The following is a 56,072-nucleotide window of genomic DNA, read 5'->3' as shown; positions in this document are numbered from 1 at the left end:
GGGGGCCGAAGTGACCGGAGTGGCCGTGCTCATGGAGCTGTCGTTCCTCAAGGGACGCGAGCGGTTGCCCGGAGTCGACCTCCGATCCCTGGTGACTGTCTGACGCTGGCTACACTGGGGGATCTGGACTCGGACGTGAGGAGTCTGTGTGCCCCGTGATGTGGCCGTAGACAGCGCGGCGAATGCCGAAACCGCCAACCAGGCGGCGCCGGCGGGCAGTCCCGCGTCGTCGTCGCGTCGTCGGAGGTTTGGGGGTGGGGCCATGAGCCAGGTGCTGGAACCGTTGTTCCGCACGGTCAGGGCGACCCATCCCAAGGCCGACCTGCGATTGATCCAGCGCGCCTACGAGGTCGCGGCCCACCATCACCGCGACCAGAAGCGTAAGAGCGGCGATCCCTACATCACCCACCCGCTGGCCGTGGCGACGATCCTGGCCGAGCTGGGCACCGACGACGAGACCCTGTGCGCGGCGCTGCTGCACGACACGGTCGAGGACACCGCCTACAGCCTCGACGAGCTGCGCGCCGACTTCGGCGACAAGATCGCGCTGCTGGTCGACGGCGTCACCAAGCTCGACAAGGTCAAGTTCGGCGACGCCGCCCAGGCCGAGACCGTGCGCAAGATGGTCGTGGCCATGTCGCGCGACATCCGCGTGCTGGTCATCAAGCTGGCCGACCGGCTCCACAACATGCGCACCATGCGCTACCTGCCCGAGCACAAGCGCCACCAGAAGTCGCGAGAGACGCTGGAGATCTTCGCCCCGCTCGCCCACCGCCTGGGCATGAACACCATCAAGTGGGAGCTGGAAGACCTCGCCTTCGCGATGCTCTATCCCAAGCGCTACGACGAGATCGCCCGCATGGTCAGCGAGCGGGCGCCGCGCCGCGATCTGTTCCTGCAGGAGGTCATCGAGAAGGTCTCGGCCGACCTGCGCGAGGCGCGCATCCGCGCCGAGGTCAAGGGGCGGCCCAAGCACTACTACTCCGTCTACCAGAAGATGATCGCCCGCGACGTCGCCTTCGACGACATCTACGACCTGGTCGGCATCCGGGTCCTGGTCGAGTCGGTGCGCGACTGCTATGCGGCGCTCGGAACGATCCACGCGCGATGGAATCCTGTGCCCGGCAGGTTCAAGGACTACATCGCGATGCCCAAGTTCAACATGTACCAGTCGCTGCACACCACGGTGATCGGCCCCGAGGGCAAGCCGGTCGAGCTGCAGATCCGCACCCACGGCATGCACCACAGGGCCGAGTACGGCGTTGCGGCGCACTGGAAGTACAAGGAGGAGGTCGGCGCGGGCCCCTCCGGCAAGGTCAAGCAGGGCAACGACATGGCGTGGCTGCGCCAGCTGCTCGACTGGCAGAAGGAGACCTCCGACCCCGGGGAGTTCCTCGAGTCGCTGCGCTTCGACCTGTCGGTGTCGGAGGTCTACGTCTTCACCCCGAAGGGCACGGTCATCGCCCTGCCCGAGGGCGCGACGCCGGTCGACTTCGCCTACGCCGTCCACACCGAGGTCGGCCACCGCTGCATCGGCGCGCGCGTCAACGGCCGCCTGGTGCCGCTGGAGAGCCGCCTGGGCAACGGCGACACCGTCGAGATCTTCACCTCCAAGTCGCCCGACGCCGGGCCGAGCCGCGACTGGCTGAAGTTCGTCAAGTCGGGCCGGGCCCGCAACAAGATCCGGCAGTGGTTCTCCAAGGAGCGCCGCGAGACCGCGATCGAGGGCGGCAAGGAGGCCATCGGGCGCGCCATGCGCAAGCAGGGGCTGCCGCTGCAGCGCCTGATGTCGGGCGAGTCCCTGCTGGCCCTGGCCCGCGACCTGCGCTACCCCGACGTGTCGTCGCTCTACGCCGCCGTCGGCGAGGGCCACGTCTCGGCCCAGGCGGTCGTGCAGAAGCTCGTGGCCTCCATCGGCGGCGTCGAGGGCGCCGAGGAGGACATCGCCGAGACCGCGCTGCCCACGCGCCTCAAGGGCCGTCCCAGGGGCGGCGGCGCGGGTGTCGTCGTGGCGGGCGACGGCGACGTCTGGGTACGGCTGAGCAAGTGCTGCACCCCGGTGCCCGGCGACGAGATCGTCGGCTTCGTCACCCGCGGCCACGGCGTGTCGGTGCACCGCGCCGACTGCACCAACGTGCAGCAGCTGAAGGAGCAGCCCGACCGCCTGGTGGAGGTCAGCTGGTCGCCCAGCGAAGACTCGGTGTTCCTGGTGGCCATCCAGGTCGAGGCGCTCGACCGGCCGCGCCTGCTGTCCGACGTGACCAGGACCCTGTCCGACCAGCACGTCAACATCCTGTCGGCGTCGGTGACGACGTCACGCGACCGGGTGGCGATCAGCAAGTTCACGTTCGAGATGGGCGATCCCAAGCACCTGGGCCACGTGCTCAAGGCGGTGCGCAGCATCCAGGGCGTGTTCGACGTCTACCGGGTCAGCGGCGCGGGCAGCTGACCCGGCGGCTCGGTCAGGGGCGCGTGTAGCCCGCCAGCAGCCCGGTGTACTTCTTGGCCGGCGGCGTGCCGTACTCCAGCCGTTTGCTGGTGCGCAGCCCGAGGGCGGCCAGGCCTTCGGCGAGCTTGACGGCGGCGGTGACGCCGTCGATGACGGGGATGCCGATCTCGAGCGAGATCTCGTGGCAGAAGTCGGCCATGCCCGCGCAGCCCAGCACGACCGAGTCGCTGCCGTCGCGCTCCATGGCGGCGCGGCAGGCCTGCACCACGGCCTTGCGGGCCTCGGGCGTCTCCAGGTCGAGCACGGGGATCTCGCAGGCGTGGATGCCCAGGCAGGCCTGCGAGAAGCCGTACCTGTGCACCAGGTCGAGCGCGCGCCCCGCCGTACGGGACAGGGTGGTGACGACGCTGAAGCCGCGGCCGACGAGTGTCGCGGTGTGCATGGCGGCCTCGGCGATGCCGATGACGGGCGCGGTGGCCAGTTCGCGGGCGGCGTCGAGGCCGGGGTCGCCGAAGCAGGCGACGACGAACCCGTCGGCGCCGGGGTGCAGGGCGATCTGTTCGAGCAGGCCGGGTACGGCCAGCGCCTCGTCGTAGTGGGACTCGATCGAGGCGGGCCCCATGGTGGGGTTGACGGCGACGACGGTGGTGCCGGGCGCCGCGACCGCCCGGGCGGCCTGGCCGATGGTCTCGGTCATGCTCCGGGAGGTGTTGGGGTTGATGACGCAAATCAGGGCCACGCGGAAATCCTCGAGGGTAGGTTCAACCATGCCGATCACACTCTCTGTTAAGTGATGGCTTAACACAAGACGCTCGGGTGAAGGTTGTGTCACATGGCGGAGGAGCAGGATCTCGGGCCGCGGCTGCGCGAGCTGCGCGAACGTGCCGGGCTCTCGCTCAGGGCGGTCGCGCGGGAGATGGGCATCTCGCCCAGCGCCGTCTCACAGCTGGAGCGCGGCCGGATGCGCCCGTCCGTCAGCCGGCTGATCGCCTACGTGGGAGCCGTGGGAGCGCCCCTGGCGGCGGTGTTCGACCACGCCGGCGAGGTCCCCGAGGCGGAGCTGTTCGCGGTGCGCCGCGCAGGGGAGGCCGAGCCGATCGAGCTCGGCGGCGGGGTGAGCTTCCGGCGGTTGTCGCCGGTGCCCGTGCCGGGCGTGGAGTTCTTCGAGTCGACCTATCCCGGCGGCGCCGTCTCCACGGCGCACCGGGAGCTGCTCAGGCACGAGGGTTACGAGGTCGGCTCGGTCAGCAGGGGCGAGCTGACGATCGAGTTCGAGAACGAGACGGTGGTGCTGGCGGCAGGAGACTCGGTCACCTTCCCCTGCCACCGCCCGCACATGATCAGCAACCGGTCACCCGAGACCGCGGTGGCCACCTGGCTGATCGTTCATCCCTGAGGCTTGCGCCCGACCGCCACCAGGTGATGGTCGCCGCCCATCAGCTCGGGCGGCTCCTCGGGACGCCACTCCTTGTTGCTGACGATGCCCGGCTCCAGCAGTTCGAGCCCGGCCACGTAGCCCTCGAACTGCGGCCTGGTGCGCGCGGTGAAGGGGGCGGAAGAGCGCTGGTAGACGGCGCTGACCCCGGGCGCGCTGGAGGGGCGCAGGTCGGGGGCCACATGGGTGAGCACCAGGTAGCTCCCGGCGGGCAGGCGGTCCAGCAGCCGCCTGACGATCCCGGCCGGATCCTCCTCGTCGGAGATGAAGTGCAGCACCGAGACCACCAGCACCGCGATGGGACGGGCAGGATCGAGTACCTCCAGCGCGTGCTCCACCACCTTCTCCGGCTCGCGGAGGTCGCCGGGCTGCACCCAGACACGCCGGTGGGTCTGCAGCAGCGCACGCGCGTGGGCCAGGACCACCGGATCGTTGTCGACGTAGACCACGGAGGCGTCTCCGGCGGCCTCGTGCACGTGGCCCTGCGTGGGCAGCCCTGAGCCGATGTCGACGAACTGGTCCACGCCGAGCTCGCGCAGCGCGGTCACGGCCCTGCGCAGGAAGGCGCGCGAGTTCACGGCGCCTTCGCGGATCTCGGGGACCAGCTCCAGCGCGCGGTCGGCGGCCTGCCGATCGGCTTCGAAATGATCCTTGCCGCCCAGGTAGTAGTCGTACATCCGGGCGACGTTCGGGACCGACGTGTTGACAGCGGGGGGTTGCATGATTCCTCCTGGGCTGCACCTTAGACGATCTTTGCCCGGCTTGCGGTCATTCGGGAAATTGGTGTGACCCGAGCGCGCCAGGAGGCGGCAGCCGCAGCCCGGGAAGGTTGACCACGATCGCCTCCGGCGTGCTGCGCGCGATGACGACGAGCGCCTCGTCGTCGGGCGAGGGGTTCTCCTCGCGGTGCGGCACGTACGGCGGGACGAACACGTAGTCGCCGGGACCGGTGTCGATGCGCCCGTCGGCGAAGACGAACGACGGGTTGCCGCGCACCACGAAGATCGCGGTCTCGGAGCGGCCGTGGTGGTGGTCGGCCGAGGCGGTGGCGGGGGCGACGAGGGTCTGGCCCATCCACAGATGACCCGCCCCGGCGATCGCCGCCAGGCGGTGCATGCCGGAGCTCTGGGCCGTCTCCGAGCTGAGCGCCGACGGCGTGACGTGCAGCAGCCGCTGGTGGAAGGGGTCGCCGTCGGCGTGGTAGCCCTCCCAGAGCCGCCCGCCCGTCTCCTCCACCACCCGCGTGGCCACCGCCCACAGCCGTGCGGGGTCGGCGTGCGCCGCCACCAGCTGCTCGGCCAGCGCGTGGTCGGCGGAGCGCAGCTCGCGCATCAGCCACTTGCCGTTGCCCTCCCAGCGCTCCAGCGAGGCCAGCCGCAGCCGGGCCGCGGCCTCGACGACCGTGGAGCGGATCATCATGAGCTCGCCGGGGTCCTTCGCCCCGGCGAGGTCGTCGATCAGATCCGCCAGGCCGTACCTGAGCCTGTCGAGGTCGGGGGAGGGGCCCGGCCCCGCCGCCAGCCGCGCGGCGAGCGCGCTCTGCAGCGACGGGGCCGTGCCGAGCCGGTCGATCAGGACGGTGCCGTGCCCGCACATCCGCGGCAGGCTGGGCCGCCGGCGCGCGAACTCCCGCTCCAGGTAGGCGTGGAGGCTGAGCTCGCCGTGGACGAACAGCTCCACGGGCGTGCCACGCCACCGCAGGGACTCCCGGTACGGCACGGCCAGGTCGGGCAGCACCACCACGACGTCGAGGTCGGAGGTGGGGGTGCGCGCCTCGTTGGCCGCCAGGAAGGCCTGCAGCGCCTGCGGGAACCGCGACGCTACGAGCGCGCGGGCATCGGTCACCGGATCCATGAGGTCACGCTAGCCCGTCGCGGTGAGCCGTACGGCGTCGGCGATCACGTACCCGGTGGTGGAGGTCCACCGGCTCACCCCGACGACGTTGCCGGAGCCCGCGGCCAGGGTGAAGGTCCCCAGCACGCGCCACTGCCCGCCGCCGGTGCGCTGGTCGACGGTGACCGTGCGGTTGCCGGTGGAGGTGACCACGATGTACGGCGTGGCGCTGTTGTAGCCGGAGTTGGCCGGATACCAGACCTCCACCCGGTAGGTGCCCGCGGACGGGACGGCCGCCTGGAACCAGGCGGGATCGCTGACGGCCTGAGGCTCGGCGAAGCGGTAGTCGGCTCCGTAGCGCTGCGTGGAGTACGCCGAGCTGCCCCAGGCGGCGCCGGCCGCCGGAGCGTCCAGGACGACGCTGTAGGCCCCGCCACCGGCCGTCCTGCCCGCGCTCACGGGGCTCTCGTGCTCGTTCCTGTCGAGCGCCGAGACGTAGTAGGTGGCGTTGGCCGGGGCGGAGGCGTCGAGGTAGGAGGCCGAGGAGGTGACGGCGACGAGGTTGCGACCGTCGTGGAAGGAGCACGCGTCGGCGGCGGCCGTCAGCCGGTAGACGGCGTAGGTCGCGCCGGAGCCCTGCCAGGTCAGGTTCACGCCGTTGGATCCGCGCGTGGCGGCCGTGATGGTGGGGGCGGCGGGGCCCGAGGAGGCGCCGAAGCTGGGCAGCAGGGCGGGCCTGCTGTAGTGGCCGGACACGACGCGGGTCATGCTGCCGATGCGGTCGTCGCGCACGTCCTTGGCGCTGAAGTAGACGTCTCCCGTCACTTGCGGGTGGGCGCGGTTGACGGTCAGGTGGTCGCTGAGCTCGGCCGGGTCCTGCCAGGCGGCGTCCTGGCCCGAGGCTCCCGCGCGGTAGGCGGCCTGGCCGACGTAGAGCTGCACGGCCGTCCCCGAGACCTGCTGCGCCCACCAGGCGGTCAGCTTGGTGTAGTCGGCGGCGGCGAAGCCGATGTGCCAGTAGAGCTGCGGGACGATGTAGTCGATCCAGTTCTGCTTCACCCACAGCCGCGAGTCGGCGTAGATGGCGTCGTAGGACTGCAGTCCCGAGGTCTGCGAGCCGAGCGGGTCGGCCGAGGCGTTGCGCCAGATCCCGAAGGGGCTCACCCCGAACCGCACGTGCGCCTTGGCGGTGCGGATGCGCGCGCCGAGCTCCTGGATGAGCTTGTTGACGTTGTCGCGCCGCCAGTCGTGGACGCTGGAGAAGCCGCCGCCGTACTGCGTGAACGTCGCCGCGTCAGGGATCGTCTGGCCGCTGACCGGATAGGGGTAGAAGTAGTCGTCGAGGTGCACGCCGTCGACGTCGTACCGCGAGACGGCGTCCATGATCGCGTCCTGGATGAAGGCGCGCACCGCCGGGATGCCCGGGTTGTAGTAGAGCTTGCCGCCGTAGGCGAAACGCCAGGAGGGGTTGCGCCGTGCCGGGTGGCTGGAGATGAGCTGCGAGGCGTCGTCGTGGTTGGCGACGCGATACGGGTTGAACCAGGCGTGGAACTCCAGCCCGCGCGCGTGGGCCTCGGCGACCATGAAGGCCATCGGGTCGTAGCCGGGGTTGCCGCCCTGGGTGCCGGTCAGCCACTGCGACCAGGGCTCGTGGGGCGAGGGCCAGAAGGCGTCGGCGGTGGGGCGGACCTGCACGACGACCGCGTTCATGCGGCGCTGCACGGCCAGGTCGAGCCAGGCGCGGAACTCCGCCTGCTGGGCGGAGGCGCTCAGCCCGGTGCGGCTGGGCCAGTCGATGTTGGCGACGCTGGCCACCCACATGGCCCGCATCTGACGCTTGGGAGTCGCCGGGTCGGCCGTGCACGCGGCGGCCGCCGAGGCGTGGGGGATGATCAGGAAGGGGAGCAGGAGGCATAACAGGCGCAACATGACTCTCATGGAAGGAAAGTTTCACTTTCCAGACGGGTAAGGCAAGAGTTTTCAACCCGCTTGACGTGCGGATCGGCGAAACCGCACATTGAAGAGATGACCGCCTCGGACGAACACCTGGAGAGTCAGCGGCTGGAAGTGGCGCTCATGGTCGCCGCTCTGCCCATCGTGGTGCTCGCCGACTCCCACCATCCCGCGTGGCTGGGCGAGTGCCAGTACTTCAACGAGCAACTGCGTCACCTCGAGATCGTGTACGGCGAGCTCGACGCGGTGATCCGCATCGAGCAGGCCCCCGACGCGCCCGTCTACGCCTTCCCGCCCTACGACTGGCCGGGCTGGAGCGCCGACGAGGAGGTGGAGGCGCTGCTCGACGGCCGCCTGGTCAAGGCGGTGCGGCGCATGAGCGCCACCAGCTGGAAGCTGCGGCTGCTGGCCCCCTACGACGAGGACGCCGCCGCCCTGGTGACGCTGACCGGATACGGCCCGCTGCCCGAGTCGCCGCAGCTGGTGACCAGGGCGGACCCGCTGCCGCTGATCCGCGAGCGCAACCGGCGCTGGGCCGCGCGCTGGCACGAGGTCCAGGAGCAGATGCAGGCCGAGCTCCGCAAGACCACCCCCTACCCGGCCGCCTACCTCATGCTGGCCGACCTGGCTGTGCGCCGGGCGCGCACCGCCAAGGAGCACGTCGAGCACCGCATCGAGTCGAGGCTGCGCGGCAGGCCGCCGGGGCCGGGCTGGCGCAACCTGTGGCGGCTGGTGCGCTCCACGCAGGCGCAGCTGCGCGGCCAGAGCGAGGACGAGGCCAGCGCCGCCGTGCGCTCGCTGGTCCAGCAGGCCCGCAGGCTCGCCGAGCAGGCGGCCTGGTTCGACGACGAACGCCTGGCCGCGGCGGCCCTGCGCGAGACCGTCGAGTGGATGGCCCATCGCACCGACGTGGCCAGCCGCCCCGCCCAGGAGGCCTGGGAGGCCGTGCACGCCCACGAGTCCGCCCAGCCGCTGCTGGCCCTGACCGCGCCCGAGGGGGAGTGGTCGGCCGAGCGCGGCCGGCTCACCCGCGGGTGGCTGCGCGCCTGGGACGCGTGGGCGGTGAGCTATGGTGTGATCACATAGCGTGATCAAAGGGGGTGGATGTCGTGGAGGGCATCGTCGCGAGGATCAGGAGCTGGCCGCCACGCGTCTGGATCGCCCTGGCGCTGCTGGTGCTGATCATCGTCTTCATCGTGCAGAACCGGCAGGACTCGGTGGTCCACCTGGTCTTCATCACGTTCACCGCGCCGATGTGGATCACTCTCGCCATCACGCTCGTGGTCGGCATCCTCATCGGCGTGCTGGCCGCCCGCCGCAGGAAAGGCGCCCGCGCATGACGGAAGCCGGGCCCCCGAAGGGTGACCCGGCTTCTCGGCCAGAACTCAGCTGAACTCGGCGAGCGTGCGCTCGGCCTCCTCCAGCCACGAACGACGGGCCTCGATGGCCTCCTCGGCCTCCTTGACGTCCTTCGCGCGGCCGGCGGCCTGGGCCTTGGCCAGGCGCGTCTCCAGCTGCGCGATCGACGAGCGCAGCTGGTCGACCGTCGACTGGGCCCGGGCGCGGGCCTCGGGGTTGGAGCGCTTCCACTCCGCTTCCTCGGCCTTGCGCACGGCGTCGTCGATCTTGCGCAGCCCGCCCTCGAGCCGGTCGCGCTGCTCGCGCGGCACCGGTCCGACCGCCTCCCAGCGCTCCAGGATGCCGCGCAGCGCCGCACGGGAGCCGCGCGCGTCGGAGACGGGGACGATCTTCTCGGCCTCGGCCAGCAGCTCCTCCTTCGCCGAGGCGTTGGCCGCCAGTGAGGCGTCACGCTCGGCGAACACCGCGGAACGGGCCTGGAAGAACTGGTCCTGGGCCGCCTTGAAGCGGTTCCACAGGTCGTCCTCCACCTCGCGCGAGGCCCGGCCCGCGCTCTTCCAGCGCTGCATGAGCTCGCGGTAGGCCGAGGCGGTGGCGCCCCAGTCCGTGGAGGCCGCCAGTTCCTCGGCCTCGGCCACGATGCGCTCCTTGGTGGCGCGCACACCCTCACGCTGCTGGTCGAGCCCGGCGAAGTAGGCCTTGCGCCGCTTGGCGAACGCGGTGCGGGCGGCCGACAGGCGCTTCCACAGGGCGGCCTCGGTGACGCGATCGGCGCGCTCGGCGGCCTTCCACTCCTCGACGAGCTGGCGCAGCCGCTCGCCGCCGGACTTCCAATGGGTCGTCTCGTCGGCGATGCGCTCGGCCTCGTCGACGATGCGCTCCTTGACCGCCTTGGCCTCGGTGCGCGCCTGCTCGCGCGCCGCCTTGACCTCCTCGCGGCGCTTGCCGACCAGCTCGGTCAGCGCGTCGAGACGGCCGGTCAGCGCGCCGAGGTCGCCGACGGCGTGCGCCTCGGCGACCGCCTCGCGCAACTTGACGATGCTCGACTCGGCCTGGGCGGGAGACAGGTCGGTGCCCTTGACCCGCTGCTCGAGCAGCTGCACCTGACCGGCCAGCTCGTCGTACTTGCGGTGGAAGTACGCCAGAGCCTCCTCGGCCTCGCCGGCCTGCCAGGAGCCGACGGCCCGCTCCCCATCAGCCGTACGCACGTAGACGGTGCCGTCCTCGTCTACCCGGCCCCACGGGTCGGTGCTCACCGTGTCCTCCCGCACATTCATCGCCTATCCCTTAATACTTCAGGATGTTGTCACGTCTGTGAACTCGACGCTTTCCTTGGGCGCGCCGGTGCCGTCCTGGCCGGGTGTGATGACGCCCGCCTTGTTGACCTTGTCCAGAATGTCGAGGCCCTTGGTGATCGTACCGACAACCGTGTAGTCGGGGGTAAGACCGATGTCTCCGTAGACCAAGAAGAACTGGCTGCCCGTCGTGCCCGGCTGACCGCCCTTGGCCATGGCCAGCACGCCGCGCTTGTAGGTCGCGCCCTCCAGGTTCTCCTCCGCCATGCGGAAGCCGGGGCTGCCCGCGCCGTCGGTCTCGCCCTTGCCGTCGGCCTTGGCCAGCGCGTCGCCGCACTGCAGCATCGGGAACTGGTCGTTGCCCAGCCGGTGGCACTTGCTGCCGTCGTAGTAGCCCTTCTCGGCCAGGAACGCCAGGGCGTTGACGGTGCAGGGAGCCTTGTCGGAGGCCAGCTTGACCTCGATCGGGCCCTGCTTGGTCTTGATCGTCATCTTGCCGGGGAGCTTCTTGACGTCGACCTTGGCCGGAGGCATGCCGACGTCCTTCACGGCCGGGCTCGACTCGTCGGCGACGTAGTCGCAGGTGCCCGTCGCGGCGTCGAAGGCCTTCGGCCCGGCGGCGACCGTCTCGCTCGTCGTCGGCATCGCGCTGGCGCTGGCGCTGGCGCTGGGGTCGGCGGCGGCCTCGGAGGCGCTGTCGCCTCCGCCCAGCAGCGCCGTGGCGGCCACGATCCCGCCCACGACCACGACCACGCCCACCGTGGATCCGATGACCGCGACCTTCTTGGCCTTCTGCTCGCGCTCGATGCGCCTGCGCATCTGCCGCTCGTGGTGCTCGCGCGCCAGCTGCTTCTGGCGGTCCTTGCCCGTGGCCACCGGTGTGCCTCCTAGCTAGAAAATCGAGGTGGGCGAATCGTATCGGCCAATGGGTAATGGTTCGCAGCCCGGCGAGCCGCACCGGTACCCTTCGGTTACATTCCCATTGGCTTTTTGGACGTCAGATGCTCATCGCAGGCTTCCCCGCAGGGGCCTTTCAGACTAATTGCTACCTCGTAGCGCCGGGACCGGGACAGGAGTGCGTCATCGTCGATCCCGGTCAGGACGCCGTCGAGGGTGTCGATGAGCTGCTGAGGGAGCATCGCCTCAAGCCGGTCGCGGTCGTGCTCACCCACGGTCACCTCGACCACGTCTGGTCGGTCGCCCCGGTCTGCGGCGCGCGCGGCATCCCGGCGTGGATCCACCCCGACGACCGCGAGATGCTCAGCGACCCCACCAAGAGCATCGGCACGCCGATCTTCGGCGACCTCACCCTGAGCGAGCCCGACGACGTGCGCGAGCTGACCGACGGCGCCGTGCTGAAGCTGGCGGGGCTGGAGCTCACCGTGGACCACACCCCCGGCCATACCAGGGGGTCGGTGAGCTTCCGTCTGCCCGGTGAGAAGATCATGTTCTCGGGTGACCTGCTGTTCGCCGGCTCCATCGGCCGCACTGACCTCCCGGGAGGCGACTACCCGACGATCCTGGACAGCCTGGCGACCAAGGTGTTGCCGCTTCCGGACGAGACGGTCGTCCTGCCGGGCCACGGACCACAGACCACGGTCGGCCGCGAGCGCGCCACGAATCCCTTCCTGAGGGAGGCGGCGCCGGGCGCGGCTCCGAAAAAGGGAATCTGAATGTCTTTCCAAGCACCAAAGGGCACCTTCGACTGGCTGCCTCCCCGTTCCGAGCGGGTGCTCGCCGTGCGCGAGGCCCTGGTCGCCCCGGTACGGCAGGCGGGCTACGGCTACGTCGAGACGCCCACCTTCGAGGACACCGAGCTGTTCAAGCGCGGCGTGGGCGAGTCGACCGACGTCGTCACCAAGGAGATGTACACCTTCGAGGACAAGGGCGGCCGTTCGCTGACCCTGCGCCCCGAGGGCACCGCCAGCGTCGTGCGCGCCGTGCTGCAGCACAGCCTGCACAACGGCAGGCTCCCGGTGAAGCTCTGGTACTCCGGCAGCCAGTATCGCTACGAGCGCGCCCAGCGGGGCCGATACCGCCACTTCTGGCAGGTCGGAGCCGAGGCGCTGGGCGCCGAGGACCCTGCGCTCGACGCCGAGCTGATCGTGCTGGCCTGGCGCGGCTACGCCGACCTCGGGCTGCGCGACGTGACGCTGCTGCTCAACTCCCTCGGCGACAAGGAGTGCCGCCCGGCCTACCGCGCCGTCCTGGTCGAGTTCCTGCAGAAGCTCGACCTCGACGAGGCCACCAGGGCGCGCATCGACATCAACCCCCTGCGCGTCCTCGACGACGGGCGCCCCGAGGTCCAGGCGCAACTCGCCGGCGCGCCGCTGGTCGTCGACCACCTGTGCGAGGCCTGCAAGGCCTACCACGAGGAGGTGCGCCAGCTGCTGACCGACTCGGGCGTGCCCTTCACCGACGACCCCAAGCTGGTGCGCGGCCTCGACTACTACACCCGCACCACCTTCGAGTTCGTCCACGGCGGCGTGGGCTCGCAGGCCGCGATCGGCGGCGGCGGGCGCTACGACGGGCTCAGCGAGATGCTCGGCGGGCCCGCGCTCCCGAGTGTCGGCTGGGCTCTGGGCGTCGACCGCACCATCCTGGCCATGGAGGCCGAGGGCCTGCTCGACGATGAGAGCGACGCGCGCGTCCAGGTGTACGGTGTCCCGCTGGGATCCGATGCACGCAGGCGCATGTTCCGGCTGGTCGAGGAGCTGCGCACCGCCGGCATCAGCACCGACATGGCCTTCGGCGGCCGGGGCGTCAAGGGCGCCATGAAGGGCGCCGACCGCTCGGGGGCGCGCTTCGCGCTGATCCTGGGCGAGCGTGACCTGGCGGCGCAGGCCGTACAGGTGAAGGACCTGACCACCGCAGAGCAGACCGAGGTGCCGTTGGCCGAGGTCGTAGAGATCTTGAAGGGGAAGTTGCAGTGATCCGCACGCACACGGCGGGCAGCCTCCGTAAGGAGCACGCCGGGCAGCAGGTAACACTCGCGGGCTGGGTGGCACGCCGCCGCGACCACGGTGGCGTGGTCTTCATCGACCTGCGTGACGCCTCCGGCTCGGCGCAGGTGGTCTTCCGCGAGGAGGACTCCTCCCACGACCTGCGCTCGGAGTACTGCGTCAAGGTCGTCGGCGAGGTGCGCGTGCGCCCCGAGGGCAACGCCAACGCCGACCTGCCCACCGGCGAGATCGAGGTCGTCGCCACCGAGGTCGAGGTGCTCAGCGAGTCGGCGCCGCTGCCCTTCCCGATCGAGGGCGGCTCAGGCGTGTCGGAGGAGGCGCGGCTGAAGTACCGCTACCTCGACATCCGCCGCGAGAAGCTCGCCAAGGCCATGCGCACCCGCTCCCAGGCCACCTACCTCACCAACGAGGTCATGAACGAGGAGGGCTTCGTCTACGTCGAGACGCCGACCCTCACCCGTTCCACCCCCGAGGGCGCGCGCGACTTCCTGGTGCCGGTGCGCCTGCAGCCGGGCAACTGGTACGCCCTGCCGCAGTCGCCGCAGCTGTTCAAGCAGCTGCTGCAGGTGGCCGGCCTCGAGCGCTACTACCAGCTGGCCAAGTGCTACCGCGACGAGGATCTGCGCGCCGACCGGCAGCCGGAGTTCACGCAGATCGACATCGAGATGTCCTTCGTCGACCAGGAAGACGTCATCGCGGTCGGCGAGAAGCTCGTCAGCCGTCTCTGGAAGGAGACGATCGGCTACGAGATCCCCACGCCGATGCCGCGCATGACCTACGCCGACGCGATGGCCCGCTACGGCTCCGACAAGCCCGACCTGCGCTTCGGCCAGGAGCTCGTCGAGATGACCGACTACTTCTCGGGCACCACCTTCCGCGTCTTCCAGGCCGACTACGTCGGCGCGGTCGTCATGCCGGGCGGCGCCTCGCAGACCCGCAAGGAGCTCGACGGCTGGCAGGAGTGGGCCAAGTCGCGCGGCGCCAAGGGCCTGGCCTACGTGCTGGTCCAGGAGGACGGCACGCTCGGCGGCCCGGTCGCCAAGAACCTCTCCGAGTGCGAGCTGTCCGGCCTCGCGGCGCGCACCGGCGCCCGGCCCGGCGACGCGATCTTCTTCGCCGCCGGCGCCAGGTCCGCCTCGCGCGACCTGCTCGGCGCGGCCCGCCTCGAGATCGGCCGTCGCTGCGGCCTGATCGACGAGTCGCAGTGGTCGTTCCTCTGGGTCGTCGACGCCCCCATGTTCGAGGAGGACGGCGAGGGCGGCTGGACCGCGGTCCACCACCCGTTCACCGGCCCCAAGCCGGAGTGGTCCGACACCTTCCAGGACCATCCGGGCGAGGCGCTGGCCTACGCCTACGACATGGTCTGCAACGGCAACGAGATCGGCGGCGGCTCGATCCGTATCCACCGCGCCGAGATGCAACAGCGGGTCTTCGACGTGCTGGGCATCTCCAAGCAGGAGGCCGAGAGCAAGTTCGGCTTCCTGCTCGAGGCGTTCAAGTACGGCCCGCCCCCGCACGGCGGCATCGCCTTCGGCTTCGACCGCCTCTGCGCGCTGCTGTCCGACGGCGAGTCGATCCGCGACGTGATCGCCTTCCCGAAGACCGCCTCCGGTTTCGACCCGCTCACCGGCGCGCCCACCCCCATCACGGTGGAGCAGCGCAAGGAGGCCGGCGTCGACGCCAAGCCCAAGGAGTAACCGGTCGTCCCGGCGGGGGCCTCAGGGCTCCCGCCGGAACACCACGCGGAAACGCGCGGCGAGCCACAGCGCCCAGACGGCGAGCGCGAGGAGCGTGCCGTAGACGATGGGCGCCGACATGGCCCCGGCGAGCCAGGCGGCCGCGGCTCCGGCGTGGATCAGTCCCAGCAGCGCGGTCGCCAGCGCGAAGGGCCGGGAGCGGCTCCAGAACAGGCCGGCCGCCAGCAGATGACACAAGCCGTTTCCGGCCAGGTCGAGCTGGAGCACGGCGATCGGCGCGATCATGTCCAGCGCCGTCGTGGTGACCTGGGAGATCACCTCCGTCGCCATCGGCAGCGCCAGCGAGCCGAGCAGCGCCCAGCCGAGCACCGGCCGCTCGCGACGGAAGACCAGCCCCGCCAGCAGGAGCGGCAGCGCCATGGCCGCCGTCTGCAGGAGCCAGACCGCCGAACCCAGGCGGGAGGTCACGGCGGCCAGAACGGTCGCCGCGGTCAGGGCGGTCGACAACACCAGGACGAGCGGAACCGCGGCCAGCGCCAGACCGGTCCTCGCCACCAAGGCGATCGGCTCGCCCACGAGCAACGGAGGCAGGGGCTCCCGGGCCTCCCCGGCCTGCGCGGCCCCCAGCAGCTCGTGCGCCACCTCCTGCGCCGTCGGCCGCAGCTCGGGCCGCTTGGCCAGGCACGCGCCCACCACGCCGCGTAACGGCGGCGGCAACGCCGACAGGTCGGGCTGGTGATGCAGCACCCGGTGGAACACCGCGGGCACGCCGTCACCCCCGAACACCGCCCGCCCGGTCGCGGCGAACAGCATCGTCAGCCCCCACGCGAACACGTCGGCCGGCGCTCCCGCCCCCTCGCCGGCGACCTGCTCGGGCGCCATGTACGCGGGCGTGCCCACCAGCCCGCTGGTCGCCGTCGCGTCGATCGCCTTCGCGATGCCGAAGTCGATCACCCGGGGACCGTCGGGGCCGAGCAGCACGTTGGAGGGCTTGAAGTCGCGGTGCACGATCCCCGCGCGGTGGATCGCCGCCAGCGCCGCCGCGGTGCCGATCGCCAGCCGCCGCAGCCCGCCCGCGTCGCGCGGCCCGTCGCGCGCGACGAGCTGCTGCAGCGACTCGCCCGGCACGTACTCGCTGACGACGTACGGCTGATCGCCCTCGGCGCCGGCCTCCAGGACCCGGGCGGTGGAGAACTCCTCGACCCGCCGCGCCGCCGCCGCCTCCTGGACGAACCGCTCGCGCGCGTCGTCGTCGGCGATCAGGTGAGGATGGAGCACCTTGACGGCGACCGGGGTGCCGTCGGGGGAGCGCCCCAGGTAGACGGTGCCCTGACCGCCGTGTCCCAGCACTGACTCGAGCCGGTAGCCGCCTACGCGATCGAGCATGACCCCGATGGTATGAGACGGGTTGGCGCCTGCCGTACGATCTGCCCCATGTTCGCGGACCTGCGCCCGCCGTACGAGCTCCACAAGCACCAGATCCGCGCCCTTTCCTCCATCGAGTCCGCGTTCGCGGACGGGCGGCGCAGGGCGTGGGTCGTCCTGCCGCCGGGCGCGGGCAAGACGCTCACCGGGCTGGAGGCCGCGCGGCGGCTGGGCGAGCCGGCCGTGGCGTTCGGTCCCAACACCGCGATCCAGGGCCAGTGGATGCGCGAATGGAACCGCTTCGGCGGCACGGCGGGCTCCGACGTGGCGCTGAGCGCCCCGCTGACGGTCCTGACCTACCAGGCGCTGGCCAGCTTCGACCCGGAGGCCGAGGTCGCCGAGGAGGGCGGCGAGCGCTCCCACCTGGTACGGCTGCGTCCGCGCGGCCGCGAACTGGTGGCCGCGCTCCAGGCCGCCGGAGACCTCACCCTCCTGCTCGACGAGTGCCATCACCTGCTCGACACCTGGGGCGAGCTGCTGGCCGAGGTGCTCGAACTGCTGCCGCGAGCCCGGGTGATCGGGCTGACCGCGACCCCTCCCGACCGGCTCACCGCCGTCCAGGCCGAGCTGGTCGGGCGACTGTTCGGGCCGGTGATCCAGGGCCCGTCCATCCCGGCCGTGGTCCGCGACGCGCGCCTGGCCCCCTACGCCGAGCTCGCCTGGCTGACCGAGCCGACGCCGCGCGAGCAGGACTGGCTGGCCGCGGAGGCGGAGCGGTTCACCGAGCTGACCACCGACCTGCTCGACCCCGGCTTCGCCGACGTGCCCTTCCTGGAGTGGCTGGAACGGCGGCTGGTCAGGCGCGAGGTCGAGGGACGGCAGGACGCTCTGCCGTGGGCCAGGCTGGAACGCCAGGAGCCCGAGCTGGCCCAGGCGGGCCTGCGCTTCCACTGCGCGGGCCTGCTGCCGCTGCCCGAGGGCGCCAGGATCCGCGAGGAGCACCGCCAGCCGCCCACCGCCGACGACTGGATCTGCCTCATCGGCGACTACGTGCGCCGCTGCCTGAGGCCGCGCGGCCAGGCGGCGGCCGTGGAGGCCATCAGGGCGGCGCTGCCGTCGGTCGGCTACCAGCTCACCGCCCGCGGCGTGCGGGCCGGGCGCTCGCCGATCGACCGCGTCGTGGCGCGCAGCGAGGCCAAGGTCCACGCCGTGGCCGAGATCCTCGCCGCCGAGCACGACAACCTCGGCGAGCGCCTGCGCGGCCTGGTCGTGTGCGACCACGAGCGGGCCACCGCCACCCTGCCCGCCCGCCTGGCCGGCGCGCTCGACGAGCAGGCCGGCTCCGCCCGCCTGGTGCTGGAGACGCTGGTCGCCGACAAGCGCACGGCCCAGCTGTCGCCGATGCTGGTGACCGGCAGGACCGTCGCCGCCGGCGCCGAGACCGCCCGCGCCTTCGCGGCCTTCTGCTCCGAGGAGTCGCTCCACCCCGTCGTGGGCGAGGGCGTCGTGGAGATCACCGGCTCGTGGACCAGCCGCACGTGGGTGGCGCTGGCCACCCGCTTCCTCCAGGAGGGCGGCACGCAGGTGCTCATCGGCACCCGCGCGATGCTGGGCGAGGGCTGGGACGCCGCCTCCGTCAACACGCTGGTGGACCTGTCGGAGGCGACCACCGCCACCTCCGTCGTGCAGACCAGGGGCAGGGCGTTGCGCCTCGACCCGTCCTGGCCGGCCAAGGTGGCGCACACCTGGTCGGTGGTCTGCGTCAGCCGCGCCCACCCCAAGGGCCTGGCCGACTGGGACAGGTTCGTGCGCAAACACGACGGCTATCTCGGCATCACCGACAACGGGGCGATCATGGCGGGGGTCGCGCACGTGCACCCCGTGCTCTCGCCGTACGGCCCGCCCGAGCAGTCGGGCTTCGACGCCCTGAACGTGAGCATGCTGGAGCGCGCACGCGACCGCAGGCGGGTGCGCAAGCTGTGGCGCATCGGCACGCCGTACGAGGACGTGCTGACCCACGTGCTGCGCGTCACCCCCGCTCGCCCGACCGCCGCGGAGGCCGACGGGTGGGCGCCGCCCACGTTCCTGCCGGCCGTGCGCGGCATCGAGCCACGGCCCGATGACAACTCCACGAACGTGGCCGCCGCGACAACGGGCGCACTGGCCAGTACGTCGTGGGTTCTCTCCGAGGCCGGCGTGGGGTGGGCGCTGCTGGCCGGCCTTCCCCTGGCCGCCTTCGCGGGCTGGCGGGTGCGCTCGTGGCGGCGCGCCCGCCTGGGACGGATGGCGCTGGAGGAGGTGGCGGAGCGGCTCGACCTGGCCCAGCTGGCCTACGCCCTGGCCGACGCGCTGCGACGATGCGACCTGGCCGACCGGGGCGCGGAGGCGGTGCGGGTGGAGCCCGACGGCAGCGGCTCCTACCAGGTCACGCTCGCCGGAGTGCGCCCGGCCCAGTCGGCGCTGTTCAGCCGCTCGCTCGACGAGCTGATCTCGCCGCCGGTGCGCCCGCGCTACCTCATCCCGCGCTACATCGTCACGCCGGGACCCCGGCAGGCGCTGGCCCTCATGGCGGGCGAACCGGAGCCGAACGCCGTCGTCTACCACGCCGTCCCCGAGGCACTGGCCGCCAACGGGGGGCTGGCCCGCGTCTTCTCCACCGCCTGGAACACCTGGGTGAGCGCGGGGCGCGCCGTCTTCGCCGACAACCCCAAGGGCGCCGCCCTGCTCGTGGCGCAGGGCGGCGGCTCGCCGCTGGACGTCTCGACGGCGCTCAGGCTGGCGTGGGAGTGAAACGGACCGGCAGACCCGCCAGGCCGCGCACCACGGCGCCACTCAGACGCCACGAGAGCTCCTCGTCGGGCACGTCGAGCTCGATGTGCGGCCGGTGGCGCAGCAGGGTCTCGAAGGCGATCTGACCCTCCAGGCGGGCCAGGGGAGCGCCCAGGCAGAAGTGCACCCCGTGGCCGAACGACAGGTGCCGGTTGTCCTCACGGGTCAGGTCGAGCCGGTCGGGCTCGGGGAAGGCCTCCGGGTCGCGGGCGGCGGCGCCCAGCGAGACGTGCACGAAGGAACCCTTGGGCACGTGCGTGCCCGCCAGGTCCAGGTCCTCGACGGCGAAGCGGAAGGTGGCCCGCTCGACGGGGGCGTCGTAGCGCAGGAACTCCTCGACCGCCCTGGGCATCAGCTCGGGACGCTCCCGCAGCAGCGCGAGCTGGCCGGGGTCGCGCAGCAGGGCGAGCATGCCGTTGCCGATGAGGTTGACCGTGGTCTCGTGTCCGGCGATGAGCAGCAGCACGAGCGTCGACAGCAGTTCCTGGTCGGTGAGCTCGCCCGCGGTGGCCAGGGCGCTGACCAGGTCGTCGGCGGGATCGGCGCGGCGTTCGGCGATCGTGCGGGTGAAGTAGTCGCGCAAGGAGGCGTTGGCGACGGCCTGGCGCGCCTTGACGTCGTCGTCCATCGCGGGCTGCAGCAGGTCGCCCGTCCAGGTGCGGAAGTCGTCGCGGTCGGCGTGGGCCACGCCCAGCAGCTCGCAGATGACGATGATCGGCAGCGGGAAGGCGAAGGAGTCGATGAGGTCGGCCCTGTCGGCCGGGAGCGAGGCGGCCAGCTCGTCGGCGATCTGCTGCACACGCGGGCGCATCAGCTCGACCCGGCGCGGGGTGAAGCCGTTGCCGACCGCCTTGCGCAGCCTGGTGTGGTCGGGCGGGTCGGTGCTGAGCATGTTGCGCGCCAGCACCGGGTTGCCCGAGGTGACCACCTCGGCGAACCAGGAGGGGCCGTTGGCCAGGTCCTTGGAGACCCGCGGATCGGTCAGGAGCGAGCGGCCGAGCTCGTAGTCGACGACCACGAAGGCCGAGCTGCCGGGAGGGAAGTCGACCGCGTGCACCGGACCTTGCGCCCGGAGCCCGGCGTAGGCCCCGTAGGGGTCACGGCTGAACTCCGGGGACAGGAAGAACTCGAAAGGTAACGTCACACTCCAAGAGTGCACGCTACTTCGTGACGGTGACCTTCTCGATGACGATCGGATTCTTCGGAGCGGTCGATCCGCCGTCGCCGCCGATGTCCTGCGGGTTCTCGATGACGCCTTCCTTGAGCGCCGCGTCGACCCACTCCAGGCCCTTGGTGACCATGCCGATCGGCGTGTAGCCGGTGGGCAGCGCGCCGTTGGCGTCGTCGAGCGAGATCGCGAACTGGCTGCTGCTCATGTCCGTACCCTCTTCCGGCTGGGTCATGAAGACCACGCCCCGGGTGTACGGCATGGCGTCCACGGCCTCGTCGGGCACGAAGTAGCCGGCGGTGCCGGTGCCGTCGGTGGGGTTCTTGCCGTCGGCCTTGGCCGTCGGGTCGCCGCACTGCAGCAGCGCCACACCGGCCTGCTGGAGGCCGACCAGGCGGTGGCACTTGTTGCCCGCGTAGAAGTTCTTCTTGGCCAGGAAGGCCATGGAGTTGACCGAGCACGGCGTCAGCTCGGGATCCATCTGGATCTCCAGGGCGCCGCGGTTGGTGGTGATCGTCAGCTTGTCGAGCGCCTTGACGTTCGCCTTCGCGGGCGGCATGCCCACGAACTTCTGCGGCACGCCGCTGGTGTCCTTGGTGTACGTGCAGGACACCGGCCACGTCAGGGCCGAGGGCGAAGGCGCGGCCGACGGCTCCGTCGTCGCCCCGAGTGGGAGCGACTCGCTGGCCTCGGGGGTCGGGGTGACCGGGGCCTGGGCGGCGCTCGTGCTCCCGCTGCTACCGTCGTTGGTCAGCGCGTACGCGGTCACGCCGCCACCCACGACGGCCAGGGCCACGATCGCACCGATGACGGCGTTGCGCTTGCCGTTGCCCTTGCCGGCCTCACGCTGCTGCTGCCGTTCCTTGTGCTCCTGCGCCAGCTGGCTCAGGCGGTCCTCGCCGCTCACCGCATTCCTCCAGGTTTGCCAAGAGATGACCAAACAACTCCGCGAATGCTACCGGTAGTTGATATGTGCTGGACGTAAGTGACGGAATGTAAACACTGTGACGGGAACCGGACCGCAACGGGATCCGTAGAAGCAGTGAGAACGGAGTGTGCCCATGTTCGACGAGATCCTCGGTCTGCCCGCCCATCCCCTGATCATCCACGCCGCCGTCGTCTTCACCCCCCTGCTCGCCCTCATGGGCGTGGTCTACGCCGTGCTGCCCCGTTTCCAGCCCGCCACCGGCTGGGCGGTGGTGGCGCTGGCGGTGCTGGCACCCGGCGCCGTCTTCGCCGCCCGGCAGAGCGGGCTGGCCCTCAAGCAGGCCCGCTTCGAGAGTGTCCAGGGCGACCTGGCGACCAAGATCGCGGCCCACGAGAGCTTCGCCAACCCCCTGCTGTACTCCACGATCGGGCTGGCCGTCTCGGCGCTGGCCATGGTGTTCGTGCCCAAGGGGGTGCCGAAGACCATCCTGTCCGTGACGACGGTCGTGCTGGCCGCCGTGGCCGGCTACTACGTGTTCCGGGCCGGTGACTCGGGGGCGCAGGCGGTCTGGGGCCTGTAGTCTCCGCTTGTGGATAGTCTGTTCGATTCGGCGGCTGAGGAGGCCACTCCGCAGCCGCTGGCGGTGCGCATGCGGCCCCGCTCCCTCGACGAGGTGATGGGCCAGCGCCACCTGCTCGGCCCCGGCACCCCGCTGCGCAGGCTGGTCGAGAGCGAGGCGCCGATGTCGCTGTTCCTGTGGGGACCGCCCGGCACCGGCAAGACCACCCTCGCCTACGTCGTCGCCGGGGTCACCAAACGCCGCTTCGTGGAGATCTCGGCCGTCTCGGCGGGCGTCAAGGACGTGCGGGCCGCCATCGAGAACGCCCGCCGCGAGCTGGGCATGTCCGGCCGCCAGACCGTGCTGTTCGTCGACGAGGTGCACCGCTTCAACAAGGCCCAGCAGGACGCCCTGCTGCCCGCCGTCGAGAACCGCTGGGTCACCTTCATCGGCGCCACCACGGAGAACCCCTTCTTCTCGGTCATCTCGCCGCTGCTGTCGCGCTCGCTCCTGCTGACCCTCGAGTCGCTGTCCGACGACGACATCAGAGCCGTGCTGAAGCGCGCGGTCACCGACGAGCGCGGCCTCGGCGGCCGGGCCACCCTGTCCGACGACGCCCTCGAACATCTCGTACGGCTCGCCGGCGGCGACGCCCGCCGCTCGCTCACCTACCTCGAGGCCGCCGCCCTCCTGGCCGACGACATCACCGTCGAGGTCGTCGAGAAGGCCGTCGACAAGGCGGCCGTGCGCTACGACCGCCAGGGCGACCAGCACTACGACGTCATCAGCGCCTTCATCAAGTCGATGCGCGGCTCCGACGCCGACGCCGCGCTCCACTACCTGGCCCGCATGATCGAGGCAGGCGAGGACCCCCGCTTCATCGCCCGCCGCGTCGTCATCTTCGCCTCCGAAGACGTCGGCCTGGCCGACCCCACCTGCCTCCAGACCGCCGTGGCCGCGGCCCAGGCGGTCCAGCTCATCGGCCTGCCCGAGGCGGGCATCAACCTGGCCCACGCGGTCATCCACTGCGCCACCGCGCCCAAGTCCAACGCCGTCGTCAAGGCCATCGGGGCCGCCCAGTCCGACGTGCGCAAAGGCCTCATCGGCCAGGTGCCCGGCCACCTGCGCGACGCGCACTACCCCGGCGCCGCCAAGCTCGGCCACGGCGAGGGCTACAAGTACCCCCACGACTTCGACCACGGCCTCGTCCGGCAGGACTACGCGCCCGCCGAACTCCTCGACCGGCGCTACTACGAGCCGACCACCCACGGCGCCGAGAAACCGATCGCCGAGCGCTGGGCCAGGATCCGCGCCTTCCTGAGGGGCGAATGATGCTGCACCACGTCGAGATCTGGGTCCCGTCGCTCGACGCGAGCTGGGAATGGCTGCTCACACGCCTGGGCTACACCGAGTACCAGCGCTTCGAAGGCGGCGTGTCCTACCTGCACGGCGACACCTACCTCGTCTTCGAGACCTCGCCCGCCATGACCCGCGAGCCGTACGACCGCATGCGGCCCGGGCTCAACCACCTGGCCTTCCACTGCGACGACGCCGAGGTGCTCGCCGACGAGGCGCTCGCGCACGGCTGGCGGCTCATGTTCGCCGACCGCCACCCCTACGCGGGAGGTCCTGACTATCACGCGGCGTATTTGGAGAACGACGCGGGATTCGAAGTGGAACTCGTGACCAGGCGACGCGATAGGGTCGTGAACTCCTAGCCGCCTACAGGGACGGATGCGCTGATGCTTACCGCCGGAGAGGTCGCCGGCCTGGTCGTCGCCGTGTTCTGGGCTGTCCTGGTCTGCTTTCTGGCCATGGTGCTGGTCAAGCTCGCCCGGCTGCTCACCAGGACGACCAAGATGGTCTCCGACCTGAGCGACCGGGTCATGCCGCTGCTCGACGACGCCTCTGTCACGGTCAACGAGACCAACCGCCAGCTGGCCGCCGTCGAGGCGATCACCAAGGACGTCAAGCAGGTCAGCGGCCAGGCCGCCAAGCTGAGCCTGATCATGCAGACCTTCCTCGTGGGGCCGCTGGTCAAGCTCTCCGCCCTGCTCCACGGCATCTCCGCCGCCCTGAGGGGCCGGAAGGCGATCACCCGGCGATGATCCGCAGACTCTTCTACATGTCGCTGGGCGCCGGACTGGCGGTCTGGGTGATGCGCAAGCTCCAGGCCCTGCACCCCCAGCACGTCGCCCGCCGCACGGCCGATCGTGCCGCGAGCATGGTCGGCCAGGTGAGAGACTTGACCGCGTACGCGCTCGACGAAGCCGCCGTGCGCGAAACCGAACTTCGGGCCCAGCTCAAGCTCGAAGACTGACCCACTACGAAAAGGATGGCCGAATCATGGAGTCGGCAGAAATCGCACGCCGCTTCCTGCGCTTCTTCGAGGAGCGTGGGCACAAGATCGTGCCCTCGGCCAGCCTGATCGCCGAAGACCCGACGCTGCTGCTGGTGAACGCGGGCATGGTCCCGTTCAAGCCGTACTTCCTGGGGCAGCGCACGCCTCCGGCGTCCCGGCTGGCCAGCGTGCAGAAGTGTGTCCGCACCGGAGACATCGAAGAGGTCGGCAAGACCACCCGCCACGGCACCTTCTTCCAGATGCTCGGCAACTTCTCCATCGGCGACTACTTCAAGGAGCAGGCGATCCCCTTCGCCTGGGAGCTCCTGACCAGGTCCGAGTCCGACGGCGGCTTCGGCTTCCCCGAAGAGAAGCTCTGGGTCACCGTCTTCGAGAACGACGACGAGGCCATCGAGATCTGGCGCAAGGTCGGCGTGCCCTCCGAGCGCATCCAGCGCCGCGGCCTGGCCGACAACTACTGGCACATGGGCGTGCCCGGCCCCGGCGGACCCTGCTCGGAGATCTACTACGACCGTGGCCCCGAGCACGGCCGTGACGGCGGACCGGTGGCCGACGAGGACCGCTACCTCGAGGTCTGGAACAACGTCTTCATGCAGTACTCCCTGTCGGCCGTCCGCTCCAAGGTCGACTTCGACGTCGAGGGCGAGCTCCCGGCGAAGAACATCGACACCGGCATGGGCCTCGAGCGCATGGCCACGATCCTGCAGGGCGTCGACAACCTCTACGAGATCGACACCACCTTCAAGGTCCTCGACCGCGCCGCCGAGCTGACCAAGACCCGCTACGGCCGCGACCAGCGCGCCGACACCAGCCTGCGCGTCATCGCCGACCACGTGCGCACCGGCACCATGCTGGTCGCCGACGGCGTCGCCCCCTCCAACGAGGGCCGCGGCTACGTCCTGCGCCGCATCCTGCGCCGCTCCATCCGCAACCTGCGCCTGCTCGGCTCGGGCGAGGAGCGCTACATGCACGACCTCACCGCGACCACCATCGCGGCGATGGGCGACATCTACCCCGAGCTGAAGACCGACGCCCCGCAGATCCACGCGGTCATCGACGCGGAGGAGGCCTCCTTCCTCGGCACCCTGCGCACCGGCACCGCCATCTTCGACGTCGCCGTCGAAGAGACCAAGCGCAAGTCCGGCACCATCCTGACCGGAGACCAGGCCTTCCAGCTCCACGACACCTACGGCTTCCCCATCGACCTCACCCTGGAGATGGCCGCCGAGCAGGGGCTGAAGGTCGACGAAGAAGGCTTCCGCCGCCTCATGAAGGAGCAGCGCGAACGCGCCAAGGCCGACGCCAAGGCCAAGAAGACCGGCAACGCCGACGTCTCGGTCTTCGGCCAGCTCCTGGAGAAGGCCGGCAAGGTCGACTTCCTCGGCTACGACACCACCACCGCCGAATCCTCGGTCATCGGCATCCTCGTCGACGGCGCGAGCGTGCCCGTCGCCGACGCGGGCGCCTCCGTCGAGATCGTGCTGGGCCGCACCCCCTTCTACGCCGAGGGCGGCGGCCAGCTCGCCGACCAGGGCGTGATCCGTACGGCAGGCGGCGTCGTCGAGATCGTCGACGTGCAGACGCCGCTGTCCGGGCTGGTCGTCCACCGCGGCAAGGTCGCCAGCGGCGCGATCAAGCTCGGCGACGAGGTCCAGGCCGAGGTCGACGTCGAGCGCCGCCGCGCGATCTCCCGCAGCCACAGCGCCACCCACATGGTCCACCGGGCGTTCAAGAACTACCTGGGCGAGAGCGCCGCGCAGGCCGGCTCCGAAAACTCTCCCGGCCGCTTCCGCTTCGACTTCACCGCCGCGGGCGCCGTCTCGCCGTCGGTGCTGCGCGACGCCGAAGACGAGGTCAACGCCATCCTCATCAACGACCTGCAGGTCAACGCCTTCTACACCTCCCAGTCGGAGGCGCGGGCGATGGGCGCGCTGGCCATGTTCGGCGAGAAGTACGGCGATGAGGTCCGCGTCGTCGAGATCGGCGACTACTCCCGCGAGCTGTGCGGCGGCACCCACGTGCACAGCTCCGGCCAGCTCGGCCTCGTCAAGATCCTCGGCGAGCAGTCGGTCGGCGCCGGCGTGCGCCGCGTCGAGGCCCTCGTCGGCATCGACGCCTTCCGCTTCCTGGCCAAGGAGTCCGTCCTGGTCGCCCAGCTCACCGAGCAGCTCAAGGCGCGCCGCGAGGAGCTTCCCGAGCGCATCGAGGGCATCGTCACCCGCCTGCGCAACGCCGAGAAGGACCTGGAGAAGCTGCGCTCCTCCCAGGTGCTCGCCATCGCGGGCGAGCTGGCCGCCTCCGCCCGCGACCTCGGCGGGGTCTCCGTCGTCACGCACCGCGCGCCTGATGGCACCAGCCCCGACGACCTGCGTAAGCTCGCGCTTGATGTGCGCGGCAGGTTCCCGGCCGACCGCGCGGCGGTCGTCGTGATCGCCGGAGCCCCCAGCGACAGGCCGGTCGTGGTTGCCGCGGTCAACGAGGCGGGACGCGCGCGCGGGCTCAAGGCTGGGCAGCTGGTCGGCGTCGCCGCCAAGGCACTTGGGGGTGGCGGTGGCGGCAAGGACGACGTCGCGCAGGGCGGGGGGACTCGGGTCGAGTCCATTGACGACGCTCTGCGACAGGTGGGCGACACCATCGCAGGACAGCTCGGCTGAGCCTGCGGAGATGCGTCAAGGCACCAGGCTCGGCGTCGACGTCGGGTCGGTCCGTGTCGGGGTGGCGCGCAGCGATCCTTCCGGACTGCTGGCCACCCCGGTCGAGACCGTCAAACGCGGGCGAGGCGACCTCGACCGGCTCGCCGCCCTCGTCGACGAACTGTCGGCCGTCGAGGTCGTCGTGGGGCTGCCCACGTCCCTGTCGGGGCGTGAAGGGCAGGCCGCAGCGCTCGCGCGCGAATTCGCCGAGGCGCTGGCGGCGCGCCTGGCCCCCGTGCCCGTCAGGCTCTTCGACGAGCGCATGAGCACCGTCGCCGCGGCCGCGGGCCTGCGGGCCAGCGGGCGCAAGGCGAAGAACCAGCGGGCCGTGATCGACCAGGCGGCCGCGGTCGTCATCCTGCAGGACGCGCTCGATCGCGAGCGCGCCACCGGTCAACCACCAGGCAAACCCGTCGATCCGCCCTCCGGGGCGGACGGCGGTGCCGCCGATGTCTGAGCGGCCCGCCGACGACGACCTGACGCCCGAGGGCCACACCTCCCACGACACCAACGCAAGCGCACGCGCCCACGACGCCGCGCGCTCCAGTGGCGACGGCTCTTTGGGTGAGGACCCCTCTGGGGACGGCTCCGGGGATGCCGCCTCCGGGAGCGCCACCTTCGGGGGCGGCGCCTCTCGCGACGCCACTCCCGGTGACGGCTTCTCCGGCGGCGGGACCTCTAGCGACGCCAACCCCGGCGACGGCTCCACCGGCGACGGGACCTCCTCCGATGTCACCTCTTCCGACGCCGACGCCGACGCCGACGCCGACGCCGACGCCGACGCCGACGCCGACGCCGACGCCGACGCCGACGCCGACGTGGGCGGGGGCGTGGGTGCGGCGGCCCACGGTGGCGTGCCCGTCGGCAAGGTGGGCGCGGGCGGCGGGCGGGTGCCGGCCGAGGGTGAGGACGTGGCGCTCGACGAGTTGCTGGTGACCGATCCGGCGCCGCCCAAGCCGAAGATCGGCAAGGGCAGGGCCGTCCTGGTCGGGGCCGGTATCTCCGTCGCCCTGCTCGGGGGCGCGGGTTTCCTGGTCGCCAGGCCGTACGTCTCGCCCGCCGACTTCGAGGGCGGCGGCGGGGGTGCGGTGACGGTGCACATCCCGCCCGGCGCCTCGGCTTCCGACGTCGGCGAGCGGCTGGCCGACGCCGGTGTGGTCGCCAGCGCGCGGTCCTTCACCGACGTGGCCCTGGAGAAGGGCAAGGCCGAGAGCCTCCATCCCGGCCACTACCGGCTGCGCCAGGGCATGGCCGCGGTCGCGGCGCTCGACCTGCTGCTGTCGAAGGACTCCAAGGTCGTCAAGCGTGTCACCGTGCGCGAGGGCATGCGCCTGACGGAGGTCATCGACACCCTGGCCAAGGCGACGGGCCTGCCGCTGAAGGACTTCCAGAAGAGCGGCGTGGCCCCGCCGTACGGCAAGTCGCTGGAGGGCGTGCTCTTCCCCGCCACCTACGACGTGGAGCCGGGCACGACGGCCAAGGGCCTGGTCAAGGCCATGGTCGACAGGTTCCGTACGGCGGCGGCGGATTTGAGGCTGCCCGAGCGGGCAGCGGCTCTGGGACTCAGACCGCTGGAGGTGCTCACGGTGGCCAGCATCGTGCAGGCCGAGGGGGGACGCGACGCCGACTACCCCAAGATCGCCCGGGTCATCTACAACCGCCTCGAAGCGGGCACCCCGCTGCAGCTCGACACGACGGTGCTCTACGCCCAGGGGCGCTACACGCTGAGGGTGCTGGACAGTGACACCCGGGTGCGTTCGCCGTACAACACCTACCTGCGCCCGGGCCTGCCGCCGGGCCCGATCTCCAACCCGGGGGAGAAGGCGCTGAATGCCGCTCTGTCCCCTGCCGAGGGGGATTGGTTCTGGTTTGTGACCACGGATCCGGCGCATAGAATCACGAAATTCACTGACAAAGAGAGCGTGTTCGTGAGATACCGGGAAGAGCTGAACGAAAACCTCGGGAAGGACTGATGGGCCGACCGGGATCGCTGATCGCCGGGCCCCGATTCCCCGACGGGGCCTGCGGGCTCCCGGCGTCGCCTAACATGGCTACTCTGAGTGATAATCGCTGGTCATCTCGACGAGTCTGGCGAACCCCCACGTTCAGCCCGGTTACCCCCACCGGTTTGGCGCATCCCCTTGACGCCGGCCCGGACAGACCGGGAGATTGGCGAGCGCACCTATGAACGATCTCGACTTCGACACGATGCTCGGCAGCGAGCCCCGCGGCAGGCGGGCCGCCCGCCGCCGACGCCGGCGTACCCGGCGCGGGCGCTTCCTCGCGCCGCTGCTCGCCTTCATCGTGCTGGCCGGCATCGTCGGCGGCGGCGGATACTACGGCTACATGGCCATCCGCGAGGCCATGGTCCCCGACGACTACACCGGCCAGGGCACCGGTGAGGTGACCCTCGAGATCAAGGACGGCCAGAGCGCGGCCGAGGTCGCCGACGAGCTCGTACGGCTCGGCGTGGTCAAGAGCGCGCGCGCCTTCTCCAACGCCATCGAGAGCGTCGGCAAGAGCGCCTCCCTGCAGCCCGGCACCTACAAGATGCGCAAGCAGATGTCGGCCGCCGACGCGGTCGCGATGCTCGACGCCGACAACAAGGTGACCGACACCGTGCTCGTCAAGGAAGGCCTGCGGCTCAGCAAGATCATCGAGGAGCTGGCGAAGAAGACCGGACGGCCCGCCAAGGAGTTCCAGACGGCGGCCAAGGACCTGGAGCAGCTGGGCCTGCCCGCCTACGCCAAGGGGCTGGAGGGCTACGCCTTCCCCGCCACCTACGAGTTCCAGCCCAAGGACACGCCGACCGACATGCTCGGCAAGATGGTCACCCGCTTCAACGAGGCCGCCGAGAAGGTCGAGCTCGAGGCGGGCGCCAAGAAGCTCGGCTACAAGCCCAACGAGATCGTCATCATCGCCAGCATCGTCCAGGCCGAGGCCGGCCGCCACGAGGACATGGCGAAGATCGCCCGCGTCATCTACAACCGCCTGAAGCTGCCGATGCAGCTGCAGATGGACAGCACCACGATGTACGGGCTCAACAAGTACGGCACGCGCGCCTCGCACGCCGACACCAAGTCGACCTCGAAGTACAACACCTACTACGTCGACGGGCTGCCGATCGGGCCGATCTCCAACCCGGGCGAGGACGCCCTGCACGCCGCGCTCAACCCCGAGCCCGGCAAGTGGATCTACTTCGCGGCGACCGACCCCAACAGCAACGTCACGGAGTTCGCCGAGACGATCGAGGAGTTCAGGGAGCTCGAGCGCAAACTGAACGCCAACAGCTAGTAGTACTCTCGGTGCGTCGAGTCGGGCGTGCCGGGAGGGTGTTGGTGGACAAGCGGGCCGCGGTTCTGGGGTCGCCGATCAAGCACTCCCTCTCGCCTTACCTGCATCGGGCGGCCTACGCCGCGATGGGGCTCGACGGGTGGCGCTACGGCGCGGCCGAGTGCGACGAGGCCAGGCTGCCGGCGCTGCTGGCGGCCATCGGGTCCGGCGAGCCGGTGCCCGGCCTGCCGCCCGGCGGTCCCTGGGCGGGCCTGTCGCTGACGATGCCGCTCAAGCGGGCCGTGCTGCCGCTCGTCGACACCGTCTCCGCGCTGGCCGTCGAGGTGGGGGGCGCCAACACCGTCGTCTTCCGCGACGGCGCCGCCCACGGCGACAACACCGACGTCTACGGCATCGAGCGCGCCCTGGCCGAGGCGGGTGTGCCCGCTCCCTCCGGCGCCCTGGTGCTGGGCGGCGGGGCCACCGCCGCCTCGGCCCTGGCCGCGCTGCGCAACCTCGGCCTGGGTGCGGCGACGCTGGTGGTGCGCGACCGCTCGCGGGCCGGCGAGACGGCGGCCGTGGCCGAGCGGCTCGGCGTGGCGCTGCGCGTGGAGCAGTTCGACAAGCTCGAGGCGCTGCTCGACGTCGACCTCGTGATCTCCACCCTGCCGGGCGGGGCCGCCGACGTGTTCGCCCCGAGCCTGCGGGGGGTGCCCGCGCTGTTCGACGTCGTCTATTCGCCGTGGCCGACCTCGGCCGCGCAGGCCGTCCTGCGGGCGGGCGGCACGGTGGTCGGCGGGTTCGAGATGCTGCTGCACCAGGCGGTGCGCCAGGTGGAGCTGATGACGGGACACGCCGACGTGCCGGTGGAGGCGATGCGGGCGGCGGGCGAGGCCGAGATCGCCAGGCGCGCAGGTCTCTGAATTCCTGCGCGGACGATCCACGGTCGCGGGATGATTCGGCAAGCGTTCGTGGTTGTGGTAACGTAGCTCGTCGATCGGTCTGGCACGCCTGCCAGACGCGCAAGCGGAGGTCTCCCTCCCACCTGAGTCGCCGTGAGGCGGCCGGGTCCAGGATCACGCCGGACTTCACTCCGGGGAATCCATGCGAATGGATTCAGTGGCCCCGCATGCGCGACGTGCGGGGCTTTTCGGTTTTCCGGAAGGCCTCCACGAGACGAGCGCGTAGGGATCGCAAACCTAGGAGGCCCCATCAGCACTGAGCCCCGCATCAACGAGCGCATCCGTGTGCCCGAGGTTCGCCTCGTCGGCCCCAACGGTGAGCAGGTCGGCATCGTGTCCATTCACGACGCCCTGAAGCTCGCTCAGGAGGCGGATCTCGACCTCGTCGAGGTCGCGGCCACGGCTCGACCGCCCGTGTGCAAGCTCATGGACTACGGCAAGTTCAAGTACGAGTCCGCGATGAAGGCGCGCGAGGCGCGCAAGAATCAGGCGCACACGATCATCAAGGAGATCAAGCTCCGGCCGAAGATCGACCCGCACGACTACGAGACCAAGAAGGGTCACGTGGTGCGGTTCCTCAAGGCGGGGGACAAGGTCAGAGTCACGATCATGTTCCGCGGACGTGAGCAGTCGCGTCCCGAGCTGGGCTTCCGGCTCCTGCAGAAGCTGGCGGAGGATGTCACGGAGCTCGGCTACGTGGAGTCCCAGCCCAAGCAGGACGGCCGAAACATGATCATGTTGATCGGTCCGCACAAGAAGAAGGCCGAGGCGAAGGCCGAGAAGGCCGCCGCCAAGGCGCAGCGTGACAGCACGGAGGGCGCGGAGTCGGACGACCTGGAGTCGTGACTCTCCGTTGGGGATAGCCTTACAGCACCCCAGCTGCCGCAAGACCTTTTGCTAGAGGCTCAAACCGCCGCAAACCGGGTCGGCCCCCATCACCGGCCCGGTCAGTGGCGCGGAGCGGGAGCCGAGCCATGTCTCGGCCATGAGGACGGAGAGGGCGCCCTGGCAGGCTGCCCGCTCTGTGAACGACGATTTGAGGGAGACGGCTTATGCCGAAGATGAAGACGCACAGCGGTGCGAAGAAGCGGTTCAAGCTGACCGGCACTGGCAAGATCAAGCGCCGTCGCGCCGCTCGCGCGCACTACAACGAGTGGAAGTCGTCCACGCTGACGCGCCGTCTCAAGAACGATGTCGTGGTCTCCGACAACGACCACAAGAAGATCAAGAAGCTGCTCGCTAAGTAAGCGCCTACCCCGGGGAGAATGAACTATGGCACGCGTGAAGCGGGCGCTCAACGCCAAGAAGAAGCGCAGGGTCGTCCTCGAGCGGGCGAGCGGCTACCGTGGCCAGCGGTCGCGTCTGTACCGCAAGGCCAAGGAGCAGATGCTCCACTCGATGACCTACGCCTACCGTGACCGCAAGGACCGCAAGGGCACCTTCCGCCGCCTGTGGATCCAGCGCATCAACGCTGCGGCCCGCGCCAACGGCATGACCTACAACCGCCTGATCCAGGGTCTGCGCCTGGCGGGCGTCGAGGTCGACCGCAAGATCCTCGCCGACCTCGCGGTCAACGACAGCCAGACCTTCGCGACGCTGGTCGAGGCCGCCAAGAAGGCGCTGCCGGCCGACGTCAACGCGCCGGCTGCCGGCTGAATCAGCTGCTGAAGAAGGGACCCACCGACCTCCACGGTGGGTCCCTTCTCCGTTTGAGGGGGACGGATATGTCCGAGCTCACCAACGTGCGCACGCCGCGCGTCAAGGCCGCCAGGCGGCTGACCAAACGCTCCTTCCGCGAGCAGGACCGCAGGTTCCTCGCCGAGGGGCCGCAGGCCGTGCGCGAGGCGCTGCGGCTGCCCGACGTGACCGTGGAGCTGTTCGCCACCGCCGAGGCCGAGCTGCGCCACGCCGAGCTCGTCGAGGAGGCACGGCTGCAGGGCGCGGCGGTGCACCGGGCCAGCGGCGAGGTCATGGCCGAACTGGCGCAGACCGTGACCCCGCAGGGCGTGGTGGCGATCTGCCGGTTCGTGCACGTGCCCCTGACCGAGGCGGTCACCGCCGACTCCCGCCTGGTCGCCGTGCTCGCGCACGTGCGCGACCCGGGCAACGCCGGCACGGTCCTCCGCACGGCCGACGCCGCGGGGGCCGACTCCGTGGTCTTCACCGACGCCTCCGTCGACCCCTACAACGGCAAGTGCGTGCGCGCGAGCGCCGGGAGCCTGTTCCACCTGCCGGTGGTCATCGGCAGCCCCGTGCCGCAGGCCGTACAGCACCTGAAGGACAGCGGGCTGCGCGTGCTGGCCGCCGACGGCAGCGGCAAGCGCACCCTCGACGAGGTCGAGCTCGGCGGGCCGACGGCCTGGGTCTTCGGCAACGAGGCCTGGGGGCTGCCCGAGGAGGTCCTGGAACTGTGCGACGAGGTCGTGCGGGTGCCGATCTACGGTCAGGCCGAAAGCCTCAACCTGGCCACCGCCGCGGCGGTGTGCCTCTACGCCTCCGCGCGCGCCCAGCGGCAGGCGTCAGGCCGCGCCTGAGTGCGCCCTGATCACGGCGTGCCCGAGGGTCCCCGAGGGGTCGGGAAACCCGCTATTGTCGGCGTTGTAGGTCGAGGAGGCGGTGTCGTGCACGGTGAAGATACCGGCGGGCGGGTGGTGGATCCCGCGTGCACGATCGCGATCGACGACCTGCCGGACGGGCTCATCGTGGTCGACGCCGACGGCACCGTCCTGGCGGTCAACCGGGCCGCCGAGCGCCTGACCGGAGTGCGCGGCGCAGTCGGCCAGAGCATGGAAGACGCCTTCCCCTTCCGCGACCACGACGGCCGCGAGTGGTGGAAGGCCCTCGACGTCCACAGCGGTCTGCCCACCCGCTCGCGCGCGCCGGAGAAGCCGCTGCACCTGCCCGGCGGCCAGGAGCTCTACATCGCCGCCCGGATGGTCCGCCAGCCGCCCAGGGGCGGCGAGGTCCGGCGTGTGGCCATCACCCTGCGCGACGGCGGCACCCGCGCCCGTCTCGAGCGCAGCAGGGCCGACCTGGTCACCACCGTCGCCCACGAGCTGCGCAGCCCCCTGACCAGCGTCAAGGGCTTCACCGCGACCCTGCTGGCCAAGTGGGAGCGGTTCACCGACGAGCAGAAGCGCGTCATGCTCGAGACGGTCAACAACGACGCCGACCGGGTGACCCGGCTCATCACCGAGCTGCTCGACGTCTCGCGCATCGAGTCGGGGCGCCTGGAGGTGCACCGCCAGGTGGTCGACCTGGTCGCGCGCACCCAGCGCGTGATCGCCGGGCGCGTCGCGGCGGGCGAGCCGGCCGGCCGCTTCGTCCTGACGTACGGCGACGACCTGCCCGAGATGTGGCTCGACCAGGACAAGATCGACCAGGTGCTGTCGAACCTCGTCGAAAACGCGCTGCGCCACGGACGCGGTACGGTGACGATAGACATCGAATCCGTCGGCTGGGGAGTTGCCGTGAGCGTGCGAGACCAGGGCGAGGGCATCGCGCCCGAGCTGGCTCCGCGCGTGTTCCGGCAGTTCTGGCGCGGCAACAGCCGCCGCAGGGGCGGCACCGGGCTGGGCCTGTTCATCGTGAAGGGCCTGGTCGAGGCGCACGGCGGCACGATCACCGTGCAGCGTGCCCCCGGGGGCGGCGCCGAGTTTCGATTTACCGTGCCCACCGGCACCCCCGACTTCGCCACTGTGTAGTGCGTGCACGCAGCTGGCCTGATCGGCCCGGTGGGCTCCCCGGCCAGCACGGCACCCTGCGCCCCCTGAGGCTTCTCGCGTCCGCGAGTCCCTCCGCGCGGATCGCGGCTCCCGCCCGCGGTCCCGGCGGCGCGGTGAAGGTTTTCCACAGCCGCCCACGGTGCGGCGCAGTCCCTTCGGCGTGACCCGGCTAGACTCGGGTCCGCTCAAGCCCTGGATACGGAGCTAAGTCTTGACTGACTACGACCCCGTCGAGGTGACACCGTTGCATGCCGACGAGCTGTCCCGCATGGAGGCCGACGCCCTCGCGGCGATCAAGGTGGCCGACAGCCTCGACGCACTGAAGCAGGTACGGCTCGCGCACGCGGGAGACCGTTCGCCCATCGCCCTGGCCAACCGCGAGATCGGCGCCCTGCCGCCCGCCGCGCGCGCCGAGGCCGGCAAGCGCATCGGCGGCGCGCGCAAGGCGATCAACGAGGCGCTCGCGGCCCGCCAGGCCGAGCTCGAGGCCGAGCGCGACGCCCGCGTGCTGGTCGAAGAGGCCGTCGACGTGACGCTGCCCTGGGACCGCCACCCGCAGGGCGCCCGCCATCCCCTCACCACGCTGCAGGAGCGCATCGCCGACTGCTTCGTCGCGATGGGCTACGAGGTGGCCGAGGGTCCCGAGCTCGAGGGCGAGTGGTTCAACTTCGACGCGCTCAACATCGCCACCGACCACCCGGCCCGCTCCGACCACGACACCTTCTTCGTGGAGTCGACCGACTCGGGCAAGGTCCTGCGCACCCAGACCTCCCCGGTGCAGATCCGCGCCCTGCTGGCGCGCGGCGTGCCGTGCTACGTCATCTCCCCGGGCAAGGTGTTCCGCACCGACGAGCTCGACGCCACCCACACCCCCGTCTTCCACCAGGTCGAGGGCCTGGCCGTCGACGAGGGCCTGACGATGGCCCACCTGAAGGGCACGCTCGACCGCTTCGCCGAGGTCATGTTCGGCGAGGGCATCACCACGCGCTTCCGGCCCAACTACTTCCCCTTCACCGAGCCGTCGGCGGAGATGGACCTGAAGTGCTTCGTCTGCCGAGGCGCCTCCGCGCTGCCGGGCAACCCTCCCTGCCGCACCTGCAAGTCCGAGGGCTGGATCGAGTGGGGCGGCTGCGGCATGGTCAACCCGCGGGTGCTCATCGCCTGCGGCGTCGACCCCAAGCGCTACTCCGGCTTCGCCTTCGGCATGGGCATCGAGCGCACGCTCATGTTCCGCCACAACGCCGAAGACATGCGTGACATGGTCGAAGGCGACATCCGCTTCACCCTCCCGTTCGGATCGGAGATCTGATGAAGGTCCCTCTTTCCTGGCTGCGGGAGTTCGTCGACCTCCCCGCCGTCAACGCGCACGAGCTGGCCGACAGGCTCACCCAGGCGGGGCTGAAGCTCGAGGGCATCACCTCCCACGGCGACGACGTCAAGAACGTCGTGGTCGGCAAGGTGCTGACCATCGAGGAGCTGACCGGCTTCAAGAAGCCCATCCGCCACTGCATCGTCGAGGTGGGCGAGGCCGAGCCGCGCCAGATCGTCTGCGGCGCCACCAACTTCGCCGAGGGCGACATCGTCGCGGTCGTGCTGCCCGGCGGCGTGCTGCCCGGTGGCTTCGAGGTGGGCGCGCGCAAGACCTACGGCCGCCTGTCCGAGGGCATGATCTGCTCCGAGCGCGAGCTGGGCCTGGGCGACGACCACAACGGCATCATGGTCCTGCCCGCCGACACCCCGATCGGCACCGACGTCGTCGAGCTGCTGGGGCTGCGCGACGAGGTCATCGAGCTCGAGATCACCCCCGACCTCGGCTACTCCCTGTCGATCCGCGGCGTCGCCCGCGAGGCCGCCACCGCCTTCGGCGTGCCGTTCAACGACCCCGCCCTGCGCGAGGTGCCCGCCACCGGCGAGCCGTCCTACCCCGCCTCGATCGGCGACGACACGGTGTGCGACCGGTTCGTGCTGCGCGAGGTCAGCGGCTTCAACCCCGCGACGCCCAGCCCGCAGTGGATGCGCACCCGGCTCATCCGCGCCGGCATGCGCCCGGTCTCGCTGGCCGTCGACATCACCAACTACCTGATGCTCGAGCTCGGCCAGCCGCTGCACGCCTTCGACCGCACGAAGCTGTCCGGCGAGATCGTCGTACGGCGCGCGCGGGCGGGCGAGACGCTGGAGACCCTCGACCACGTCGTGCGCGCCCTCGACCCGGGCGACATCCTCATCACCGACGGCTCCGGGCCGATCTCGCTGGCCGGCACCATGGGCGGCCTCAACACCGAGATCAGCGACGAGTCGGCCGACATCGTCATCGAGGCGGCCCACTTCTCGGCCTCCGCCACCGCCCGCACCTCGCGCAAGCACGGCCTGGTCTCCGAGGCGTCCAAGCGCTTCGAGCGCGGCGTCGACCGCGAGCTGCCGCTGGTGGCCTCGTGGCGGGCCGTGCAGCTCCTGGCCGAGCTGGGGGGCGCGCAGATCCGGCCGGGCGTCACCCACGCCGAGGTCGACGTCGAGCCGCAGCGCATCGCCATCCCGACCGGGCACCCGGGCGCCGTCGCCGGCGTGCCGTACGACCGCGAGACCGTCATCACCCGCCTGCAGCAGGTCGGCTGCGTCGTCGAGGAGGGCGACACGCCCGCCGCCCGGCGCGGCGGCGTCGACCCGACCGGGGTGGTCTCCGGCGGCGACATCGACCTGTCGGTGTCCGGCGACGACATGATCACGGTCACGCCGCCGTCGTGGCGTCCCGACCTGACCGACCCCAACGACCTGGCCGAAGAGGTCATCCGGCTCGAGGGATACGCCAACCTGCCCTCGATCCTGCCCAAGGCTCCCGCGGGCGCCGGGCTCACCGAGCTCCAGCGGCTGCGCCGCCGGATCGGCCGCTCGCTGGCCGCGGCCGGCTACGTCGAGGTGCTCTCCTACCCGTTCATGGGCGAGCGCGACCTCGACAACCTCCTGCTGCCCGCCGGCGACGGCCGCCGCGTGGCCACCCGCCTGGCCAACCCGCTGTCGGAGGACGAGCCGCTGATGCGGACCACCCTCCTGCCCGGGCTGCTCAAGACGCTGGTGCGCAACGTGGGCCGCGGCTTCAACGACGTGGCGCTGTTCGAGACCGGCCTGGTCTACCGGCCCGTCGCCGACGCCCCGGCGCAGGCCCCCGTGCTGCGCGTCGACCGCCGCCCCTCCGACGAGGAGCTGGCCGGCGTCGCCTCGGCGCTGCCGCCCCAGCCGCAGCGTATCGCCGCGGTCCTCGCCGGAGAGTTCGAGCGTTCCGGCTGGTGGGGCAAGGGCCGCCAGGCCACCTGGGCCGACGCCGTCGAGGTCGCCCGCACCGTCGCCCGCGAGGCCGGCGTGACGCTCGGCGTCGTCGCCGACCAGCACGAGCCCTGGCACCCCGGCCGCTGCGCCGCGCTCTACGTCGGCGACACCCTCGTCGGCCACGCCGGCGAGCTGCACCCGCGCGTGGTCGAGGCCTACGGCCTGCCCGCCCGCACGTGCGCGGTCGAGCTGGAGCTCACCCGCTTCGAGCCGCACCTGCCCGGTCCCGCGCAGGCGCCCGCCGTGTCGGCCTACCCGGTCGCCACGCAGGACGTCGCGCTTATCGTGCCCGACTTCACGCCGGTCGCTGACGTGGAGGCCGCGCTGCGCGACGGGGCGGGCGAGCTGCTGGAGTCGATCCGGCTGTTCGACGTCTACGGCGGGGAGCAAGTGGGGGCGGGCAACAAGTCGCTGGCCTACACCCTGCGCTTCCGCGCCGCCGACCGCACCCTCACGGTCGAGGAGACCACCGCGGCCCGCGACGCCGCCGTCGCCGTGGCGGCGGACCGCGTCGGGGCGCGCCTACGGGGGGCGTAGCCGACGCGCAGGGCGGGCGCCTGGGCCGACGCCCCGCCGCGCCCCGCACGAGGCCGCTCGGGGCTGACGCCTCGACGGCCCCTGCACGGCCGCTCGGGGCCCGGGGCACGTTCCCCCGGGCCTTCGGCATGTCAGGGGCCCAGGGCCCTCGGTGTGTCAGGGGCCCGGCCTTCGGCATGTCAGTGCCCCGGCCCACGGCATGTCGGGGCCTGGGTGCCTTGCGCTGTGTTCACGCATGGTGAAGTGCCGTCGACTTACGCGTCGTCACCCACCACAGTGGAGGTCATGCGCATAGCCGTCCTCTCCGACATTCACGGTGTCCTGCCCGCCCTCGAAGCCGTCCTCGGCGAGCCGGACGTGCGTGCGGCCGACAGGATCGTGCTGACCGGCGACATCGCGGCGGGCCCGATGCCGGTGGAGACCCTCGACCTGCTGGTGAGCCTGGGCGAGCGGGTGGTGTGGGTGCACGGCAACGCCGACCGCGAGGTCGTCGAGGTCGCCGGCGGCAAGCAGTGCGACTACGCGATCTCGCGGTTCGCGGGCGAGCAGCTCAGGCCCGACCAGGTCGAGCTGCTGGGCACGCTGCCGATGACCCACGCCGTCGAACTGGGCGGGCTCGGGCGCACCGTCTTCTTCCACGGGACGCCGCGCAAGGACGACGAGGTGATCCTCGTCGACAGCACCTACGAGCGGTGGGCGGAGGTGCTCGGCGACCTGGAGGCCGACACGCTCGTGATGGGCAACACGCACATGCCGTTCGTCCGCCTCGTCGATCGCCGGGTGGCGGTCAATCCCGGTTCCGTCGGCATGCCGTACGGCACGGCAGGGGCGCACTGGGCGCTGCTCGACGGGGAGAGCGGCGGGGTGACGCTGCGCCGTACTCCGCTGGACGCCGAGGCGGTGGGGGACCGGCTGATCGCCGAGTCGCGGTTCGAGGGCATCGTGGCGTGGGTGGGGGAGTACATCAGGGAGAACTACTCCGACCGGCTGGCCGTGGAGGCGATGGGGCGGCGGGAGGGCCGATAATCGGGGGATGAGGCATCTGCTGGTGTTCGGCGACCGCGACGAGGCGGAAGAGGCCGCCGAGACGGTCGGGGAATGGCATCCGGAGCTGGGGGTTCCGGCGGTCGTGCGGGAGACGCTGGCGGGCGAGGACGACGCCGAGGACGCGCAGTGGGTCGTGGTGCTGGAGGACCCCGAGGCGTCGTTGACGGGGGAGCAGCTGGCACGGATCGACGCGTTGCTCGACGAAGCCGAGGGGTGGCGGGAAGCGGGCTGAACGGCCGTGGCCCAGGGCCGGTGGCTCCGGGGGAACGGCGCCGGCGGGTGTGTCAGGCCTTGACGGTCTGGGCGGCGGTGCGGCGGGCCTTCTCGCGCAGCGCGTGCTCGTCCGTCCTGGCGTCGTAGGTGCGGAAGGTGGGCAGCTTGGCCGCGAGCGCGACCACGGCCAGCACGCACAGCGCGCCCCCCGCCCCCAGCGACACGCGCCACCCGCCCAGCGACGAGGCCATGAAGCCCGCGCGGGCGTTGCCGAGCATCGGCCCCGTCATGTACGACAGCAGCTCGATCCCCGCCAGCCGCCCCCGCAGCTCGTTGGGGATGGTCTGGTTCCAGATGGTCGCCCGGAAGATGCCGCTGATCATGTCGGCGGCGCCCGCGAGGGCCAGGCAGGCCAGCAGCAGCCACAGCGACGGCATCAGCGCGGCGAGCACGACGGCGACGCCCCACACGGTGGCGGCGATGATGACGCCGAGGCCGTGGCGGTGCACGCGGCCGGTCCAGCCGGAGGTGACCGAGGCGATGAGGGAGCCGACGGCGCTGGCGGACATGAGCAGGCCGGTGGTCTGCGGTCCGCCGAAGTGGTCGGCGATGAAGGGGTAGAGCGCGGTCGAGAAGGCGAAGATCATCGCGGCGATGTCGACGAGGTAGGTGCCCATCAGGTCCTTGCGGCCGACGGCGTAGCGCACGCCCTCGATCATCGTCTTGATGGAGGCGGGCGCGGTGTCCTCGGCCGGCGGGCGGGCGCGGATCATCCACAGCAGCGCCAGCGAGATCAGGTAGGTCGCGATGTTGACGGCGTAGGCGGTGGCCGCGCCGTACACGGCGAAGATGACCCCGGCCAGGGCGGGGGAGACGATCGCGCCGAGGTTCCAGCGGAAGCTGCTGATGGCGGCCGCGGCGGCGAGTTGGTCGTGCGGCACGACCTGGGGCATCAATGATTCGAGGCTGGGCCGCTGGAGGCTGCCGAGGCCCGCGGTGATGGCGCCCATGGTGTACAGGACCCAGATCTGGGGGTCGGGCAGCAGCGCGTTGACCAGCAAAGCGCCGATCGACACCATGAGGCCGACCTCGGTCCACAGGACGATCGTGCGGCGGTCGAGGGCGTCGGCGATGGCGCCGCCCCACAGGCCGCACACCACCATCGGCACGAACTCGGCCAGCGCCATGAGGCCCACCGCGATGTAGTCGCCGGTGAGGTCCTTCATCTGCAGCGGCAGCACGATCATCGACAGGAACGAGCCGAACATGCCGATGAGCCCGGAGCCGAAGAGCAGCCGGAAGTCGCGCGAGGAGCGCAGCGGACTGAGGTCCATGCGCAGATGCGAAAGCAGCTTCTTCAAAGTTCCAGACACGAGGTTCGATTGTGGGCCAAAGCCCAGATAGGCGGCAAATCGTTTTACGCCCTACGACCAGCGCTCGGCACGGTTAGTGTCACATCCGACACGAGGAGTGATTGATGAGTTTGCTGTCACGCGCGGTCGAGCTGAAGCCGGAGCTGATCCACTATGCCACCTCGGGGCGTTTCGCCACCGAGCTGGGCAAGGTGCTCGACCGTTTCTTCGCCGACGGGCCGCCCGCCGACGAGGCGGCCGCCTTCCTTCCGGTCGACTACTTCGCCCTGCAGCACCCGCTGCCCGGCGGCGACACGGTCGTCGACCGGTTCGTGGCCGAGCACGACGGCCTCGACGAGGCCGACAGGGCGATGCTGCTGGGCTGGAAGGACGTCGTGGAGGGCATCTTCGAGGTCACGAAGGTCGAGGCCAGGGCGGTCACGCTGTTCAACCTGGTCGACGAGCTGACGTACCGGGCCTTCTCGAACCTGGGCAAGGGCGCCTTCGACAGCCTGCGGGAGGGCATGTTCGTCGTGGCCAGGCTGGTCCCGCTCCGCCAGGACTGGCTGATCAGCGCGACGCCCGCCGTACACGGGCCGGAGAGCGGGCCCGAGCTCAAGGCGGCGGCGGCCCACGCGGCGATGGCCAACCCGGCGCTGGTCTTCCGCAACCCCGAGGCGCTGGCCAGGGCCCGGGAGCTGCAGGTGGAGCAGCGCCGGTGCTTCGTCTCCTACTTCGGCGCCGACCTGTTCGTCGTGCACGGCTCGGAGGTGGCCGAGCGGCTGCGGGGCTACCTGGTCTACCAGGCCGAACGGCTGGGCGGGCAGCCTCCGGGCGAGGTGCCGCTTCCGGCGCACGTCACGGGGGCGGCGTCGGTGGCGCTGATCTTCGACGAGGCCGATGGGCTGGCCTACTACGCCGACTTCGGGATCCTGGAGGAGATCTTCGCCGATCCCCGGCTGCTGATGAAGCCGCGCTACCGGGAGGTGCTCTCCGGCTATCTGCGCGGCGACGCGGTCTCGCCGGTGCCGTTGCGGCGCCTGGCCGAGCGCGATCCCGACAAGGCGAGCGCGGTCTTCGCCCGGCTGCTCAACCGCAAGGGCTTCCAGTGGGAGCGCAGCGGGGAGGCGCTGCTGCGCTCGCACAAGCCCGGCTATTTCGCCGCCCCGCGCCTGCCGTCGGTGACGCCGATGACCGCGGTCATCGCCGAGCACGTGGCCGCCTAGATCTCGACCAGCACACCTGGAGGAGCCGAAGGCCGCCGGAGGGGTGTCCCGAGTACTCTTCCGGCGGCTTCGGCTGCTCCCAGTCAAACCGCTTTGTCTGAATAAAGCGTGATAACTGGCTCAGGAATTGCCCAGGACTTCCCTGCGCAGGTGAGTCTTGAGGATCTTCCCGCCCGGGTTGCGCGGCAGCTCGTCGGAGCGGAACCAGTAGTGCACAGGGATCTTGAACTTGGCGATCCGCGAGGCCAGGAACTCCCGCAGCTCCTCCGGTGTCGCCGAGCTCCCGGCGGCGGGCCGGATGACCGCCCCGACCTCCTCGCCGAGCTCGTCGTGGGGCACGCCGATGACGGCCACGTCGTCGACGGCCGGGTGCTCGAACAGCGCGGCCTCGACCTCGGCGCAGTAGACGTTCTCGCCGCCCCTGATGACCATGTCCTTGGCCCGGTCCACGATGTAGACGAAACCGTCCTCGTCGACGCGCGCCAGGTCGCCGGTGTGCAGCCAGCCCTCGACGAAGGTCTGCGCGGTCGCCTCGGGCTTGTTCCAGTAGCCCATGATGACGTTCGGCCCGCGCACGCACAGCTCGCCGACCTCGCCGACCGGCAGCTCGTCGCCGAGCGGCCCGACGATGCGCACGTCGACGACGGCGCTGGGCAGGCCGATGCTGTCGGGCCTGGCCTGGTAGTCGGGCCCGCCGTTGCCGATGGCCAGCGCCGTGGTCTCGGTCATGCCGTAGCCGTTGGAGGCCGCGCGCTGCGGCAGGTTGTCGTTGATGCGTTCCAGCAGCTTGGGCGGGGCGGGCGCGCCGCCGTACCCGAGGGTGGTCAGCGACGACAGGTCGTACTTGGTCAGGTCCGGATGCGACATCAGCTGCCAGGCGTTGGTCGGCACGCCGATCATCGTGGTGACCTTCTCGCGCTCGATGGCCTGCAGCGCCTTCTCCGGGTCCCACTTGTACATGAGCACCACGGCGCCGCCGGTGAACATGGTGGTGGTCAGCGCCGAGAAGCAGCCGGTGACGTGGAAGAGCGGCACGGTCAGCAGCGTGATGCGCTTGGCGCCCGCGGCGGCGCCGGGGTCCTTGCCCGCCAGGGCGACCGCGCGCATGAGCCCGTAGGCCACGGTCATCGGCGACTGTCCGAGGTTGCGGTGGCTGCCCAGCGCGCCCTTGGGGTGGCCGGTGGTGCCGGAGGTGTAGAAGATCGTGGCCGGGTCCTGCGCCGTCAGCTCCACCTCGGGGAGGGTCGTCTCCTCCTTGCTGAGCAGCTCGCGCCACTGCTCACCACGGACGACGATCGTCGGGATGCCGGAGTTGGCCATGCGCTGGGCGCGCTCGTCGTCGGCGATGATGACCTTGGCGCCGGAGTCGCTGAGCCCGTAGGCCAGCTCCTGCTCGGTCCACCAGGCGTTCAGGGGTACGGCTATAGCCCCCGCCGCCAGGGTGGCGGAGAACGAGACGACCCACTCGGGATAGTTGCGCATGGCGATGGCCACCCGGTCGCCCTTGGCCACGCCGTACTCCGAGACCAGCCGGTGCGCCAGGGTTGCGGCCTGGCGGTAGTGCTGCTCGTAGGTGATGTGCTCGTCCTCGTAGGCGAGGAAGAGGTTCTCGCCTTGCCAGCGGCTGTTCTCCAGCAAGGTGCGGAAGTGCTGCGGGGCGTGTTTCCAGGTGCGTACGCCGGTGTCGCCGATCTCCTCGATCTCGAAGAGCTGTCCAGGGGCGGTGAGCTGGGCCTCGACCTGGGCGTTCGTGGGGCTCATACTGCGCGACTCCACTCTGTTACGGGGATATTTCACATTACCGACCAGTCGGTACGTCGCGCTAGATCCGCGGTGTTGCATGTCCATGCCCCCCAGTGCATAATCTTCACATCGCAAAACCATGAGTAAAGGTGAATGGATATGCAGTCATGAGGTCCGCAGCGGTCGCGGGGGCGAGCGGCTACGCGGGTGGTGAGCTGCTGCGCCTGCTCCTGACGCATCCCGGGTTCGAGATCGGCGCCCTCACCGCGGCCTCCAGCGCCGGCACCACGCTCGGCGCCCACCAGCCGCATCTGCCGCAGCTGGCCGGCCGGGTCATCCAGGAGACCACCGCCGAGGCACTCGCCGGACACGACGTCGTCTTCCTCGCCCTGCCCCACGGGCACTCGGCCGCGGTCGCCGCCCAGCTCGGCCCCGAGACCGTCGTCGTCGACTGCGGCGCCGACCACCGGCTGGCCGACCCCGCCGCCTGGCAGGAGTTCTACGGCGGCGAGCACGCCGGCACCTGGCCGTACGGCCTGCCCGAGCTCCCCGGCCAGCGGGCGGTGCTCGAGGAGGCCACCAGGATCGCCGTGCCCGGCTGCTACCCCACCTCCGTCACCCTGGCCCTGTTCCCCGCCTTCGCCGCGGGCCTGGCCGGGACGGACGTGATCGTCGTGGCCGCCTCCGGCACCAGCGGCGCGGGCAAGTCGCTCAAGCCGAACCTGCTCGGCAGCGAGGTCATGGGCTCGGTCAGCGCCTACGGCGTCGGCGGCGTGCACCGCCACACCCCCGAGATGGAGCAGAACCTGTCGGCCGTCGCGGGCGAGCGGGTCACCGTCTCCTTCACCCCGACGCTCGTGCCCATGAGCCGGGGCATCCTGGCCACCTGTACGGCTCCCGCCGCGCCCGGCGTCACGCGGCGCTCCCTGCGCGAGGCCTACGAGGTGGCGCTGAAGGACGAGCCGTTCCTGCGGCTGCTGCCCGAGGGCCAGTGGCCCGCCACCGCGATGACCTACGGCGCCAACACAGCAGCCCTCCAGGTCACCCTGGACGAGCGCGTCAACAAGATCGTCGCGGTCATCGCCATCGACAACCTCACCAAGGGCACGGCCGGGGGCGCGATCCAGAGCGTCAACCTCGCCCTCGGCCTGCCAGAAGAACTCGGCCTCCCCATGACTGGAGTCGCTCCGTGAGTGTTACCGCCCCCCTCGGCTTCCGTGCCGCAGGCATCGCCGCTGGAATCAAGGCCAGCGGCGGCCGTGACCTGGCCCTGGTCGTCAACGACGGACCCAGCCGCGCCGCCGCCGGAGTCTTCACCGCCAACCGCGTCAAGGCGGCCCCGGTGCTCTGGTCGCAGCAGGTGCTCGACGGCGGCCGCCTCAAGGCGGTCGTGCTGAACTCCGGCGGCGCCAACGCCTGCACCGGGCCGGAAGGCTTCCAGGACACGCACGCGACCGCCGAGAAGGTCGCCGATGTGCTCCAGGACTCCGCGGGCGAGATCGCGGTCTGCTCCACCGGCCTGATCGGCGAGCGCCTGCCCATGGACGCCCTGCTCGCCGGCGTCGACCAGGCGGCCGCCCAGCTCAGCAAGAACGGCGGCCTGGCCGCCGCCGACGCCATCCGCACCACCGACACCGTCTCGAAGATCTCCTTCAAGCGCGGCGAGGGCGGATACATGGTCGGCGGCATGGCCAAGGGCGCGGGCATGCTCGCCCCGGCGCTGGCCACGATGCTCTGCGTGATCACCACCGACGCCGACCTGACCAGCGAGGAGCTCGACGCGGCCCTGCGCCGCGCCACCTCCCTGACCTTCGACCGCCTCGACGCCGACGGCTGCATGTCGACCAACGACACCGTTCTGCTGCTGGCCAGCGGCGCCGCCGGGGTCAGGCCGGACCTGGAGGAGTTCGGCAGGAAGGTCACCGAGGTCTGCGCCGACCTGGCCAGGCAGTTGCTCGTCGACGCCGAGGGCGCCTCCAAGGCGATCGCCATCGAGGTCATCGGCGCCGCCTCCGAGCAGGACGCGGTCGACGTCGGCCGCACGGTGTCACGCTCCAACCTGCTCAAGTGCGCCATCCACGGCGAGGACCCGAACTGGGGCCGCGTGCTGGCCGCGGTCGGCACCACCGGCGCCGTGTTCGAGGCCGAGCGGCTGAACGTGGCCATCAACGGCATCTGGGTGTGCCGGGGCGGCGGCGTCGGCGACGACCGGTCCAAGGTCGACATGCGCCCGCGCGACGTGACGATCACCATCGACCTGTCGGCGGGACCGCACACCGCCACGATCCACACCACCGACCTGACCGCCGCCTACGTGCACGAGAACTCGGCGTACAGCTCATGACCTCGAAGGCCGAGATCCTGGTCGAGGCGCTGCCCTGGCTCGCGCGTTTCCACGGCGCGACCGTCGTCATCAAGTACGGCGGCAACGCCATGACCGAGGAGTCGCTGCGCGAGCGCTTCGCCGAGGACGTCGTGTTCCTGCGCTACGCCGGGCTCAAGCCCGTCGTCGTGCACGGCGGCGGCCCGCAGATCAGCGCCCAGCTCAAGGTCCAGGGCATCGAGTCGCACTTCACCGCGGGCCTGCGCGTGACCACGCCCGAGGCCATGAACGTCGTGCGCATGGTCCTCACCGGCCAGGTCAACCGCGAGGTGGTCGGCCTGGTCAACCGGCACGGGCCGTTCGCCGTCGGCATGTCGGGCGAGGACGCGCGGCTGTTCACCGCGGAGAAGAAGTACGCGGTCGTGGAGGGCGAGCAGGTCGACATCGGCCAGGTCGGCGAGATCGTCAAGGTCGACCCCGGCGCGGTGCGCGCCCTGCTCGACGACGGACGCATCCCGGTGATCTCCAGCGTCGCCGTGGGCGACGACGGAGAAATCTACAATGTGAATGCCGACACCGCGGCCGCCGCGCTGGCCGTCGCCCTCCAGGCCCAGAAGCTCATCGTCCTCACCGACGTGAAGGGCCTGTACGCCCGCTGGCCCGACGAGAGCTCCCTCATCAAGCAGCTGAAGGCCGCCGAGCTCGAGACCTTGCTCCCCAGCCTGGAGAGCGGCATGGTGCCCAAGATGGAGGCCTGCCTCACCGCCGTCCAGGGCGGCGTGCCCCAGGCGCACGTCCTCGACGGCCGCGAGCCCCACGCCCTGCTGCTCGAGATCTTCACCGACCAAGGAACCGGAACCATGGTGATGCCCTCATGACGTTGTTCGAGCGGTTCGAAGCCGCCTTCATGCCCAACTACGGGGTGCCGCCCGTGGCGCTGGCCCGCGGCGAGGGCTGCACGGTCTGGGACGTGGAGGGCGCCGCCTACCTCGACCTGATCGGCGGCATCGCCACCAGTTCCCTCGGTCACGCCCACCCGGCGCTGGTCGAGGCGGTCTCCAGGCAGGTCGCCACGATCGCCCACACCTCCAACCTGTTCCTGCACGAGCCGGAGGTCCTGCTCGCCGAGAAGCTCCGCAGTCTTCTCGGCAGCGACACCGCTCGCGTCTTCCTCGCCAACTCCGGCACCGAGGCCAACGAGGCCGCCTACAAGCTGTGCGTCAAGTACGGCAAGCAGACCGGGCGCTCCTACTTCGTCGCCACCGAGAACGGCTTCCACGGCCGCACCATCGGCGCGCTCAGCCTGACCGGCAAGCCCGCGATCCGCGACCAGTTCGGCCCCTTCCCCGTCGACGTGCGCTTCGTGCCCTACGGCGACGCCGACGCGCTCAAGCAGGCCGTCACCGAGGACTGCATCGCGCTGTTCCTGGAGCCCACGCAGGGCGAGGCAGGCGTGGTGCCGCCGCCCGACGGCTACTTCCAGCAGGCACGCGAGATCACCGAGGCCGCCGGGGCCCTGCTCGTCGCCGACGAGATCCAGTCGGCGATCGGCAGGACCGGTCACTGGTTCGCCCACCAGGTCGAGGGCGCCACGCCCGACATCCTGACCCTGGCCAAGGGCCTGGGCGGCGGCCTGCCGATCGGCGCGTGCGTCAGCTTCGGCAAGGTCGTGTTCGACAAGGGCGAGCACGGCTCGACCTTCGGCGGCAACCCGGTCTCCTGCGCCGCGGCGCTCGCGGTCCTGGACACCGTGGACCTCGCCCACGTCGAGCGGGTCGCCGCCGGTTTCCGCGCGGGGCTGGAAGGCGTCTCGCACCCGCTGCTCAAGGGGGTGCGCGGGCGGGGGCTGTGGCTCGCGCTGGTGCTGAACGAGGACAGGTCGGCCGGCGTCCAGGCGGCCGCGGCCAAGGCGGGCTTCCTGGTCAACGCCCTGCAGCCCGACGCCGTACGGCTCGCGCCGCCGCTGGTGATCAGCGCGGAAGAGCTCCAGACGTTCGTCGACGCCCTCCCGGAGGTTCTCGACCATGCCTAGGCACTTCCTGCGCGACGACGACCTGAGCGCTGCCGAGCAGCTCGAGGTGCTGGAGCTGGCCGCGGCGATGAAGCAGGACCAGTACGGCTACCGCCCCCTGGAGGGGCCCAAGACCGTCGCGGTGCTGTTCGACAAGCCCTCGGCGCGCACCCGGGTGAGCTTCCACGTCGGCATCGGCGAGCTCGGCGGCCAGCCGCTCGTCATCGACAACGTCTCGGTGCTGATGGGCCGCGGCGAGCCCACCGAGGACATCGCGCGCGTGCTCGACCGCCAGGTCGCCGCGATCGTGTGGCGCACCTTCGAGCAGGCCAACCTCGAAGCCATGGCCGCCGCCTCGCAGGTGCCCGTCGTCAACGCGCTCACCGACGACTTCCACCCGTGCCAGATCCTGGCCGACCTGCAGACCGTGCGCGAGCGGTTCGGCCGGACCGAGGGGCTGACGCTGGCCTACTTCGGCGACGGCGCCAACAACATGGCCAACTCCTACCTCCTGGGCGGGGCCCTTGCCGGGATGGAGGTGCGTATTTGCGCTCCTGAGGGCTACCATCCAGCTTTTCCCGGGCATATTTTCACTGATCCGGCAGAAGCGGCAAAGGGGGCACACGTGATCGCCACGGACACGTGGGTGTCCATGGGGCAGTCCGACAAGGAGGCCAGGGTCGCGGCGCTGATGCCGTACCAGGTCAACGACGACTTGCTCCAGCACGCCGCCGCCGACGCTATCGTGCTGCACTGCCTGCCCGCCTACCGCGGCTACGAGATCACCGGCGAGGTGCTCGAGGGCCCGCGCAGCGTGGTGTGGGACCAGGCGGAGAACCGTTTGCACGCCCAGAAGGCGCTACTTCACTGGTTGGTGACCCGACAATGATTCCGGCGACCAAAGCCGCTCGCCACGCGAAGATCACCGAGCTGCTCACCAAGCACACCGTCCGCTCCCAGCCGGAGCTGGCCAAACTGCTGGCGGAGGAAGGAGTCGAGGTCACCCAGGCGACGTTGTCGCGCGACCTCGACGAGCTCGGCGCGCTCAAGCTGCGCGCCGACGACGGCTCGCAGATCTACGCGCTGCCCGGCGAGGGCGGCGGTCGCATCCCGCTGGCCAGAGTCGGCATGGCCGAGGCCCCCGCGGCCCGGCTGAGCCGGCTGGCGGAGGAACTGCTCGTCTCCGCCGAGGCCAGCGCCAACCTGGTGATCGTCCGCACGCCGCCGGGCGCCGCGCAGTTCCTGGCCTCGGCGATCGACCACGCGGACTGGAAATCGATCCTCGGCACCGTCGCGGGTGACGACACCATCCTGGTGATCAGCCGCGACGCGCTGGGAGGCGACGAGGTGGCGCGTGCGCTGCTGAAGATCGCTGAAAGAACACATTAGGATTCTGTGACTATGAGTAAGGATGCCAAGCCGATGCGGCTGTGGGGCGGCAGGTTCGAGAGCGGACCGGCCGACGCGCTGGCTCGGCTGTCGGTGAGTGTGCACTTCGACTGGCGGCTGGTGCCGTACGACCTGGCGGCCTCGCGCGCCCACGCGCGGGTGCTCAACCGGGCTGGCCTGCTGACCGACGACGAGCTCGCGCGCATGCTGGGCGCGATCGACGACCTGGAGGCCGCCTGCAAGTCGGGTGAGTTCCGCCCCACGGTCGCCGACGAGGACGTGCACACCGCGCTGGAGCGCGGGCTGCTGGAGCGGCTCGGCTCGCTCGGCGGCAAGCTGCGCGCCGGGCGCTCGCGCAACGACCAGATCGCCACCGACCTGCGCCTGTACCTCCGCGACCACGTGCGGCTCATCGTCTCGCGCCTGGTGGAGCTGGAGACCGCACTCATGGAGCAGGCCGCCGCCCACGCCGAGACCCCCGCGCCCGGCATGACGCATTTGCAGCACGCCCAGCCGGTCTCCTTCGGCCACCAGCTGCTGGCCCACGTGCACGCCTTCGCCCGCGACATCGACCGGCTGCGCGACTGGGACCGGCGCGCCGCCGTCTCCCCGCTGGGCTCCGGCGCGCTGGCCGGCTCGTCGCTGCCGCTCGACCCGGTCGCCGTCGCCGAGGAGCTCGGCTTCTCCAGCGCCGCGCCGAACTCCATGGACGCCGTCGCCGACCGCGACTTCGCCGCCGAGTTCCTCTTCGACGCCGCGATGGTCGGCGTGCACCTGTCGCGGCTGGGCGAGGAGATCGTCCTGTGGGCCTCGCAGGAGTTCCGCTGGATCGAGATGGACGACGCCTACTCCACCGGCTCGTCGATCATGCCGCAGAAGAAGAACCCCGACGTCGCCGAGCTGGCGCGCGGCAAGTCCGGGCGCCTCATCGGCAACCTGATGACGCTGCTGACCACGCTGAAGGGCCTGCCCCTCACCTACAACCGCGACCTGCAGGAGGACAAGGAGCCGGTCTTCGACTCCATCGACACCCTGCTCCTGGTGCTGCCCGCCATGGCCGGGCTGGTGGCGACCATGCGGGTCAACGTCGACAAGCTGGCCTCGACCGCCTCCGACGGCTTCGCGCTGGCCACCGACCTGGCCGAGCTGCTCGTACGGCGGGGCGTGCCCTTCCGCGAGGCGCACGAGGCGGTCGGCCACCTGGTCGTCTACTGCCAGGTCAACGACGTCGACCTGCACGAGCTGTCCGACGACGAGATGCTCAAGGTCTCGCCGCACCTGACCGCCGACGTGCGCGACGTGCTCGACGTGGCGGGCGCCATGGCGGCGCGCAAGGCCTTCGGCGGCACCGCGCCCGACCGCGTCCGCGACCAGCTCGCCTCCCTGCGCGAGACGGTCGACGACCAGGCCGCCTGGGCCTCGGGCTCCTGAACGCCGCCTTCGGCGAGAGGGTGCCGCGCTCGTTCTTCGACCGGCACCCCTCGCTCGTCGCGCCCGGCCTGCTCGGCAAGGTCGTGGTCCACGGCGGGGTCGCGCTGCGGCTCACCGAGGTCGAGGCGTACGGCGGGCCCGGCGAGGATCCCGCGGCGCACACCTACCGGGGGATGACGCCGCGCAACGCGGTGATGTTCGGGCCGCCCGGGCACCTGTACGTCTACTTCACCTACGGCATGCACTTCTGCGCCAACCTCGTCTGCCTCGGCGAGGGACACGGCTCGGCCGTGCTGCTGCGCGGCGGCGAGATCGTCGCGGGGATCGATACGGCGCGGGCCCGGCGCGGGGCGGTCAAGCCGGTTCCCGACCGCGACCTGGCGCGCGGACCGGCCCGGCTGGCGGTCGCGATGGGTTTCTCGCGGCCGGAGAACGGGATCGACATGATCGGCTCGGTGTACGACGGCGCCGTGCCCGAGAGGGTGTCGGCGGGGCCGCGCACCGGCATCTCCACGGCGATGGAGGTGCCCTGGAGGTTCTGGATCGACGGCGACCCGACCGTCTCGCCGTACCGCAGGCACGTGCCGCGGCGACGTCAGCCGGGTCCGGCGGGGCGACCTCAGGCCTGACGGAGGCGGCGCAGCTCCGCGGCCACCTCGGTGGGGGAGGCGCCCAGATCGTTGCGGCTGAAGATGTGCAGGTTGTCGCCGGTGTCGATCTCCAGGATCTCGCTGCGCAAGCCGTACCGCCTGCTGATGTCGACCTTGATGTCCTCGATCTGCGACCACGGGACGTGGCGGCGGCCGGCGTAGCCGTGGACGACGGTGATGCCGGACTCGTCGGTGGCCAGCCGTACCGGGGCCAGGACGTCGCGCAACGCCATCGCGCCCAGCAGCAGCGTGGCGGGGACGGCCAGGATGACGCCGCGGGTGTCGTCCTGGAGGAACCAGTAGACGCCGAGCGCCAGGCAGGCCAGCGCGGCGCCGGCTTTGGCGAAGATCGGCTCACGGCGTACCCTCCACATGGACACCGAGGTTATCCGAGTGGCGTGGACCTGAGATGATCAGGCAGGCTATACGTGCAAACCATCTACTCAGGAAGCCAAATCGTGACCGACATCCTGGATGACCTCGCCTGGCGCGGCCTGATCGCGCAGTCCACCGACATCGACGCCCTGCGCGCGTCGCTGGCGAAGGGTCCGATCACGGCCTATTGCGGCTTCGACCCCACCGCGCCCTCGCTCCACGTCGGCAACCTCGTCCCGCTGTTCACGCTGGCCCGCATCCAGCAGGCCGGACACCGCGCGATCGGCCTGGTGGGCGGCGCCACCGGACTGATCGGCGACCCGGGCGGCCGCAACACCGAGCGCGCGCTCAACCCGGTCGAGCTCGTCGCCGAATGGGTCGAGAAGATCCGCGTCCAGGTGAGCCGCTTCCTCGACCTCACCGACGAGGCGCGCGGCGTGATGGTCAGCAACCTCGACTGGACGGCAGGGCTGTCGGCGATCGACTTCCTGCGCGACGTCGGCAAGCACTTCCCCGTCAACCGCATGCTCTCGCGCGAGGCCGTCTCGGCCCGCCTGGCGGGCGAGGGGCTCAGCTACACCGAGTTCAGCTACCAGATCCTGCAGTCCAACGACTACCTGGAGCTGTACCGGCGCTACGGCTGCACCCTGCAGCTCGGCGGCAGCGACCAGTGGGGCAACATCACCGCCGGCGTCGACTTCATCCGCCGCGTCGAGGGCGCCCACGTGCACGCGCTGACGGTGCCGCTGATCACCAAGGCCGACGGCACCAAGTTCGGCAAGACGGCGGGCGGGTCGGTCTGGCTCAACCCGGAGATGACCTCGCCGTACGCCTTCTACCAGTTCTGGCTCAACGCCGACGACCGCGACGTCGTGAAGTTCCTCAAGATCTTCAGCTTCCGGTCCAAGGAGGAGATCGAGGAGCTGGAGAAGTCGGTCGCCGAGCGGCCGTTCGCCCGCGAGGCGCAGCGCGCGCTCGCCGTGGAGTTCACCACGATGCTGCACGGCGCCGACCAGGTCGTGGCCGTCCAGACCGCCGCCAAGGCGCTGTTCGGGCAGGGCGCGCTCCAGGAGCTCGACGCCGCGACGCTCGGCGCCGCGCTGTCGGAGGTGCCGCGCGTGCAGGTGCCCGAGCTGGGCGCCTCGTTCGTCGACCTCATGGCCGACAGCGGGCTCGTGGCGTCGAAGTCGGAGGCCCGCCGCGCCATCAAGGAGGGCGGCGCCTACCTGAACAACGAGAAGGTCACCGACGAGGGCTACATCCCCACCGGCGACGACCTCATCGCCGGGCGCTACCTGGTGCTGCGCCGCGGCAAGAAGTCGATCGGCGGGGTCGAGGTCGGCTAGCCCGTCCAGTCGTCCGGGCCCGGGAGGTTTCCACCTCCCGGGCCCTCTTTCGTGTTACGGACAAAGAGGGCGACCGTGAGGCCGGGGGTGTCGCCCGACTGCCAGGAGTCCTTCATCGTGAAGCCCGCCTCGTCGAGGGAACGCATCCTCGGCAGGGACTGGGCCTTGGTACGGCTGCCGCGCCAGATCGCCCACACCCGGTCACGGCCCTGCAACGCCTCGGCGGTGTCCCGGGCCTCGGGGTAGCCAAAGCCGGTCGCCGCCGGGGCGGACTGCTGGAGCAGGACGTCGTCAGGGAGCGTTCCACGCCTGGCGTAGTAGAGGAAGCCAGCGCGGATCTGGCTCTGGCCGTAGACGAGCGCGTCGCCGGGGGCGGGATCCAGGCGGGAGATCGCCCAGGGGATGTTGTCGAAACGGCCGTTGGGCTCGCGGATGTCGGCGTGCTGGGGGACGGCAGAGGCGGCGGTCGTGACCACGGCCAGGGCGGCGATGGCGGGCGCCTTGGCCAGCTCGCTCAGGGCCAGGGCGGCGGCCAGGGCCAGCGCGGGGGCGGTGACGAAGAGGTAGCGGTCGACGTAGGCGGGGGTGAGGAGGTGGGAGATCGCCAGGAGGAGGGGCGGGGGGAGCAGGAGCCAGGCGAGGATCCAGGGGAGGGGGGCGGGCGGTCCAGCTGTCCGTCCAGCTGTCCGGGCCCCGGCCTCTGCTCTGGCTCGTGCCCCGGCTTGTGCCCCCGCCTCTGACCCGGCTTGTGCTCCCGCCTCTGCCCCGTCCCGTGCCCCCGCTTCTGCTCTGGTTCGTGACTCCGCTCTTGGCCCGGCAAGCGCACCGGCCTGTGCCGTCGGCTGGCTTCCCGCTTGTGTGCCGGGCGCTGTCTCCGGCCGTTCCCGCGCTTGTGCGCCGGGCGCTGTCCCCGGCCGTTCCCCTGCATGTGCGCCGGATGCTGTCTCCGGCCGTTCCCCCGCTCGTTCCTCAGCCTGAGCGTGCGCCACGGCCTGGATCGGTCCTTGAGACGCCGCTGGATGTGGGCTTCGGCGGAGGAGGTGAGGGTGGAGCAGGGCGGTCAGGGCGAGGATGAAGAGGATGAGGCCGGGAAGGGCGGCACCCGCCACCATGTCCGGAAATTTCAGCAGAACGTCGGGCCCGCGCTGCTGGATCCACGAGATCGCGTGGCGTTCGCCGTACCCGAGCAACCCCAGGGCGGCGGCGGGGACGGCGCCGGTGGCCAGCCCGAACAGAACCCGCCTCTCACCCCGCGCGAAGATCAGGTGAGCGGGGAGCGTGAGCACGGCGAACAGGTGGGTGCACGGGATCAGCGCCACGCTCAGGCCGTAGAGCAGCCATGGCCCGCGATCGCGACGGCCGGTCGCGCGATGCAGCGCCCAGAACGAGAAGACCACGGCGGCTGCGGCGAAGGAGTAGGACCGGGCGAAAGCCGCGAAGTAGGAGGTCGTGGGGAGCAGGGCGAAGAGGAGTCCCGCGATCAGGCCGGTCAGCGCGGTGTGGGCGCGGCGGCCGAGGTCGGCGAGGAAGCCGGTGGCGACGGCGATCGCGATCAGTGACGGCAGTCTCAGCCACAGCTCGCTGTGCCCGAACTTCAGCCAGACGTGCATGAAGACGTAGTAGGGCAGGAAGTGCCCGTCGATGTTCTGGGCCAGCGTCCACAGGTCGGGTAGCGAACGACGGGCGGCGCTGAGTGTGGCCAGTTCGTCCCCGTTCAGGGTGGCTGTGGTGAAACCGATCAGCGTGACGACCGTGACGACTGCGACCGGGAGCGGCCAGAGCCGAAGGCGACGCCTCGCGGACTGGAGCACAGGCCTGGTGAGGGTGGGGGTGCTGGTCACCTCTCCTACCATGCATCGTGTTACGTATGATGCGCGTGAGGAAGTATGGGACGTGATCCAAGCGTGATTTGACGTCGCCGCGATCCCGACCTAGTCTTCTCTACGCCCTTGGAGCGAGCCGGGCACCGCTAGGCGGTGGACGGGCCCAGGGCCAACCACCATCACGTCGCGGGAAAACCGTTTGATTCGACAGCGGCGAGATGGCACGGTAAGTTAAGAGGGTTGTCCCGGAAACGGGAGAGTCTTTATTTGTTGTGCCCATGCTCGTTTATGTCAAATCACTGAATTTGACACGAAAAAGCGGGTCTGACAGAATAGAGACACAACGGAACGAAGCGCCCCGGGCTAGTGCAGACGGTGTTCGCGTCCGTTTCTTGAGAACTCAACAGTGTGTTTAAAAGCCAGTGCAAGAGTTATTT

51 protein-coding genes (1 of these 51 running past the window's edge) are annotated in these 56,072 nt (G+C 70.9%); 38 read left to right on the top strand and 13 right to left on the bottom strand.

The features are described from left to right. Positions 1 to 103: the final stretch of an adenine phosphoribosyltransferase gene (locus ACIBH1_RS20475; protein WP_397315388.1), read on the top strand. The gene continues 404 nt to the left of window position 1, outside the view; only the last 103 of its 507 coding nucleotides appear in the window; the start codon falls outside the window, past its left edge; the stop codon is at positions 101 to 103. 159 nt (positions 104 to 262) lie between these two features. After that, positions 263 to 2,449: a RelA/SpoT family protein gene (locus tag ACIBH1_RS20470; protein WP_397315387.1), complete on the top strand. Its 2,187-nt coding sequence runs from the start codon at positions 263 to 265 to the stop codon at positions 2,447 to 2,449. A 13-nt stretch (positions 2,450 to 2,462) separates the two neighbouring features. Here ACIBH1_RS20470 and ACIBH1_RS20465 read toward each other — a convergent pair whose 3' ends face one another. After that, a complete protein-coding gene (locus tag ACIBH1_RS20465; RefSeq protein WP_397315386.1) occupies positions 2,463 to 3,188 on the bottom strand; it encodes an aspartate/glutamate racemase family protein in 726 nt (241 codons plus the stop codon). 93 nt (positions 3,189 to 3,281) lie between these two features. On the opposite strand from ACIBH1_RS20465, the gene ACIBH1_RS20460 reads away from it, so the two are divergent. Then, on the top strand, positions 3,282 to 3,845 hold the full coding sequence (locus ACIBH1_RS20460; RefSeq protein WP_397315385.1) for a helix-turn-helix domain-containing protein: 564 nt from the start codon (positions 3,282 to 3,284) through the stop codon (positions 3,843 to 3,845). On the opposite strand, the gene ACIBH1_RS20455 is transcribed toward ACIBH1_RS20460, so the two are convergent. The 3 genes from ACIBH1_RS20455 to ACIBH1_RS20445 are packed head-to-tail and all read right to left on the bottom strand — an operon-like array spanning position 3,836 to position 7,646. Further along, on the bottom strand, positions 3,836 to 4,606 hold the full coding sequence (locus ACIBH1_RS20455; RefSeq protein ID WP_397315384.1) for an SAM-dependent methyltransferase: 771 nt from the start codon (positions 4,604 to 4,606) through the stop codon (positions 3,836 to 3,838). The two genes, ACIBH1_RS20460 and ACIBH1_RS20455, sit on opposite strands and share 10 nt — an antisense overlap. A 46-nt stretch (positions 4,607 to 4,652) precedes the next feature. After that, positions 4,653 to 5,738, bottom strand: a complete 1,086-nt coding sequence (locus tag ACIBH1_RS20450; RefSeq protein WP_397315383.1) for a cupin domain-containing protein — start codon at positions 5,736 to 5,738, stop codon at positions 4,653 to 4,655. 9 nt (positions 5,739 to 5,747) lie between these two features. Beyond that, entirely contained in the window at positions 5,748 to 7,646 is a 1,899-nt protein-coding gene (locus ACIBH1_RS20445; protein WP_397315382.1) for a family 10 glycosylhydrolase, read from the bottom strand. Positions 7,647 to 7,742: 96 nt separating this feature from the next. Between ACIBH1_RS20445 and ACIBH1_RS20440 the strand changes: the two genes are divergently transcribed. Both ACIBH1_RS20440 and ACIBH1_RS20435 read left to right on the top strand, forming a co-directional pair. Then, complete coding sequence (locus ACIBH1_RS20440; protein ID WP_397315381.1) at positions 7,743 to 8,756, top strand: hypothetical protein; 1,014 nt, start codon at positions 7,743 to 7,745, stop codon at positions 8,754 to 8,756. Positions 8,757 to 8,779: 23 nt separating this feature from the next. Further along, entirely contained in the window at positions 8,780 to 9,010 is a 231-nt protein-coding gene (locus tag ACIBH1_RS20435) for a DUF1049 domain-containing protein (RefSeq protein ID WP_397315380.1), read from the top strand. Positions 9,011 to 9,055: 45 nt separating this feature from the next. On the opposite strand, the gene ACIBH1_RS20430 is transcribed toward ACIBH1_RS20435, so the two are convergent. After that, positions 9,056 to 10,306, bottom strand: coding sequence for a DUF349 domain-containing protein (locus tag ACIBH1_RS20430; RefSeq protein ID WP_397315379.1), 1,251 nt, complete (start codon positions 10,304 to 10,306; stop codon positions 9,056 to 9,058). An 18-nt stretch (positions 10,307 to 10,324) separates the two neighbouring features. Further along, positions 10,325 to 11,200 carry a peptidylprolyl isomerase gene (locus tag ACIBH1_RS20425; RefSeq protein WP_397315378.1) on the bottom strand — a complete coding sequence of 292 codons (876 nt, stop codon included), beginning with the start codon at positions 11,198 to 11,200 and terminating at the stop codon, positions 10,325 to 10,327. 125 nt (positions 11,201 to 11,325) lie between these two features. Here ACIBH1_RS20425 and ACIBH1_RS20420 point away from each other — a divergent pair, with 125 nt between their 5' ends. From ACIBH1_RS20420 to aspS, 3 genes are read left to right on the top strand one after another with little or no spacing between them, the layout of a single operon-like run. Next, entirely contained in the window at positions 11,326 to 11,997 is a 672-nt protein-coding gene (locus ACIBH1_RS20420) for an MBL fold metallo-hydrolase (RefSeq protein WP_397315377.1), read from the top strand. Continuing rightward, on the top strand, positions 11,998 to 13,257 hold the full coding sequence (gene hisS / locus ACIBH1_RS20415; protein WP_397315376.1) for a histidine--tRNA ligase: 1,260 nt from the start codon (positions 11,998 to 12,000) through the stop codon (positions 13,255 to 13,257). Then, entirely contained in the window at positions 13,254 to 14,984 is a 1,731-nt protein-coding gene (gene aspS / locus ACIBH1_RS20410) for an aspartate--tRNA ligase (protein WP_397315375.1), read from the top strand. The genes hisS and aspS overlap by 4 nt, the downstream gene beginning before the upstream one ends. Positions 14,985 to 15,005: 21 nt before the next feature. Here the strand turns inward: aspS and ACIBH1_RS20405 are convergent, their stop codons facing one another. Beyond that, positions 15,006 to 16,370 carry a serine/threonine-protein kinase gene (locus ACIBH1_RS20405; protein ID WP_397315374.1) on the bottom strand — a complete coding sequence of 455 codons (1,365 nt, stop codon included), beginning with the start codon at positions 16,368 to 16,370 and terminating at the stop codon, positions 15,006 to 15,008. A gap of 48 nt (positions 16,371 to 16,418) precedes the next feature. Between ACIBH1_RS20405 and ACIBH1_RS20400 the strand changes: the two genes are divergently transcribed. Further along, entirely contained in the window at positions 16,419 to 19,139 is a 2,721-nt protein-coding gene (locus ACIBH1_RS20400) for a DEAD/DEAH box helicase family protein (protein ID WP_397315373.1), read from the top strand. Here the strand turns inward: ACIBH1_RS20400 and ACIBH1_RS20395 are convergent. Together ACIBH1_RS20395 and ACIBH1_RS20390 are read right to left on the bottom strand one after the other, a co-directional pair. Beyond that, complete coding sequence (locus ACIBH1_RS20395; protein ID WP_397315372.1) at positions 19,120 to 20,322, bottom strand: cytochrome P450; 1,203 nt, start codon at positions 20,320 to 20,322, stop codon at positions 19,120 to 19,122. The genes ACIBH1_RS20400 and ACIBH1_RS20395 overlap by 20 nt on opposite strands. Before the next feature lie 16 nt (positions 20,323 to 20,338). Beyond that, positions 20,339 to 21,253 (bottom strand): peptidylprolyl isomerase, encoded by a 915-nt coding sequence (locus ACIBH1_RS20390; RefSeq protein ID WP_397315371.1) that lies wholly within the window; start codon positions 21,251 to 21,253, stop codon positions 20,339 to 20,341. Positions 21,254 to 21,407: 154 nt separating this feature from the next. On the opposite strand from ACIBH1_RS20390, the gene ACIBH1_RS20385 reads away from it, so the two are divergent. From ACIBH1_RS20385 to ACIBH1_RS20295, 19 genes are all read left to right on the top strand, one after another. Next, complete coding sequence (locus tag ACIBH1_RS20385; protein WP_181613849.1) at positions 21,408 to 21,854, top strand: DUF2231 domain-containing protein; 447 nt, start codon at positions 21,408 to 21,410, stop codon at positions 21,852 to 21,854. Positions 21,855 to 21,923: 69 nt separating this feature from the next. Next, the gene (locus ACIBH1_RS20380; protein ID WP_397315826.1) at positions 21,924 to 23,165 is read left to right on the top strand and encodes a replication-associated recombination protein A; all 1,242 of its coding nucleotides are present in this window, start codon (positions 21,924 to 21,926) and stop codon (positions 23,163 to 23,165) included. Further along, on the top strand, positions 23,165 to 23,551 hold the full coding sequence (locus ACIBH1_RS20375) for a VOC family protein (protein WP_397315370.1): 387 nt from the start codon (positions 23,165 to 23,167) through the stop codon (positions 23,549 to 23,551). Before ACIBH1_RS20380 ends, ACIBH1_RS20375 begins: the two co-directional genes overlap by 1 nt. Before the next feature lie 24 nt (positions 23,552 to 23,575). Then, a complete protein-coding gene (locus tag ACIBH1_RS20370) occupies positions 23,576 to 23,941 on the top strand; it encodes a DUF948 domain-containing protein (protein ID WP_397315369.1) in 366 nt (121 codons plus the stop codon). Next, the gene (locus ACIBH1_RS20365; RefSeq protein ID WP_397315368.1) at positions 23,938 to 24,153 is read left to right on the top strand and encodes a hypothetical protein; all 216 of its coding nucleotides are present in this window, start codon (positions 23,938 to 23,940) and stop codon (positions 24,151 to 24,153) included. Before ACIBH1_RS20370 ends, ACIBH1_RS20365 begins: the two co-directional genes overlap by 4 nt. Before the next feature lie 26 nt (positions 24,154 to 24,179). Further along, positions 24,180 to 26,849 (top strand): alanine--tRNA ligase, encoded by a 2,670-nt coding sequence (gene alaS, locus ACIBH1_RS20360; protein WP_397315367.1) that lies wholly within the window; start codon positions 24,180 to 24,182, stop codon positions 26,847 to 26,849. 10 nt (positions 26,850 to 26,859) lie between these two features. After that, positions 26,860 to 27,345, top strand: a complete 486-nt coding sequence (gene ruvX / locus ACIBH1_RS20355) for a Holliday junction resolvase RuvX (RefSeq protein ID WP_397315366.1) — start codon at positions 26,860 to 26,862, stop codon at positions 27,343 to 27,345. Next, positions 27,338 to 28,861: an endolytic transglycosylase MltG gene (mltG, locus tag ACIBH1_RS20350; RefSeq protein WP_397315365.1), complete on the top strand. Its 1,524-nt coding sequence runs from the start codon at positions 27,338 to 27,340 to the stop codon at positions 28,859 to 28,861. The genes ruvX and mltG (ACIBH1_RS20350) overlap by 8 nt, the downstream gene beginning before the upstream one ends. Before the next feature lie 211 nt (positions 28,862 to 29,072). Next, positions 29,073 to 30,182 carry an endolytic transglycosylase MltG gene (gene mltG, locus ACIBH1_RS20345; protein ID WP_397315364.1) on the top strand — a complete coding sequence of 370 codons (1,110 nt, stop codon included), beginning with the start codon at positions 29,073 to 29,075 and terminating at the stop codon, positions 30,180 to 30,182. A 41-nt stretch (positions 30,183 to 30,223) separates the two neighbouring features. Beyond that, entirely contained in the window at positions 30,224 to 31,084 is an 861-nt protein-coding gene (locus tag ACIBH1_RS20340; protein ID WP_397315825.1) for a shikimate dehydrogenase, read from the top strand. A gap of 288 nt (positions 31,085 to 31,372) precedes the next feature. Continuing rightward, positions 31,373 to 31,969, top strand: coding sequence for a translation initiation factor IF-3 (gene infC, locus ACIBH1_RS20335; protein WP_397315824.1), 597 nt, complete (start codon positions 31,373 to 31,375; stop codon positions 31,967 to 31,969). Between the two features lie 206 nt (positions 31,970 to 32,175). Then, positions 32,176 to 32,370 carry a 50S ribosomal protein L35 gene (gene rpmI, locus ACIBH1_RS20330; protein WP_181613857.1) on the top strand — a complete coding sequence of 65 codons (195 nt, stop codon included), beginning with the start codon at positions 32,176 to 32,178 and terminating at the stop codon, positions 32,368 to 32,370. Between the two features lie 25 nt (positions 32,371 to 32,395). After that, positions 32,396 to 32,779 (top strand): 50S ribosomal protein L20, encoded by a 384-nt coding sequence (gene rplT / locus ACIBH1_RS20325; protein WP_181613858.1) that lies wholly within the window; start codon positions 32,396 to 32,398, stop codon positions 32,777 to 32,779. A gap of 68 nt (positions 32,780 to 32,847) precedes the next feature. Next, positions 32,848 to 33,657 carry a TrmH family RNA methyltransferase gene (locus ACIBH1_RS20320; RefSeq protein WP_397315363.1) on the top strand — a complete coding sequence of 270 codons (810 nt, stop codon included), beginning with the start codon at positions 32,848 to 32,850 and terminating at the stop codon, positions 33,655 to 33,657. A gap of 87 nt (positions 33,658 to 33,744) precedes the next feature. Further along, the gene (locus ACIBH1_RS20315; protein WP_397315361.1) at positions 33,745 to 34,827 is read left to right on the top strand and encodes an ATP-binding protein; all 1,083 of its coding nucleotides are present in this window, start codon (positions 33,745 to 33,747) and stop codon (positions 34,825 to 34,827) included. A 289-nt stretch (positions 34,828 to 35,116) separates the two neighbouring features. Then, entirely contained in the window at positions 35,117 to 36,157 is a 1,041-nt protein-coding gene (pheS, locus tag ACIBH1_RS20310) for a phenylalanine--tRNA ligase subunit alpha (protein ID WP_397315823.1), read from the top strand. After that, a complete protein-coding gene (locus ACIBH1_RS20305; RefSeq protein ID WP_397315360.1) occupies positions 36,157 to 38,706 on the top strand; it encodes a phenylalanine--tRNA ligase subunit beta in 2,550 nt (849 codons plus the stop codon). Before pheS ends, ACIBH1_RS20305 begins: the two co-directional genes overlap by 1 nt. Positions 38,707 to 38,991: 285 nt before the next feature. Next, entirely contained in the window at positions 38,992 to 39,732 is a 741-nt protein-coding gene (locus tag ACIBH1_RS20300; protein ID WP_397315359.1) for a metallophosphoesterase family protein, read from the top strand. Positions 39,733 to 39,739: 7 nt separating this feature from the next. Continuing rightward, positions 39,740 to 39,985, top strand: a complete 246-nt coding sequence (locus ACIBH1_RS20295; RefSeq protein ID WP_397315358.1) for a hypothetical protein — start codon at positions 39,740 to 39,742, stop codon at positions 39,983 to 39,985. A 52-nt stretch (positions 39,986 to 40,037) separates the two neighbouring features. On the opposite strand, the gene ACIBH1_RS20290 is transcribed toward ACIBH1_RS20295, so the two are convergent. Beyond that, the gene (locus tag ACIBH1_RS20290) at positions 40,038 to 41,300 is read right to left on the bottom strand and encodes an MFS transporter (protein WP_397315357.1); all 1,263 of its coding nucleotides are present in this window, start codon (positions 41,298 to 41,300) and stop codon (positions 40,038 to 40,040) included. 143 nt (positions 41,301 to 41,443) lie between these two features. Between ACIBH1_RS20290 and ACIBH1_RS20285 the strand changes: the two genes are divergently transcribed. Continuing rightward, on the top strand, positions 41,444 to 42,544 hold the full coding sequence (locus tag ACIBH1_RS20285; RefSeq protein WP_397315356.1) for a hypothetical protein: 1,101 nt from the start codon (positions 41,444 to 41,446) through the stop codon (positions 42,542 to 42,544). A 120-nt stretch (positions 42,545 to 42,664) separates the two neighbouring features. Here the strand turns inward: ACIBH1_RS20285 and ACIBH1_RS20280 are convergent, their stop codons facing one another. Continuing rightward, entirely contained in the window at positions 42,665 to 44,305 is a 1,641-nt protein-coding gene (locus ACIBH1_RS20280) for a class I adenylate-forming enzyme family protein (RefSeq protein ID WP_397315355.1), read from the bottom strand. Positions 44,306 to 44,454: 149 nt separating this feature from the next. Here ACIBH1_RS20280 and argC point away from each other — a divergent pair, with 149 nt between their 5' ends. The 8 genes from argC to ACIBH1_RS20240 are packed head-to-tail and all read left to right on the top strand — an operon-like array spanning position 44,455 to position 52,070. Then, on the top strand, positions 44,455 to 45,480 hold the full coding sequence (gene argC, locus ACIBH1_RS20275) for an N-acetyl-gamma-glutamyl-phosphate reductase (RefSeq protein WP_397315354.1): 1,026 nt from the start codon (positions 44,455 to 44,457) through the stop codon (positions 45,478 to 45,480). Further along, positions 45,477 to 46,631, top strand: a complete 1,155-nt coding sequence (gene argJ / locus ACIBH1_RS20270) for a bifunctional glutamate N-acetyltransferase/amino-acid acetyltransferase ArgJ (RefSeq protein ID WP_397315353.1) — start codon at positions 45,477 to 45,479, stop codon at positions 46,629 to 46,631. The genes argC and argJ overlap by 4 nt, the downstream gene beginning before the upstream one ends. After that, the gene (gene argB, locus ACIBH1_RS20265) at positions 46,628 to 47,488 is read left to right on the top strand and encodes an acetylglutamate kinase (RefSeq protein WP_397315352.1); all 861 of its coding nucleotides are present in this window, start codon (positions 46,628 to 46,630) and stop codon (positions 47,486 to 47,488) included. Before argJ ends, argB begins: the two co-directional genes overlap by 4 nt. Next, positions 47,485 to 48,642 carry an acetylornithine transaminase gene (locus ACIBH1_RS20260; protein ID WP_397315351.1) on the top strand — a complete coding sequence of 386 codons (1,158 nt, stop codon included), beginning with the start codon at positions 47,485 to 47,487 and terminating at the stop codon, positions 48,640 to 48,642. The genes argB and ACIBH1_RS20260 overlap by 4 nt, the downstream gene beginning before the upstream one ends. After that, entirely contained in the window at positions 48,635 to 49,510 is an 876-nt protein-coding gene (locus tag ACIBH1_RS20255; protein ID WP_397315350.1) for an ornithine carbamoyltransferase, read from the top strand. The genes ACIBH1_RS20260 and ACIBH1_RS20255 overlap by 8 nt, the downstream gene beginning before the upstream one ends. After that, positions 49,507 to 50,010 (top strand): arginine repressor, encoded by a 504-nt coding sequence (locus tag ACIBH1_RS20250; protein ID WP_397315349.1) that lies wholly within the window; start codon positions 49,507 to 49,509, stop codon positions 50,008 to 50,010. The genes ACIBH1_RS20255 and ACIBH1_RS20250 overlap by 4 nt, the downstream gene beginning before the upstream one ends. 6 nt (positions 50,011 to 50,016) lie before the next feature. After that, positions 50,017 to 51,441: an argininosuccinate lyase gene (gene argH / locus ACIBH1_RS20245; RefSeq protein WP_397315348.1), complete on the top strand. Its 1,425-nt coding sequence runs from the start codon at positions 50,017 to 50,019 to the stop codon at positions 51,439 to 51,441. 20 nt (positions 51,442 to 51,461) lie between these two features. Further along, a complete protein-coding gene (locus ACIBH1_RS20240) occupies positions 51,462 to 52,070 on the top strand; it encodes a DNA-3-methyladenine glycosylase (protein ID WP_397315347.1) in 609 nt (202 codons plus the stop codon). Here the strand turns inward: ACIBH1_RS20240 and ACIBH1_RS20235 are convergent. After that, positions 52,061 to 52,465, bottom strand: a complete 405-nt coding sequence (locus ACIBH1_RS20235) for a PH domain-containing protein (RefSeq protein WP_397315346.1) — start codon at positions 52,463 to 52,465, stop codon at positions 52,061 to 52,063. The two genes, ACIBH1_RS20240 and ACIBH1_RS20235, sit on opposite strands and share 10 nt — an antisense overlap. Before the next feature lie 84 nt (positions 52,466 to 52,549). Between ACIBH1_RS20235 and tyrS the strand changes: the two genes are divergently transcribed. After that, positions 52,550 to 53,812 (top strand): tyrosine--tRNA ligase, encoded by a 1,263-nt coding sequence (gene tyrS, locus ACIBH1_RS20230; RefSeq protein WP_397315344.1) that lies wholly within the window; start codon positions 52,550 to 52,552, stop codon positions 53,810 to 53,812. Here the strand turns inward: tyrS and ACIBH1_RS20225 are convergent. Beyond that, positions 53,809 to 55,653 (bottom strand): glycosyltransferase family 39 protein, encoded by a 1,845-nt coding sequence (locus ACIBH1_RS20225; protein ID WP_397315343.1) that lies wholly within the window; start codon positions 55,651 to 55,653, stop codon positions 53,809 to 53,811. The genes tyrS and ACIBH1_RS20225 overlap by 4 nt on opposite strands. Between the last annotated feature and the right edge of the window lie 419 nt (positions 55,654 to 56,072).

Origin of the sequence: Nonomuraea sp. NPDC050663, assembly GCF_044456985.1 — a bacterium.
Lineage (GTDB): Bacteria > Actinomycetota > Actinomycetes > Streptosporangiales > Streptosporangiaceae > Nonomuraea.
The sequence above is the reverse complement of the archived record's forward strand: the minus strand, read 5'-3'. Positions and strand labels throughout refer to the sequence as shown.

Excerpts from the sequence above, each read along its gene's own strand:
- argC (WP_397315354.1), top strand. The coding sequence starts at position 44,455 with ATGAGGTCCGCAGCGGTCGCGGGGGCGAGCGGCTACGCGGGTGGTGAG.
- ACIBH1_RS20405 (WP_397315374.1), bottom strand. The coding sequence starts at position 16,370 with ATGCTCGATCGCGTAGGCGGCTACCGGCTCGAGTCAGTGCTGGGACAC.
- ACIBH1_RS20365 (WP_397315368.1), top strand. The coding sequence starts at position 23,938 with ATGATCCGCAGACTCTTCTACATGTCGCTGGGCGCCGGACTGGCGGTC.
- ACIBH1_RS20290 (WP_397315357.1), bottom strand. The coding sequence starts at position 41,300 with ATGGACCTCAGTCCGCTGCGCTCCTCGCGCGACTTCCGGCTGCTCTTC.
- ACIBH1_RS20285 (WP_397315356.1), top strand. The coding sequence starts at position 41,444 with ATGAGTTTGCTGTCACGCGCGGTCGAGCTGAAGCCGGAGCTGATCCAC.
- ACIBH1_RS20320 (WP_397315363.1), top strand. The coding sequence starts at position 32,848 with ATGTCCGAGCTCACCAACGTGCGCACGCCGCGCGTCAAGGCCGCCAGG.
- ACIBH1_RS20305 (WP_397315360.1), top strand. The coding sequence starts at position 36,157 with ATGAAGGTCCCTCTTTCCTGGCTGCGGGAGTTCGTCGACCTCCCCGCC.
- ACIBH1_RS20375 (WP_397315370.1), top strand. The coding sequence starts at position 23,165 with ATGCTGCACCACGTCGAGATCTGGGTCCCGTCGCTCGACGCGAGCTGG.
- ACIBH1_RS20280 (WP_397315355.1), bottom strand. The coding sequence starts at position 44,305 with ATGAGCCCCACGAACGCCCAGGTCGAGGCCCAGCTCACCGCCCCTGGA.
- argB (WP_397315352.1), top strand. The coding sequence starts at position 46,628 with ATGACCTCGAAGGCCGAGATCCTGGTCGAGGCGCTGCCCTGGCTCGCG.
- ruvX (WP_397315366.1), top strand. The coding sequence starts at position 26,860 with ATGCGTCAAGGCACCAGGCTCGGCGTCGACGTCGGGTCGGTCCGTGTC.
- ACIBH1_RS20380 (WP_397315826.1), top strand. The coding sequence starts at position 21,924 with ATGCGGCCCCGCTCCCTCGACGAGGTGATGGGCCAGCGCCACCTGCTC.
- mltG (WP_397315364.1), top strand. The coding sequence starts at position 29,073 with ATGAACGATCTCGACTTCGACACGATGCTCGGCAGCGAGCCCCGCGGC.
- alaS (WP_397315367.1), top strand. The coding sequence starts at position 24,180 with ATGGAGTCGGCAGAAATCGCACGCCGCTTCCTGCGCTTCTTCGAGGAG.
- ACIBH1_RS20460 (WP_397315385.1), top strand. The coding sequence starts at position 3,282 with ATGGCGGAGGAGCAGGATCTCGGGCCGCGGCTGCGCGAGCTGCGCGAA.
- ACIBH1_RS20295 (WP_397315358.1), top strand. The coding sequence starts at position 39,740 with ATGAGGCATCTGCTGGTGTTCGGCGACCGCGACGAGGCGGAAGAGGCC.
- ACIBH1_RS20455 (WP_397315384.1), bottom strand. The coding sequence starts at position 4,606 with ATGCAACCCCCCGCTGTCAACACGTCGGTCCCGAACGTCGCCCGGATG.
- ACIBH1_RS20250 (WP_397315349.1), top strand. The coding sequence starts at position 49,507 with ATGATTCCGGCGACCAAAGCCGCTCGCCACGCGAAGATCACCGAGCTG.
- ACIBH1_RS20440 (WP_397315381.1), top strand. The coding sequence starts at position 7,743 with ATGACCGCCTCGGACGAACACCTGGAGAGTCAGCGGCTGGAAGTGGCG.
- ACIBH1_RS20400 (WP_397315373.1), top strand. The coding sequence starts at position 16,419 with ATGTTCGCGGACCTGCGCCCGCCGTACGAGCTCCACAAGCACCAGATC.
- mltG (WP_397315365.1), top strand. The coding sequence starts at position 27,338 with ATGTCTGAGCGGCCCGCCGACGACGACCTGACGCCCGAGGGCCACACC.
- ACIBH1_RS20300 (WP_397315359.1), top strand. The coding sequence starts at position 38,992 with ATGCGCATAGCCGTCCTCTCCGACATTCACGGTGTCCTGCCCGCCCTC.
- ACIBH1_RS20420 (WP_397315377.1), top strand. The coding sequence starts at position 11,326 with ATGCTCATCGCAGGCTTCCCCGCAGGGGCCTTTCAGACTAATTGCTAC.
- pheS (WP_397315823.1), top strand. The coding sequence starts at position 35,117 with ATGGAGGCCGACGCCCTCGCGGCGATCAAGGTGGCCGACAGCCTCGAC.
- rpmI (WP_181613857.1), top strand. The coding sequence starts at position 32,176 with ATGCCGAAGATGAAGACGCACAGCGGTGCGAAGAAGCGGTTCAAGCTG.
- ACIBH1_RS20430 (WP_397315379.1), bottom strand. The coding sequence starts at position 10,306 with ATGAATGTGCGGGAGGACACGGTGAGCACCGACCCGTGGGGCCGGGTA.
- ACIBH1_RS20260 (WP_397315351.1), top strand. The coding sequence starts at position 47,485 with ATGACGTTGTTCGAGCGGTTCGAAGCCGCCTTCATGCCCAACTACGGG.
- ACIBH1_RS20255 (WP_397315350.1), top strand. The coding sequence starts at position 48,635 with ATGCCTAGGCACTTCCTGCGCGACGACGACCTGAGCGCTGCCGAGCAG.
- ACIBH1_RS20385 (WP_181613849.1), top strand. The coding sequence starts at position 21,408 with ATGTTCGACGAGATCCTCGGTCTGCCCGCCCATCCCCTGATCATCCAC.
- ACIBH1_RS20450 (WP_397315383.1), bottom strand. The coding sequence starts at position 5,738 with ATGGATCCGGTGACCGATGCCCGCGCGCTCGTAGCGTCGCGGTTCCCG.
- ACIBH1_RS20445 (WP_397315382.1), bottom strand. The coding sequence starts at position 7,646 with ATGTTGCGCCTGTTATGCCTCCTGCTCCCCTTCCTGATCATCCCCCAC.
- hisS (WP_397315376.1), top strand. The coding sequence starts at position 11,998 with ATGTCTTTCCAAGCACCAAAGGGCACCTTCGACTGGCTGCCTCCCCGT.
- ACIBH1_RS20470 (WP_397315387.1), top strand. The coding sequence starts at position 263 with ATGAGCCAGGTGCTGGAACCGTTGTTCCGCACGGTCAGGGCGACCCAT.
- ACIBH1_RS20235 (WP_397315346.1), bottom strand. The coding sequence starts at position 52,465 with ATGTGGAGGGTACGCCGTGAGCCGATCTTCGCCAAAGCCGGCGCCGCG.
- rplT (WP_181613858.1), top strand. The coding sequence starts at position 32,396 with ATGGCACGCGTGAAGCGGGCGCTCAACGCCAAGAAGAAGCGCAGGGTC.
- ACIBH1_RS20370 (WP_397315369.1), top strand. The coding sequence starts at position 23,576 with ATGCTTACCGCCGGAGAGGTCGCCGGCCTGGTCGTCGCCGTGTTCTGG.